This window comes from Nocardiopsis sp. L17-MgMaSL7 (assembly GCF_003182025.1).
In the GTDB taxonomy this organism is placed as follows: Bacteria; Actinomycetota; Actinomycetes; order Streptosporangiales; family Streptosporangiaceae; genus Nocardiopsis; species Nocardiopsis prasina.
This window is the reverse complement of sequence record NZ_QGTF01000010.1, coordinates 115344-173014: the sequence shown is the minus strand read 5'-3', so window position 1 is coordinate 173014 and position 57671 is coordinate 115344. Positions and strand designations below refer to the sequence as shown.

Genomic DNA, 57671 nt, shown 5'->3' with positions numbered 1-57671 from the left:
CGGGCCGCGACCGTTGAGCTTCGACGAGGTCGCCGCCACGTTGACCGAGGCGACCGGGCGTCCGGTCCGGCACCGCCGTGTCAGCGTGGCCGAGCTGTCCCGGCTCCATCAGGGGCACGGGCTGCCCGCGCGGTTCGCGGACCTGCTGGCCGCCATGGACGAGCGGATCGCCGCCGGGGCGGAGGACCGCACGACCACGGTGGTGGAGGACGTCACCGGCAGGGCTCCCCGCTCCTTCCCCGAGTTCGTCTCGGACTCACTCGGTGCGGGGACGGGTTCTCTGGCCTAGATCCGTCGTACGGCGCACTGGACGCGCTCGTCTCGCGGGTTCCGGACCCGACCAGGCGTCCCCTCCGGAGCGACCCGGCCGTCCCCGCGTTCCCGGGGCCCTCCCGCTCCGCGGAGGAAGCGTCCGCACCCCGCCCTCCCCCACGGGAGAACGGGGTGCGGCACACAGTGAACGGAGCGGGGCGAGCGCCCCTCGGGTGCCAGGGGCCGCGACAGCTGCCGGGACTGCGGGACTAGTCGTGGAAGGGCAGGTCCTGCGGGGAGAGCCGCTCGAAGTCGACCTCCTCGACGGGGCCGTCCTCGCGGTCGGTCACCCGGGCCTCCTGGACCATCTCGATGGCGCCGCCCGCCTCGAACCGCACGACGTACACGCCCTGGTGGCCGCCGTGGTCACCCTCGCTGGAGGAGAAGGGCGTGAAACCCGGCCCCTGCCACTCCTGGGTCTCCAGGGCGTCGACCAGGGACTGGCGGGTGAGGTCCTCCCCCGCTGACATCAGGACCTGGGCGAACATGACGGCCTGGGTCATGCCGAACATGTGCGTGTTGGTGGGCGGCCCGCCGTGCCCGTACTCCTCGTACACGTCCACGAAGAAGCGGCCCCACTCGTCGTCCTCGTCCTCGACGCGCGGCATGTAGCTCGTCACGACCGCCCCTTCGAGGAAGGCGTCGGCCGGGACGCCCTCCGCGTCGGTGTCCTCGGTGAACTCGGTGAGCAGCGCCTGGAGCGTGGCGGTGTCCCCGCCGATGCTGGAGATCACCCACTGGGGCTCGTAGCCGATCCGGGCGGCCTCGAGCATGCCGAGCGCGACGAAGGCCGGAATGCAGGAGCAGACGACCACCTCCGCCCCGGCGTTCTCCAACTCCGCCATCTGCGAGCCGAGGTCGGGGATGTCCGACTCGTAGTGCTCGCGGGCCACGACCTCGTCGGACAGGTACTGGTCGAGTCCGGCCTGGGAGTCCTCGCCGACGTCGTCGTTCTGGAACAGGTAGCCGACGTCCTGCCCGGGGAAGTTCTCGGTGATGTACTCGCCCTGGATCTTGGCTTCCTTGGTGTAGTCGGTCTGCCAGCCGTAGGTGAGCGGGTGCTCCTCCGTGTTGTTCCAGGCCAGGGCACCCGAGGCCGGGAAGACGTCGGGCACGCCCTCGTCGTTGAGGTAGTCGATGACTCCTCCGTGGGTGGGCGTGCCGAGGCCGCCCACCATCGCGAAGATCTCGTCCTCGATGACCAGTTGGCGGGTGACGTCGATGGTCCGGGAGGGGTCGTAGCCGTCGTCCTCGACCCGGTAGTCGATCCGCCTCCCGTTGACCCCGCCCTGGTCGTTCACGTAGTCGAACACGGCCCCCGCTCCCTGGGAGACCGCCAGGTACCCGGGTGCGGCCGGACCGGTGAGCGGTTGGTGGGTGCCGATGACGACGGCGTCGTCCGTGACGCCCGGCGCCACGTCCAGGTCGACGTCGGCCCCCTGGCCGACCTCGCCCGCGCCCGAGCAGGCCGCGGCCAGCATGACCAGGGCCAGGGCCGGGGCCAACAGGACCCGGGTTCCGTGTTCGCGCATGGTTGTCTCCTTCACTGGGGGGTTCTCGAGGAGGTGTCGGAGCGGACCGCCCGAAGGCGGGCTCCGAGGCTTCGGAGGGCGCCGTGGACGCCGAGGGGCCAAAAGCGCAGGACGAGGATGAGGACGACGCCGAAGAACACCACCGGCAGGTTGTTCTCGGCGTTGCGTCCCAGGTCCGCCGCCCGTGCGAGGTCGGTGGCCCACACGTCCAGGTAGACGATGGCGATCGAGGCCCACAGAGCGCCCCACAGGCTGCCGATGCCGCCGAGCACCAGCGCGGCGAGCAGGGTCAGCGAGAGCACGAGGGTGAAGCTGCTGGGGGTGACGGTGCCGAGCACGTAGGCCTGGAGGCCGCCTGCGAGGCCGCCCGCCGCCGAGGCGATCACGAAGGCGACGACCTTGGTGGCGCCGACGGGGACGCCCGCCATGGCGGCGGCGGTCTCGTCGTCCCGGATGGCGCGCATGCGGCGGCCGAGGCGCCCGGCGGAGATCGTGGCGAGCACGGCCAGGCCGAGCACGACCGTGGTCCACACGACCAGGGCCCGCCACTCGCTGGTGGTCACGAGTCCGTCGAGGAACGGCGGGGCCCCGGCGGTACGGATGTTGAGGCCGTTGCTGCCGCCGAGGAACGCGTGGAACCGGTGGGCCAGCCCAGGCAGGCCGACGGCCAGGATGAGTGTGGCCCCGGCCAGGTAGGGGCCGTGCAGGCGCGCGGTGGCGGCGCCGACCGCGACGCCCGCCGCCACGGACACCACGACGATGACGCCGAGGTTGGCGGCCAGCGGCAGGGTCGGCTGGTGCAGGACCAGCAGCGCCATGGAGTAGGCGCCGATCATCATGAACGCGCCGTGGCCGAGGGAGACCTGTCCGGAGCCGCCGACCAGCAGTTGGAGTCCGGCGACGGCGAGCATGGTGTACCCGACCGCGGCGATGCGCAGGGCGGTGAGGTCGCCGGTCACGGACAGCAGCCCGGCGACGGCGGCCAGGCCGAGGGCGGCCAGGAGCAGGTGGCGGACGGGCAGGGGCATGGCTGGCTAGACCTTTCGCGCGGTCGGTCGGGAGAGGATGCCGTCGGGGCGCACGCTCAGGACGGCCACGACGATGACGAGGGCGGCGAGGGTCGCCAGTTCGGGCCCCAGGAACCCGGAGACGTACGACATACCGAGCCCGATGAGCAGACCGCCGATCACGGCGCCGAAGGGGTTGTCCAGGCCGCCCACCACCGCCGCCGTGATCCCGAAGACGAACACGACGTCGAAGACGTTCGGCGAGATGAACGGCGGTCCGGCGAGCATGCCCGCCAGCGCGCCGATGAGGGAGGCGATGCCCCAGCCCGCCGTGAGCATGAGGCCGACCCGCACCCCGCTGAGCCGGGCCGCCTCCGGGTGGAAGGCGGCGGCGCGCATCCGCAGTCCGAGGGGCGTGAACCGGTACAGGGCGAACAGCAGGAGGGCGACCACCCCCACCGAGACCAGGGCGAACACGTCCGAGGGGGCGAAGCGGCCCACGTAGCTGAAGGCGTAGCGGAAGCCGTGCTGCTCGTTGCCCCAGACCATGCCGACCCCGCCCTGGACCACCAGGAGGAGGCCGAGGGTGACGATGATGGCGTTGAGCTGGGAGGTGCGGGCGATGGGACGGATGATGACGCGCTCCACGAAGGCGCCGACCAGCAGCCCGGCGGTGAGGGCGGCGGCGAACCCGAGCCAGTAGGAACCGGTGAGCTGGGTGACCGTGTAGGCGGTGTAGACGGACAGCAGCGCGAGCGCGGGCTGGGCGAAGTTCACCAGCCGGGTGGCCTGGTAGATGATCACCAGGGACAGTGCCAGTGCCGCGTAGGCCGCCCCGGAGGCCAGCCCGTTGAGGGTCAGGGTGACGAAGTAGTTCATGGGTCTCCCTCAGAAGCCGAGGTAGGCGTGGCGCGTGCGGTCGTCGGCCAGGAGCTCGGCGGAGGGCCCCTCCGCCACGACGCTCCCCTGGTTGAGGACGTAGCCGTGGTCGGTCACGGACAGGGCCCCGGCGGCGTTCTGTTCGACGAGGACGACGGTGAGGCCGGTGCGGTCGCGCAGGTCGCGGAGCAGGTCGAGGATGCGCCGGGTGATCAGGGGCGCGAGGCCGAGCGAGGGTTCGTCGAGGAGCAGGACGCGGGGCCGGGCCATGAGCGCGCGGCCGATGGCGAGCATCTGCCGCTCCCCTCCGGAGAGGGTGGCGGCGGCCTTCGCGCGGCGCTGCGCCAGGGGCGGGAACAGGTCCATGACCTCGTCGAGGGTGGTCCGGTCGCGTCGGTCCGCGCGCCAGAGGGCGCCCAGGCGCAGGTTCTCCTCCACGGTGAGTTCGACGACCACGCCGCCGCCCTCGGGGACGTGGGCCAGGCCCCGGGTGATGACCTTCTCCGTGGGGAGCCGGGTGATGTCCTCGTCCGCGAGCAGGACCCGTCCCGAAGCGGCGCGGTGCAGGCCGGTGAGGGTGCGCAGGAGGGTGGTCTTGCCCGCGCCGTTGGCCCCGAGGACGGCGCACAGTCCGCGTTCGGGGACGGTGAGGCTGACGCCGTCGAGGGCTCGGACGGCGCCGTAGGAGGCGCTGAGGTCCTCGACGGTGAGCAGGGGCCGGGTCATCGGGGGTCCCCGTTCCGGTCGTCGGGTCCGGTGGCCGGGCCGGTGGAGGTGCCCAGGTAGGCCCGGGTGACGGCGGGGTCGGCCTGGACCTCGTCGGGGGTGCCGGAGGAGATGACCCTGCCGAAGTCGAGGACCACGACACGGTCGCAGACGTCCATGACCAGGTCCATGTGGTGTTCGACGAGGACCACCGCCATGTCCTGGCTGAGTCCCCGGATCCGATCGGCCAGTTCGGCGGTCTCGTGGCCGGAGAGTCCGCTGGCGGGTTCGTCCAGGAGGAGCAGTTCGGGTTCGCCGGCGCAGGCCCGGGCGAGGGCGACCTGCTTCTGCACCCCGTAGGGCAGGGTGCCGGGCAGCCGGTGGGCGTGCTCGGCGACGCCGAAGCGTTCCAGGGCGGCCATGGCCCGCTCCCTGAGCTCGCGTTCGTCGCGGTGGTGCCGTCCGAGGCCGCTGACGAGGGAGAACGCTCCGCCCCTGGCGAGGCGGTCGGCGCCCACCATCACGTTCCCGAGCACGGGCATCATCGGGAAGAGGTTGAGGCCCTGGAAGGTCCGGGCGATCCCGGCCCTGGCCAGGTGGTGGGTGCGCCTTCCGGGCGGCGGCGCCCCCTTCCACGAGACGGCTCCCCTGGTGGGGCGCAGCACCCCGGACAGGACGTTGAAGAGGGTGGTCTTGCCCGCTCCGTTGGGTCCGATGAGACCGACGACGGAGCCCGGGTCGACCCGGAGTCCGACGTCGTCGAGCGCGGTGAGCCCTCCGAAGCGCACGGTCACCCCGTCCGCTGTCAGGAGGTGTTCCGGTGCGGTCGTTGTCATGACTGCCTCTCTCCGGCCCCTTGCCGGATCTCATACCGACCAGTTGGTATCCTCTGGTCGGCGCGACGGGGCGCCCGCACGCGCCGTCGCGTCCGGTCCCGGGACGTGTTCAGTTCAGGAGTCGGGCCAGGTCCACTCGGGACCTGATGTTGAGCCTGCGGAAGATGCCGCGCAGATGGTGCTCCACGGTGCGCGGGCTGATGAACATGTGCGCGGCCACCTCACGGTTGGTCGCGCCCCCCGCCACCAGCTGGGCGATCTGCTGCTGTTGGGCGGTCAGGTCCCCCGTGGCAGGGGTCTGCGGGCCGCGTTCGGCGGTCCCGATGGCGCGCAGCTCGGCGCGGGTCTGCCGGACCCACAGCCGCGCCCCGAAGCGCTCGAAGGTCTCCAGCGCGTTGTACAGGTGCTCGCGGGCGCGCCCGGGCAGGCGGGACCGCCGCAGCGAGGCACCGAAGAGCAGCTGGGTGCGCGCGTGTTCGACGTCGTCGTCCCCGCAGGCCCGGTGCAGGTCGAGCGCGGTCTCGAAGTGGTCGGCCGCCTCCTCCCCGGTGGCGAGCAGACCGTCCCCGCGGGCGGCCAGGGCCAGGAGGCTCGGGCTCTCCACGGCCTCGGCCCAGCCCCGGTACCCGGCCTGGGAGGCGCGTGCCCACCCGGTCTTGCCCGTGCGGACCGCGGCCTCCACGAAGTGCGGGGCGGTGAGCAGGCGCATGGTGGGGTGCCCGTGTCCGGGGCCCGCGTGCACCAGGGATCGCAACCGGAAGAAGGCGTCGGCGGCGTTGCCGCGTGAGAGTTCGAGGACGGCCAGGGCCCAGGAGGCCAGGGCGGAGGGCAGCCCGAGGCTCTTCTCTCCGGCCTGGGCGGTCACCGCGCGCGCCCGGATGTGGCAGGTGTCGACGTCGCCCTGGATGGCGGCGATCATCGCCAGCGAGGCGAGGTTCTGGGCGACCCAGATGGACTGGCCGGACTCGCGGGAGGCGCGCAGCCCGGTCAGTGCGGTCCCGGCGGCGGACGGGAAGCGCCCGCTCCAGAACTCGGAGAAGACCAGGAAGGCCAGTGCCGGGGGCACGAACGCGTGTTCACCTCGGGATCGGGCCGACTCCGCCGCACGGGTGGTGACGGTGCGGACGAAGGAGGCGTCCCCCAGGCGGAGGCCGCAGATACCCGCCCACACCAGCTCCGAGGGCGCGCTCATTCCGTGTGAGAGCCGGATCGCCTCGCGCAGCAGCGGGGTGGAGTTCACGTAGTCGCCCCGGAACGAGACCGTGCACCCCTCCAGGAAGGCGGCGATCAGCCGCATCGAGGGCGGGTCGTCCGGGCGGACCAGTGGGACGGCGAGTTCGGTGGCCCTGGCATGGCGGACCGGGTCCCCCGCGTAGGAGGCGCTGTCGGCGGAGCGGACCAGGGCGCGCAGGGCGAGGGTGCGGTCGTGCGGGATGAGGTCGCGGCCGACGGCGTACAACCGTTCGGCGGCGTCGACGGCGTTGGCGTCGCACGTCTCGAACGCGGCCTCGATGAGGGCGACCACGGCCCGGCGGCGGTCGGAGACCGCGAGCGGTCGGGCCCGCCCGAGCAGCCGCGCGGCGCGCTCGGGCTCTCCGGCGAGGTGGGACTCGTAGGAGGCGGTGGCCAGGCGGCAGGCGCGTTCGTCGGGGTCGGGGGTGAGGGCGGCGGCGCGCTCGTTGGTGTGGGAGGCGGCGAGCGGCCCCGCCAGGCGTTTGGCCCGCCTGGCGGCGGCCGCGATCCGGTCGGCGAGGTCGGCGTCGGGAGCCTCGGCGCCGCAGGCGGCGTGCCTGGCGAACTCGACCGGGGCGTGTTCGCGGTCGGTCACCCCGGCCAGGGCTCGGTGGGCCGCGCGCAGGCGGCCGGCGGTGGTGCCCTGGACGAGGGCCTCCCGCAGGAGCGGGTCGGGGAAGACCAGGGTGTCGCCGTCCACCCGCACGAGGCCGCGTTCCTCGGCCGGTTCGAGGGTGGACACCGAGGGTGCGGGTTCGGGGTCGTCGGGTTCGCGCATGGCGTCCAGGAGCAGGTGGACCCGGGGTTCGGCGGCCAGCGCACCGAGCAGCAGGAGCCGCCTGGCGTCGTCGGGCAGCTCCTCGTAGGGGGCGAGCTGCGCGGAGCGCAACCGCGCCGTGAGCGGGAGGGGTTCGGGCGGGGGGCGTTCGCCCCGGACCTGCTCCGGGGTGAGGGACGCCAGGAAGCCGAGGGCGGCCGCGGGGTTGCCGTGCGCGGCGCGGACCAGTCCGGTGCGGACCGGGGAGGACAGGTGGGCGGGTGCGCGGTCGGTGAGCAGGTCGTGCACCGCGCGGTCCTCCAGCGGGGCGAGGACCAGTTCGGTCACCCCCGGGACCGGGCCGGGGGCGGTGGGTCGGGGGTGCCCGTCCCGGGCCGCGAACACGGCGGCGATCCGGGTCCCGGTGAGACGCCGCGCGGCGAACGCCAGGGCGTCGAGCGAGGTGGCGTCCAGGAGTTCGGCGTCGTCCACGCACAGCAGGAGGGGCCGTTCGGTGCTCGCCTCTGAGAGGAGTTCGAGGACGGCGGTGTAGAGCGGGTACCGGTCCGTGCCGGTGCCGCCGCCCCGGGTGAGGGCCTCGCGCAGGAGGTCGCGCTGGGGCGCCGGGAGTCGGTCGAGCACGGGTCTTACGGGGCGCAGGAGGCGTTGGAGGCCGGAGCAGGGGAGGTCGGTCTCGGTGCGGACCCCGCCCACGTGGAGGACGGTGAAGTCACCTGCGGTGTCGCGGATGTGATCGAGCAGGAGGCTCCGTCCCTGGCCCGGACCACCCGTGAGGAGCACGGAAGCGCCTCGGCCGGACCTCGCGTCGCCCAGGGCGTCGGCGAGGGTCCTCCGCTCAGCGTCCCGGCCCCGGAGACGTACGCTCGGGGGCTCCGTGTACCGTTCCGTCACGTTGTTCACATTCGCACAGCGCCGCCCCGCTCCGGCAGATGTGAACGGACACACTGGTCGTTTCACCGATACCCGCCCGGTGCCGCGAGTGGCGCCCGCGCACGGGGGTTCTGGTGGTTCGCGGGTGCCGTCTCGGGGATGGTGTTCCGCAAGCGAAACCGGTGGTCAGAACGGCTTTTCGGTGTCAGAAAAGTGATACCGGTCACCCTCGTGGCGCGATTCCGGAACGCCGCGCACGTCCGTCCAGGTAGTCAGGACACCGTGCGCGGGAGCGCGCCGTCGGCGAAACAGACAAACGATACAAACGACTCGTGGATAGCTTTTTGTCCACTGCGGGACACTGTCGCCGCCGTCCTCGTGCGGGATATCCAGTGCGGGACACACTGGATCGGACAGCCGGAGGACCCGCATGGAGAACCGCTCCCTGACAGCGGACGACCGACGCATCGCCGTCGGCGCCGCGAACCGACCACTGACGTTCGGTGTGGAGGAGGAGTTCTTCGTCGTCGACCCTCGCACGCGCCGCATCCTCTCCCGCGCACCCGACGTCCTGGCCCGCACCCGCACCTTCGGCCCCCACCTGTGCGGCGAGTTCACCCGGGCCCAGGTGGAGGCCAACAGTCCCGTGTGCACGACCTCGGAGGAGGCCCGGGCGTTCCTGGAGGCCGCACGGGCCGAACTCCACCGGGCCGCCGACGGCGCGGGCCTGGCCGTCGCCGCGACCGGCACCCCGATCCTGGGCGACCCCGCGTCGGTCGCCGTCAGCGACGGCCGTCGCTACGCCGCCATCGCCACCCACTTCGGCGCCCTGCGCGACTCCCACGTGGTGTGCGGCTGCCACGTCCACGTCGGCATCCCCGACCCCGCCGCCGCCGTCGCCGTCAGCGACCACCTGCGCCGTTGGTTGCCCTTCCTGGTCGCGCTGGCCGCGAACTCGCCCTTCCAGTCCGGCCGGGACACCGGTCACGCCAGCTGGCGCACGGTCACCTGGAACCGGCTTCCGTCCGCCGGACCGCCGCCGCTGATGGGCACCGTCAAGGAGCACGAGAACGCCGTCCGGGGGCTGACCTCCACCGGGGCGATCCTGGACCGCCACATGGTCTACTGGGACATCCGCCTCTCCGACCACCTCCCCACCCTGGAGATCCGGGTGGGCGACGTGGCCGCCACCGCGGAGGAGGCCCTGCTCTTCGCCACCCTCACCCGTGGCCTGGCCACGCGGGCCCTCACCGACGTGCGGCACGGGGTCCCCGCTCCCGCCGTCACCACGCACGCCCTGCGCGCCGCAGTGTGGCGGGCCGCCCGGGAGGGGCTGGAGGGGGTGGTTCCCGACCCGTTGACCGGCGAGTCCCTGACCGCGAGCGCCGCCATGGAGCGGGTACGCCGCGCCGCCCTGCCGGGCCTGGCCGTCTCCGGCGACACGGACCTGGTGTCCTCCCTGCTCGACCGCGTCCTCACCGTGGGCTCGGGTGCCCACCGCCAGCGCCTGGCCTACGCGCGGCGGGAACGGATGACCGACGTGGTGGACCACGTCGTGGCCCAGACCCGCGAGGGTCTGGGGACGGTTCCCCGTCCCCGGAGCCCCCGGGTCTGAGCCCCGACGGGAGGGAGTGCGCCCGCCGGGGGGACGTCTAACCCGCGAGGCGTTCCTGGATGTCGGCGGTGGTGGGCGGGTCGGCCCCCTCCCGGGTGACCGTGTGCGCGGCGGCGGTGACGGCGAAGGTCAGCAGGTCCGTGAGGTCCGCCTCGGTCAGCCCGGACAGGCGGCTCCGCGGCCGCTCGCCGAGCCTGTCGTCCAGGTCGAGGCGGCGGAGCAGGGCTCCCATGAAGGAGTCGCCCGCCCCGACCGTGTCCACGACCTCCACACTCGGCGCGGGGACCGTGGCCACCACACCGTGGGAGAGGGCGAAGGCCCCGTCCCCGCCGAGGGTGACCACCACCAGCGCCGGACCGAGAGCGGCCAGGGCGTGCGCGGCCCGTTCCGGCGTGTACTCCGGGTAGAGGAAGGCGAGGTCCTCGTCGCTGGCCTTGACCACGTGCGCCTGGGCCGCATGCCGCAGGGCCAGCGCGCGGGCCTCGGCCGGGTCCCCGACCACATCGGCCCGGATGTTGGGGTCGAGGGAGACCGTCACCTGCCCCCGACCGTGCTCGCGCCGCAGCAGCGCCTCGATCCGCGAGGCCCCCGGTTCCCGGAACAGGGCGATCGAGGCGGCGTGCAGGGCCACCACGCCGGGTTCCAGGGTGCCGGGGAGTTCGCCGGGCTGCCAGCGCCAGTCGGCGGCGTCGTCCATGCGGAAGTCGTAGCGGGCCGAACCGTCCTCGCCGAGAGTGGCCAGGGCCAGCGCGGACGGCTCCTCGGCCGCGACCAGCCCCGAGGGGTCCAGACCCCCGGTGAGGAGGCGCTCCCGGATCAGATTCCCGAAGCCGTCGGCACCGATCCGGGCGAGCAACCGGGTGGGCGTTCCCAGTCGGGCGGCGGCCAGCGCCGTGTTGGCCGGGCCGCCGCCCGGTGCGGCCCGCAGCACGCCCAGGCCGTGCCGGGTGGGCAGCAGGTCCATGACGTTCTCCCCGACCACCACCAGCCGAGGCGTTCCGGGTTCGGTGGTCGTTGCCTCCTCGCTCACCGTGTCCCTCCCTTGCCGGGCAGGGCGGCCGCGATCGAGGTCGAGAACCCGACCTGCGGCAGCAGGGCGGCCTGGTAGGCGTGGTAGACGTCCGGTTTGCCGGCCCACACCGCGTCCGAGGGGTGGTTGCCGGGGTCGAGCTCGTGCCGCCAGCTGCCGTGCTCGCGGTCCACGTGGAAGCGGTCGGCGTAGTCCCACCAGCGTTCGTACTGCTCGGTGTAGGCGGTGTCGCCGGTGCGCCGGGCCAGCACCCACGCGGCCATGGTGGCCTCGGCGACCACCCAGTGCATGCGCTGGCGCACGACCGGACGGTCCTCCCAGTCCAGGGTGTAGGCGAACCCCTCCGCACCGTCCACCCCCCAACCGCGCCGGACGGCGTTGGCGAAGAGGTGTTCCGCGTCGGCGCGCAGCCACGCGGGGGCGGCCTCGCCCGCGCGTTCCAGGGCGAGTTCGAGGTGGATGAGCAGGCGGGCCCACTCCAGGAGGTGGCCGGTGGTGCTGCCGTAGGGGCGGAACGGGTGGTCCGGCTGGTCGCGGTTGTAGTCCGGCACCGGCCGCCACTCCGGGGTGAAGTGCTCGGGCAGGCGCCAGTCGTGCGCGGCGGCCACCCCGTGCACGAGGCGTTCGGCGATGGCCAGGGCCCGGCGGGTCCAGCCGGTGTCACCGGTGGCGTCGCCGGCGGCCAGGAGCGCCTCCACCCAGTGCATGGCGCTGTTGGCCCCTCGGTAGGGCTCGGTGACGGTCCAGTCCGCGTCCCAGCTCTCCCGGACGCAGGCCGCCTCCTTCTCCCAGAAGTACGTGTCGAACACCCTCAGGGCCTCGTCGAGCAGATCGCGCGCGCCCGGCCGGACGGCGAGGGTCGCGGACGAGGCGGCCAGGACGACGAAGGAGTGGGGGTAGGCGGACTTGTCCGGGAGCTTCTGGGAGCGCTCCCGGGCACTGGTGGAATCCTCCGCCGGCACCTCGTCGAACCATCCGCCCAGCTCGGCGTCGCGCAGCGGACCGGCGAGGGCTGCCAGCCCGTGGTCGGCCAACCCGGCGGCGCGGGCGTCACCGCGCAGGTGCGCCAGGGAGAACACGTGCGTCATGCGAGCGGTGATCCAGGTCTCGGTGGGGCGGTCGGGCTCCACACCGCCCCGGGCGTCCAGCCAGCCGAACCCGTCGGGGACGGCCGCACCGGCGGCGAAGTCGACCAGCCGCCGTTCCTCCGCTCCCAACCACGCGGGGGACCCCGGCGCGGGGCGTGTCGAAGTGGTCAAACCAGTGCCTCCTCAGGCAGTCGTTCCGCCCGCCACGCTATCCCGCGCCGCGTCTCCCGGGGAAGGCTCCGCTCGCCCCTCTCCGGGCCCGGTCGGCGGCGCTGCACGTCCAGCGGATGTGCTCGGCCACGCTGAGGGGGTCGTCCGCCATCGGGATGTGTCCGACCCCCAGCAGCGACACCATGCGCGCGTTGGGGACCCGCTGGTGGGCGTGCTCGGCGCTGGAGGGCAGCAGGGTCCGGTCCCGGTCGCCCCAGGCGATGGTGACCGGACAGGTGATCGGGCGCGAGGTGAAGTCGTAGTCGGCGATCCTCGGCACCATGCGCACGTACGGCGCCCCCGGAGTGAGCCCCTGGATACCGAACCGGGTCGCCTTGGCCTCGGGCGAGGAGGGGTCGCCGCGCAGGGCGATGCGCGCGGCCGCACGCGCGGGCGGGGTGTCGGCGAGCCGCTCCTTGACCGGCATGGGCAGGTGGGTGGCGAGGTTGGCCACCGCGCCCACCGTGCGCATACCCCAACGGGCGAGCCGGTCGGAGAACCCGGCCGGTGAGAACACCGTCACCGAACCGGCCACCCCCTGGACCCCCAGTTCCAGGGCGATGGAGCCGCCCAGGGAGTTGCCCGCCAGGTGCGGCCGCTCGAACCCGTGCAGCTCGCAGAACTCCCGGATCACCCGCACCAGGCTGTGCACGTCGTAGGGTTCGTCCAGCTCCGGCGCCGGGGACTCCCCGAACCCCGGCAGGTCCACGCTGACCACCTCGTAGTCGGCGGCCAACCGGGGCGACACCGCCTCCCAGCTCTGTCTTCGATCCCCGAGCCCGTGCAGCAGGACCACGGGGCGACCGCTTCCGCGCCGTTCGAAGGCGATGCGTCTGGGGTTCATCCCACCGGTCTACCCGGGGTAACCGTCCCGGCCACCGGGTCGAACCAGGAAACTGGGCAAAAGCTGTGCTCGCGTTGACCCGACGGCGGAGCGCGCACGCGGTGCGGCGGTCAGCAGCAGACCGGAGACCACGGCCACCAGGCCCAGTACCGGCGCCAGACCGAAGCCCAGACCGGCCACGGTGAGGGCCAGCAGCCCTCCGCCGATCAGCGCGGCGGCGGCCAGCACGCGGACCAGCCCGGGGTCGCCCCGCAGGACCTTCGGCGGCTCCTCGAACCGCACCGCCCAGTTGGCCAGCGGCAGGAGCAGCGGCACCAGGACCGCCACGCCGAGCACGCCCCACAGCAGCCACAGCCCGGTCATCGGGTCGGGCGTGTTGATCCCCAGTCCGTACACGACGGCCCCGGCGACCACGGAGATCGGCAGCATGTGCCACAGGTACACGGTCATCAGCTGCGGCGAGACGCGGTCCAGCATCCGCGCCGGACCGGGCCGGTCCGACCACGCGGAGATCCAGTCCCGCAGGAGCATCGCGACGCCGACCTGCACCGCGCCCAACGCCGCCAGCACCAGGGTCGGCGGGGCCACGTTCGAGGTCTCGGCGGCGAACACGCCGGTCATGTTGAGGGAGTAGGGCCCCACGTACACCAGGACCACGGCGGTCACGGCGCCGACCGCGGCCATCCCCACCGCGTGGGGGCGGCGGATCGCACCGGTCGCGTACCGGAATCCCAGCTGGTGCACGGCCAGCCAGACGAAGGCCACGTTCAGGAAGCCGAAGGCCTCCACCCCGAACCCGAACCGGCTCAGGTCCACGACCATCGCGCCGGCCAGCAGCGCCGCCGGAACCCACCAACCGAACCGGTCCTGGGCGGCCACCAGGATCGGAGTGGCCACCACCACCAGCACGTACGCGGCCAGGAACCACAGGACCATGCCCGCCGCCCCCGCGCCGACCAGCACCGGCTGCTGGGGGGCTCCGCCCAGGACCGCCAGGTGCGAGGCGAGGATCCACACCACCGCGAGGGGCACCACCGGCCAGGCCAGCCGCCGCAGCCGCTTGGCCCACCAGACCGAGGCGGACTCGCCCCGGTTCTGGGCCGAACGCCAGCTGATCAGGTTGGCGGCGCCGCCCACAAAGAAGATCAGCGGCATGACCTGGGACACCCAGGTGAGCGCGAACCCGCCCGGTGTGCTCAGGACGCTGGTCGCGGCGAGCTCGCCCTCGGACTGCACGGTCAGCACCGGCAGCCACCAGTGCTGGATGACCACCAGGACCATGACGAACAGGCGCAGGAAGTCGAGGAAACGGTCCCGGCTCCTGGAACGGGGCGCGGCCACCGCCGGTGCTGTGGCGGCGGTCGGGGGCCGGTCCCCGCCCGCGGGTTCGACGGTCACGGTCATGGCTTGTCGCTCCTTGGTCTTTCCCGGGTTCTGGGGGACGTCCCGGCACCGGTGGCGCCTGGACGTGCTGACCGGGCTGTGCTGACCTGTGGGGGGTCCCGACACGTCCCGGTGCGTGCCCTGCTGACGGGCGCTCACCGATACGGATGACGGCAGTGGTGACGCGTCGCTGGTATCGACTCTAGGCGCCAGGTCAAAGGGGCCGCGAGGGCGCTGGGTACCCTCTCTCACCGACGGCCTGCCCACCCCCTGAGGGTGGTGCCAGCACTACCGGGACCCCCGGTGCGCCGGGGACGCGGGGGTGTCCGCGGTGCCGGGGGTGCGGGTGGGGCGCCGGGGCGAGGTGGTGCCGCGGGGACCCGGGGGGATCAGGGAGCGGTGGGGAGGGCGCGCTTGTGCCCGGTCACACGGTAGCGGTCCACGAGGGTGCGGACCACCTCGTCGGAGACCGGGAGGCCCTCGAGGAAGTCGTCGATCTGGTCGTAGGTCAGCCCCAGCGCGTCCTCGTCGGGCTTCTGCGGGGTGAGCGTCTCCAGGTCGGCCGTGGGCACCTTGTTCACCAGGTCCTCGGGGGCGCCGAGTTCGGCGGCGACCGCCCGCACCCGGCGCTTGGTCAGGCCGGTCAGGGGAACCAGGTCGACCCCGCCGTCACCGTACTTGGTGAAGAAGCCGGTGACGGCCTCGGCGGCGTGGTCGGTGCCGACCACCAGGCCGCGCAGGCCGCCCGCGATCGCGTACTGGGCGATCATCCGCTGGCGGGCCTTGACGTTGCCGACCACGAAGTCCTCGGCGAAGGCGTGCTCGTGGGTCACGCCGGCCTCGATGAGGGAGGCGGCCATGGCGTCCGTGGCCGGGCGCACGTCCACGGTCAGGCAGCGGTCGGGGGCGCCGAACTCCACGGCGCGGGCCGCGTCCTCCTCGTCCTTCTGGACCCCGTAGGGCAGGCGCACGGCCACGTACTCGGCCTCGTGTCCGGCCTCGCGGGCGCGGTCGACGGCCAGACGGGACAGCCGTCCGGCGGTGAGCGAGTCCACTCCCCCGCTGATCCCGAGGACCAGCGCGCGGGCACCGGTCGTGGTGAGTCTCTCGGCGAGGAAGGCGACGCGGCGCTCGATCTCGGCGTCGACGTCGAAGTGCTCGGGGACTTCGAGGTCGCGGATGATCTCGCGGCGCTGCTCGCTCAGCTCGGTCTCGGTCACGTGCGCTCCCTGGGTGTGGTGCGTGGTCCACCGATTATCACCCTTGCGGGGGATCGCTTCACCACGTGGTCAGGCGTCCGCGTGCAGGCGGCGGGCGAACCGCTCGTAGTCCACCACCACGCCGTCACCGTCCACGGACAGTCGGTACTCGCCGTGGAGGGGGTCGCGGTAGGTGTACCGCTCCAACCCGTCCTCGGCCGGGTGGCGGGTGTAGCGCTGACGGACCCGGCGGACCCGCAGGCAGGGGATGTCGATCCACGCGACCGCGATGTCCCGGTGCTCTCCGGGGCGCAGGCCGAGGCGGCGGATGGGGAGCGTGTTCGTGAGGGGGGTGGCCGCGACGTCGGCGTCCAGGCAGCCCACCAGTTCGGGGAGCGGGCGGCCGTCCGCGTCGGTCCAGTGGCCGTCCTGGGCCCGGAGCGTGACCGATCTGGGACCGCTGGTGGAGAGCACCTCGGCGCGGACCTCGCGGGTCGTCCAGGCCAGGTCCGTGCGGACGGTGAAGCGCGTGAAGAAGCGCTCCTCCCCCTCCACCACGGTCTCCCCGGCCTCCAGCCGGTGGCCGTCGGGCTCGGGAAGTACCGCTCCGAGCCCCAACCCCTGGGGTACGTCGGTGCGGGTCCAGGCGGCCGGGTGTTCCGTCAGTGACGACATGTCACCGTTCTACCGTTCTGGAGGGTGCGGCGCCAGAGCGCGAGCGTGCCCGTGCCGAACGTGACACGGGCACGGAAGCCTTTCGTTACGGGGCCCGCGGTCCGCCAAGGGCGGTCCACGGGCCTCGTAGGAGAGTGGCGTCAGGCGACCTTCTCGGCCTCCGGCGTCTCGCCCTCCCCGATCTCACGGACGACCTTGTCGAAGTCCTCCTCCATCTGTGCGCTGACCTTGCCCATGCCGTTGCACAGGTAGATCGCGGCGAAGCTCAGGGCGACCGCCGGCACCATGGCGTACAGGCCGGTGCCGAAGTAGTTGCTGTCGACGATGTCCCAGACGATGGCCGTGGCACCGCCGACGACCATGCCCGCGAGCGCGCCAGCCCAGGTCATGCGCTTCCAGAACAGGGCCAGCAGCAGGACCGGACCGAACCCGGCGCCGAACCCGGCCCAGGCGTAGCCGACGAGGTCCATAACGGACTGGTTGCCCCAGAGCGCCACACCGGCGGCGACAAGGGCCACCGCGACCACGGTGCCGCGGCTGATCCACAGCAGCGACTTGGGGGAGGCGTCCTTGTCGACGAAGGCCTTGTAGCCGTCCTCGGTCAGCGCTGAGGCGGCCACCAGAAGCTGGGAGTCGGCGGTGCTCATGACAGCCGCGAGGATGGCGGCGAGGAGCAGACCGGCGACCAGCGGGTGTGAGAGGGCCTCGATCAAGCGGGGGAAGACCTGCTCGGGGTCGCCGAGCGGGGTCTCGAAGTAGGCGATGCCGATGAAGCCGACCAGAACCGCGAGGATCATGGCGCTGACCGCCCAGCTGACGCTGACCACGGCGGCCTTGGGGATGTCCCTCACCGAGCGGATCCCCATGTAGCGAGCAAGGATGTGGGGCTGTCCGAAGTAGCCGAAGCCCCAGGCCAGGCCGGAGATGATGACGACCCAGCCGAGGGTCTCGGTGGAGCCCCACAGACCCGTGTCACCGTCGAGCGCGACCCCGCCGAAGGCGGACATCAGGCCGTCGCCCTTCTCCGACACGCTGTCGGCGAGTCCGCCGAAGCCGCCGAGGACAGTGATGGCCAGGACGGGCACCACCAGGAGTGCGAGCCACATCATGATCGCCTGGACCACGTCGGTGTAGGACACCGCGAGGAAGCCGCCGAGCACCGTGTAGAGGACGACGATGCTCACGCCGATCGCGATGGCCGGTGCGGGGGAGAGCCCGAAGACCTGGTCGAAGAGGGAGGCCATCGCCACGAGGCCCGAGGCCACGTAGAAGAAGTAGAAGACGATGATGAGGACGGCCGACACCGCGCGCAGGGAGCGGGTGCGGTCGTTGAAGCGGTTCTCCAGGAAGGAGGAGAGCGTCAGCGAATCGGACTCTCCGCCGGAGCGGGAGTCGGTGACACGTTCGGTGTACACACGCAGGCGCGGGGCGATGAGGATCCAACTGCCCGCGAAGCCCGAGGCCAGGCCCACCGCGATCCAGGCCTCACCGAGTCCGGAGACGTAGATGGCGCCGGGCAGGCCCAGCAGCAGCCAGCCGCTGAAGTCGCTCGCATTGGCGCTCAGGGCACTCACCCAGGGGTTCAGCTGGCGTCCGCCAAGCACGAAGTCGGACTGCGAGACGGTGCGCTTGTACACCCACAGACCGATGCCGACCATGCCGACCAGGTACACGCCGAACGTGGCCACCGACCATGCCATGGATTCACTCATCCGTCCCCTCCTTTCCATTGACGCGCGAGGGCTGAACCGTGACGCGCAGTTTGTGAAGAACAGGCCCGATCATCACGGTTGGTAGCCCAGACCACAATGCCCTGTGTGCGAAACAACACCCGGTCGAGACCTGGTCGAGTTTTCGACCGGGAAGAATTGTTCGGCTGGCCATCGCCGCGAAGTCCTGTTTGTCGGATCGGACATACGCGATTCCCGGTGGCCCCGAAACGGTCTCGGAGAACGAGACAGGACCACGCTCGGAAACGAGACGGTCCCGGGCGTTCAACCGAGCAGCTCCCGCAACCGGCGCTCCACACCGGCCAGGTGCCCGCCCAGGGCGAGCCGCGCCGCCTCGGGGTCGCGCGCCCTCACCGCCCGGACGATCCGGCGGTGTTCCCCGTCGCTGGCCGCCAGAGCGTCCTCGGTCAGCGGCGCCACGTCCATGAGCTGGTTGATCCTCATCCGGGCCTCCGTGACCGCGGCGGTCGTCCGCTCGGATCCGGTCAGCTGGGCCAGGGTGATGTGGAAGACGGTGTCGCAGCGCCGGTAGTCGGCGGGTCCGGCGCCGGCGGCCACGCCCACACGACGGTCCAGGAGGTCGTGCTGGTCCGCCGTGAGGCCGGTCTCGGCCAGCCGGACCACCGCGCCCGTCTCCAGGGTGCGCCGGAAGGCGAGCAGGTCGTCCAGGGCGGCGCCGGTCCCACCGAGGCCGCGGCGCGCCTCGTCGGGGGTGGGCCTGGGAGGCGGCTCGGCGACGAAGGTGCCGCCGCCCCGACCGCGCCGGGACTCGACGTGGCCCCTTCGCCGGAGGTGCTGGATCGCCTCGCGCAGGGTGACACGGCTGACGCCGAGCCGGGAGGAGAGGTCGCGCTCGGCCGGGAAACGGCCGCCCGCCGGGACGACACCGAGCCTGATGGCGCACATCAGCCGCTCGACGGTGACCTCCAGGGCGTTGTCGGCCCGGACGCGGCGGAAGACCGCTTCGGCCGCGGGATCGCAGGATGGGATCACTCGGTCAGCTTAGGACGTGTTCCGCGCTCTCGCCCGGAAAAGGCGGATCACCAACCTTCTCGGACTGTCCGTATACCCATGGGGTGAACGACCCCTTCGACCCTCGACGAATCTGCTTTCACTTGCGCCACTCCCGGAACGCGCACCCCTGGGGCGACCTGGTCAACGCGACTGCCAGGGAGAACCGGCGGAACCTCGACCGGTCGGCCCCCGGCCCCTCACGAGGCACCGCACCGTTGCGTTCTCGATTCCCGAACATAATTCAACATTTGATTCTTTGATCCACGACACCGAATCGGTCGGTTTCGGAAATGGTCGCGGACAGGGCCGCAAGGGGCAGTGTGACAAATCGGGGAGGCCCGGGCACGCGAACGGCCCGGGGCGCGCGCCCGCCCCGGGCCGTTGAAGGGGAGAGAATCGTGTTCTCCCTGGAAGGACCTAGTCCCAGTCCAGGCCGCCACCCGTCTGGTACTCGATCACTCGGGTCTCGAAGAAGTTCTTCTCCTTCTGGAGGTCCATCATCTCCGACATCCACGGGAACGGGTTCTCGGTCTCGCCGAAGATGGGGGCGAGGCCGATCTGCTCGGCGCGGCGGTCGGTGATGAAGTGCATGTACTTCTCGCACAGCTCGGCGTTGAGGCCCAGCACGCCGCGCGGCATGGTCTCGCGGCCGTAGGCCACCTCCAGCTCGCAGGCGTCGGTGAGCATCTGCCGCACCTCGGCCTGGAACTCCTCGGTCCACAGGTGCGGGTTCTCGATCTTGATCTGGTTGATCACGTCGATGCCGAAGTTCAGGTGGATCGACTCGTCGCGCAGGATGTACTGGTACTGCTCGGCGATGCCGACCATCTTGTTGCGGCGGCCCAGCGAGAGGATCTGCGCGAAGCCGGTGTAGAACCACATGCCCTCGAAGATCACGTAGAACGCGACCAGGTCACGCAGGAAGGACTGGTCGGCCTCGGGCGTGCCGGTCCGGAACTCCGGGTTCTCCAGGTTCTGGGTGTACTTGAGCGCCCAGGCGTCCTTCGCGGTGATCGAGGGGACCTCGCGGTACATGTTGAAGAGCTCGCCCTCGTCCAGGCCGAGGCTCTCGCAGATGTACTGGAAGGTGTGCGTGTGCACCGCCTCCTCGAAGGCCTGGCGCAGCAGGTACTGGCGGCACTCCGGGTTGGTGAGCTGGCGGTACACGGCCAGGACGATGTTGTTCGCCACCAGGGACTCCGCGGTGGCGAAGAACCCGAGGTTGCGCTTGAGCATGAGGCGCTCGTCCTCGGTGAGCCCGTCCTTGGACTTCCACAGCGCGATGTCGGCCTGCATCGCCACCTCGGTGGGCATCCAGTGGTTGTTGCACCCGGCCAGGTACTTCTCCCACGCCCACGTGTACTTGAGGGGCAGCAGCTGGTTCACGTCGGCGCGGGCGTTGATCATCGACTTGTCGTCGACGTTGACGCGCTCGGCGTCGCGCTCGATCTCGCCGAGGCCGCTGGTGGCCGCTGCGCTGTTCTCGGAAACCGCGGTCATGCTCGAACTTGTCCGTTCTCCGGTCGGGCCGGGGTCGTCTGCGGGGAGTGGAGGGGTGCCACGAGGGGGGCGGGGGCGCCCGCGGGTGTCGCGGGCGCCCCGGGGTCCCTCGCTACTGGCAGGCCTCGCACTCGGGGTCCTCGATGCTGCACGCCTGGCCGTCGACGATCTCGAACTCGTCCTCGGGCTCGGGCGCCACCGGCTCGGCCACCGGGGCCGGGCTGGGAGCCGGGCTCGCGACGGGGCTGGGAGCCGGGGCCGCCGCGGGGGCGGCCGGGGTGGAGGCGACCGCGTTGAGGCGGCCGTCCGTGCCCTTGAGCGTGCTCTTCTCCACGTGGGTGGCGCTCTGCGAGCGCAGGTAGTAGGTGGTCTTGAGACCGGAGCGCCAGGCGCGGCGGTACAGGGCGTCCAGCTTCCTGCCGCTGGGGGCGCCCATGTACAGGTTGAGCGACTGGGCCTGGTCGATCCACTTCTGGCGGCGCGAACCGGCGTCCACCAGCCAGTTGGGGTCGACCTCGAACGCCGTGGCGTACAGGGCCTTCAGGTCGTCCGGCACGCGGTCGATGTCGCCGAGGCTGCCGTCGTGCATCTTGAGCGCCGACACCATGTCCTCGTCCCAGAGACCGCGCTCCTTGAGGTCGCGGACCAGGTAGTCGTTGACGACGGTGAAGTCGCCGGACATGTTCGACTTGACGAACAGGTTCCGGTAGACCGGCTCGATCGACTGGCTGACGCCGGTGATGTTGGCGATGGTCGCGGTGGGCGCGATCGCCATGACGTTGGAGTTGCGCATCCCGGTGGTCTTCACGCGCTCACGCAGGGAGTCCCAGTCCAGGGTCTCGCCACGGTCCATGTCGAGGTCGCCGCCACGGGAGTCGGCGAGCAGGCGCAGGGAGTCGATGGGCAGGACGCCCTTGCTCCACAGCGAGCCGTCGAAGCTCTCGTACGCGCCGCGCTCCTTGGCCAGCTCCATGGACGCCTCGATGGCGTAGTAGCTGATCAGCTCCATGCTCTCGTCCGCGAAGGTCACCGCGCCCTCGGAGGCGAACGGCGTGCGGATCTTGAACAGCGCGTCCTGGAAGCCCATGAGGCCCAGGCCGACCGGGCGGTGGCGCATGTTCGCGCGGCGCGCCTCGGGGATCGTGTAGAAGTTCACGTCGATGACGTTGTCGAGCATGCGCACGGCGGTGCGGACGGTGCGGCGCAGGCGCTCGACGTCCATGCCGTTCGGGCCCACGTGCTGGGGCAGGTTCACCGAGCCGAGGTTGCAGACCGCGACCTCGTCCTTGCTGGTGTTCAGCGTGATCTCGGTGCACAGGTTGGAGGAGTGCACCACGCCGTTGTGCTGCTGCGGCGAGCGCAGGTTCGACGGGTCCTTGAAGGTGATCCACGGGTGGCCGGTCTCGAACAGCATGGTGAGCATGCGGCGCCACAGGTCCACGGCGGGCATCTTCTTGGAGACCTTGATGCGGCCGGCCTCGGCGTCGGCCTCGTACTTCTCGTAGGCCTCGACGAAGTCCTTGCCGTACTTGTCGTGCAGGTCGGGGACCTCGTCCGGGGAGAACAGGGTCCAGGTGCCCTGCTCCTCCACGCGCTTCATGAACAGGTCCGGAACCCAGTTCGCGGTGTTCATGTCGTGGGTGCGGCGGCGCTCGTCACCGGTGTTCTTCCGGAGGTCGAGGAACTCCTCGATGTCGATGTGCCAGGTCTCCAGGTAGGCGCAGACCGCGCCCTTGCGCTTGCCGCCCTGGTTGACCGCGACCGCGGTGTCGTTGGCGATCTTCAGGAACGGGACGACGCCCTGGCTCTTGCCGTTGGTGCCCTTGATGTGGGAACCGAGGCCGCGGACCGGGGTCCAGTCGTTGCCCAGACCGCCCGAGTACTTGGACAGCATCGCGTTGTTGCTGATGCCGTGGAAGATGTCGTGCAGGTCGTCGCCGACCGTGGTGAGGAAGCAGGACGACAGCTGCGCGCGGACCGTGCCCGAGTTGAACAGGGTGGGCGTGGAGGCCATGAAGTCGAACGAGCTCAGCAGCTCGTAGAACTCGATGGCGCGGGCCTCGCGGTCGTCCTCGTTCAGCGCCAGGCCCATCGCGACGCGCATGAAGAACGCCTGCGGGAGCTCGTAGCGGACGTCGTCGCTGTGCAGGAAGTAGCGGTCGTACAGGGTCTGGAGGCCGAGGAAGGTGAACTGCTCGTCGCGGTCGGCGTGCAGGGCCTTGCCCAGGCGCTCCAGGTCGAACTGGGCCAGCGCCGGGTCCAGCTGACCGAGGTCGATGCCGCGGCCGACGTAGGCGGCCAGGTAGCTGGCGTAGCGGTCGTCCATGTCGGACTGGGTGGCGGTCTCGGCGGCGCCGCTGACGAAGCTGAGAGCCTCGGTGCGGAGCTTGTCGAGCAGCAGGCGGGCGGCCACGTACGAGTAGTTCGGGTCGACCTCCACGTAGCTGCGGGCGGCCATGACCAGGGCGAGCTCGACCTCGGAGTCCGCGATCCCGGGGTAGAAGCCCCGACGCGCCTCGGTGAGGACCTTGGCCGCCGAAACACCGGTGAGCCGCGCACAGGCCTCGGTTACGACGTGCTCGATCCGGTCGATGGCGGCGGGGGCGCCACCGCCGTTGGTCGGCGCGGGCCGAACGGATGCGGGCACGGCCTCGACGTCAAGGGTCATACAGCGGCTCCAACCTCGGTAAAGAAGAGTCCCGGCGGGGAACGGGGTTCACGAGTAGCAGACGCGCGGCTCGCACCGGCGGCCCACCGCACCGGATGCGGATGGACCCGCGACCGGCGGGGCGCGGCGACTCCCCTCGAAGCCCCCTCGTCTGCGTTGCTGATGGCGGGTCCTGGGACCCGCGGGTGACCTACTCAACCTCCGCTTCCCGGGGCCCCGTGGGGCCTCGTCGCGTGTGGCGGTCGTCGTTCCCGTCTGCTTCACCAGGGAGGGAACCCCGGTGAACCACCAACGGGTCCCGATACTACATCTAGGGGGTGCCACCTTGGAACACCGCAAGATGATGGCGTGTCGCTGATTTCTCGGATTCTTCGACGGATGTCGAACACACGCCTGGAGCGTGGTATGAGTGCCCCACGGGCGCCCTGTGACAGGGCGTCTCCGGCCGGTTCGAGGGCCTTCGCGGAGGGTCGGTGACCCAGCCTAGAACGTCGGCGGGGCGCGCGTGTCCGCCCGACTCCCGGAGATCGGCCACAGGGCCGTGCGGATACGCCGGAGAAGGGTTCGCGCGACCCTGGATTGACGACCGAACCTGGCGTACCTGGTCGGTGTGGCTGCGGGAAACGGACCCTGGGAGTCCGGAGACGGCCGATCGCGCCCCCGGTCGGGGCCGGATCGGGGGCGCGTCAGAAAGCTCACTTCCCGGGGGTGTCGCCGGGCCGCACGGCGCGCCGTACCCCGGGGCACGCGCTGGCACGCGGGCCGCGACCACGCGGCCGGTCAGAAGTCCAGGAGCATGTCCAGGTCGTCCTCGGGCAGGCCGAGGTCCGTGCGGATCCGGAAGCGGATGCGAAGGAGCTCGTCGAACAGGTCCCGGGCGTAGGCGGACAGGTTGCGGTTCTCGAACCAGCGCGCGCCCGAGGTGGCCCAGCGCTCCGCGCCCTCCAGGTCGTCGTGGGCGTAGAGGGCCTCGGCCACGTGGATGTGGGTCTGGAGTCCGGGCTGGGCCCCCTTCTCCAGCCGCTTCAGGTGCTCGTAGGCGAGGTCGCGCTCGTCCAGCTGGAGCAGCGCCCCCGCGCTCAGCGCGTGCGCGTCGACCACGGTCGGGCCGCCGTCGTCCATGGCCCGCTGGTAGGCGGCGCAGGCCCGCTCGAACTCCTGGGCGATCTCCCACTGCTCGCCGGCGCGTACGAACAGCTCCGCCCGGGTCACCTCGCTCCCCGCGTCGACCCGGTTGGCCAGGTCGAGCAGCTGGGCGGCGATCCGGCTGTGTTCACCCGACCGGACGGCGTGGAATTCCAACCGGTCGAGTTCTGCCGTCGTCACTTGGGTCAACCGCATCGCCCCCATCCCCTACTCGCACTCGCGCGCGCCGGTCAGGGCCTGGCACGCTCCAGTGCCTGCCAGAACCCCTGGCGCAGTCCGTCACGGACCTCGTCGCGCAACAGGTGGTCGATCGGGAGTGAGGAACCCTGGAGCAGCCTCGCCTCCAGGTCGGAGGGCATCCTCGGCCTACGAGCCAGGACGGCCTCCACCCACAGGGCGGGCGCCTCACGAGCGATCGACTCCGCGAAGTCGTTCCCTTCCTTGTGCGCGACATGCACCGCGTCATCAACGGTATGCGCGCTGGAGCCCGTCTGTTGGGTATATCCAGGACTAGGGTTGGATTCCTGGTATCCAGCCGAACCGAACCGGCTGTCGTACTCGGGACCAGTAGGTCGCCGTTCCCCGAAACCGGGGGCGGCGCCACCGCGGCGAGCGGCGTCAGTTGCCGTACTGGTCCCATAGGTAGGGTTTGTGTCCGCCCCACCTCCGAAGCCTGGTTCGTCACCTGGGCCGAACCTCAGGTCCGGGCCGGGCGGAGGTGAGTTTCTCTGCGGTGGCCCCTGCTGGAAGTCGGCGAACGAGGCCTGGGGGCCGGTCCCCGCGTCGAAGGACCGCTGCGGTCCCGTCCCGTTGAAGGACGGCTGCGGCCCGGTCCCGTTGGTGAACCCGGGCTGGGCGCCGGGCATCTGCTGCCCCGGCTGCTGCCCCTGTCCCGGTCTGCCCTGGAGGCCGTAACCGCCCTGCTCCACCCCGCGCATGGACGGGTGTCCGCCGGTCCCGGAGGGCGGGTAGCCGCCCTGACCGTTGGGTCCGTGCCCGTTCTGCGCCGCGTGGACGTTGGGGGCGGGGTGCGCGCCGGAGGCACCGGGGTAGGAACCGTTGCCGTTCACCCCGGGCGGGGCCTGCCCCCCAGAGGGGAAGCCGTTCGCGTCGATGCCACCGGAGGAGGCGCTCTCCGCGCCGGGCCCGGCCAGGTGGTCGACGCCGCGCTGCTGCGCTATCGAGCGGCGCATCGCACGCAGCTGCTCCATGGCGCTGCCCTGGGGCACGGGCTGTCCGCCGGTGCCCGCGAACATCGCCTCGAGTCCGCCGGTGGAGGTGTTGACCGTCTCGCCCCGGTTGGAGCTGGTCGGAGGGGCCGCGGGCTGTCGCGGCTGGGGGGTCTCGGGCTGGCGCGGCGCCTCGGGGGCGGACCGGCTGCGGCCGTTGGCGAAGGGGGTGGTCGTCTTGGCGGCGGTCTCCTGTGTGGAGCCGCCACCGGACAGGAGGTTCACGTGGGGGCGCAGGTGTCCGGCGCCGATCTCGATGAGGTCGTCGCTCTCCCGGCGCAGGGCACGGGAGATGGTCCAGTTGCCCTCCACCGAGATGTGCACGACGGTGACGCGCACACCCATGTCCTGGACGTCGGCGACCACGGGCGCCATGTCCTCGTCACCGCTGACCAGGACAGCGTCGGACAGGACACCGGTACGGGCCAGGGTGGTGAGGTCCCGTTGGACGTAGCTCTCCACGCCTTCACGACGTCCCGGCCGTATCCGGGCGGCCCGGAACTTGATCCCGGGGATGTCGGCGATGCTGTCCTGTTCCTGGGCCCGCCGGTCGTCGGCGACCGCCTCGTACCAGTAGCAGCGCAGGAGCGGCAGCCCCGTCCGGTCCCGTGCCACCTCGTTGAGGAACTGGACGAGACCGGAGTAGTCCCAGGCGACGGAGTCCCGGTTACGGGTTCCGTGCACGGCCATCGCACCGTCGGCGAGAAGGTATCCCGCGTCGACGAACAACGCGCAGCGGTCCACGTGACACCGCCCCCTTCCCTGTCGATCTCTGGGGCCATATCCATGACCGGGGCACAGCCTAGCCAAGTCTGTCTCGTTTTGCGTGCCATCGACGAATACTTACAGTTACTAACTTGCTACGCACAGGAGGCCCTTCGGGGTCGTGCCCGGTCCTCCGGATGCCCCACCAGGCCCGGAAGGGCCACGGAAGGGGCATCCCGGCCACCGACCTCAGGTACGCATCGGCGCGGTGAGGGCGACGACCCCCACCAACACGGCGTCCTGACCCGACGGGATTCGGATATCCGTTTCGCGCCCGAGTACCGCGTCGAATCGGACCACGTCGGTCCCGAACGTCATCGGATCGCCCACCGCCCCGCGCGAGGAACTCACGAAGGCGTTGTCGGCGCTCCCGTGTCCGCTGATCGGCGCGGCCGGGGTCCCGCCCACGGTCACCCGGTCACCGGCGAGGTCGGCGTCGCCCTCCCAGGCCACCACGTCGAACCGGGCCGGGACCGACTCCGGCAGCAGACCGGACACCGGGAAGCGCGCCCCCGCCTCGTCCTGGAAGACCGCGCTGGTCTCGTCCAGCACCATCGCCTGGTGGTAGCCCTCCACCGACGGGTCCTCCACGACCACCACCAGACTCCACCCGGCGTGGACGCCCCTGCCCTCGCGTGCGGGGATGTCGCCGACCCACCACTCGCCGCCCCCGGCCGACCGCACCAGTCCGGTGACGTCGGCGAAGGCCTGGTAGGCGCGGTAGCCCGGCAGGTCGGCCGCACGGGTGTCGGTCGCGGTGACGGTGGTGTAGGAGACCATTCCGGGACCCTTGACCCGCGCGGTGGGGGCGCTCGGCTCCCCCGCGGCCGAGAAGTACAGTCCGGCCCAGCGCACCGATCCGCCCTCGGGGAGCTCCCAGGTGGCGGAGCTGGAGGAGGTGGTGGTGGGGTCCTCGTCGCGGTCGAGCGGGGCCATCACCCAGTTGTCGTTGTCGAGCCGGTCGCCGATCCGTTGGCGGGCGTCGGCGCAGACCCCCGGGGCCTCCTCCTCTTCCTCTTCCTCTTCCTCTTCCTCCTCGGCGTACCCGTCCTCAGGGGGTTCGACGGGTTCCGGGGACTCGGGAGCCTCCTCCGTCGCGTCGTCACCGGCCCCGTCCTCAGGCTCGTCCCTTCCGTCGGTTCCGCCGTCCGTGTCGTCGTCGGACTCCTCCGGTGCGCCGCTCGGGTCCCCGCCCTCACCCAGGAGGTCACCGATCCCCCCGCCGAGTTCGGGGGAGACGGGGGTGACGTCGGCGGGCGCGCGGCGCAGGTCCGCTTCAGCGGGAGGGGTGGCCACGCCTTCCTCCGGCGGGACCACAGCGCCCTCGTCCGGAAGCTCCAACGAGCCGCCTCCCGGCCAACCCCACCACGGCCAGGGCCATCCACCCTTCGGGGGGTCGGGCTCGGTGCAGGTCAGGAGGGCGTTCCCGACGGCTTCGGTGCGTACCTGCCCGGCGGTGGCGTAGCGGGCGGCGATCCCGTCCGGGGTCACCCCTCGTTCGCCGACCGCCTCGAATCTGACCTCACCCGAGGAGATCACCACGCTGGCGGGGACGTCCACGTCGGCGTCTGCGGCCACCCGGACGTCGAGGAACTGGGTGCTGTTCTCCCCCTCCCCCATTCCGGTGCGCACGCACTCGCCGCCGCCGCTGCCCGTCGAGCAACCCCAGTCCCCGTTCCCGGCGGCCATGGGGACGGCGTTCCCGGCGCCACCGGAGGAGATCATCTCCACCCCGGGCGGCAGGGTGATGGCGGCGACCACGTCGCCGGCGGTGGCCGCGCCCACGTTGAGCACGTCCAGGACCATGATCCCGTCGCTGCCCGGCACCAGGGCGCCGACCGGGTCGATGCCCGCCGCGAACTCCGGCCCGGGCTCCTCCGGTTCCTCGGGTTCCGGCGCGGCCGGGGCGTCCTCCGGGGCCTCCGGGGGCGGCGGCGGAGTCCCGGGGGGCGGTTCCGGCGCGGCCGGGACATCGGCGGGCACCGAGGGCACGGGAAGCGGTGCCGGTTCGGGTTCCGGCGCGGCCGGGTCCGCGGGGTCCTCGGGGGCGGCCGGGTCCTGGGCGGGAGGATCGTCGGGGGTCCCGGGCGCCCCGACCGCCGGGGGGTCCTCCTGGGGGGCGGCCACCGGAGGGGGATCGGTGGGCGGCGCCCCCTCGCCTCCCACCAGGGCCAGCGCCACCGCGACGGCCACACCCGCCGCAGCGGCGGCCCCCGCCGAGACCTGCTGCTGACGCCGGGACATCCGGTTCCACCAGGCTCCGGTCGCGACACCGCCCGGGGTCGCGGCGAGGTACCCCGTGGCGCCGAAGCCGACGACCATCGGAAGCACGATCCCGCGCAGGCCGACGTTGACGTCCATGAGTTCCGCGTACACCTCGCGGCAGTCCCCGCAGTCGTCCATGTGGCGGTCGACCTTGGTGGTGTCGCGCTTGGACAACCCGCCTCGCACGTAGGCGCCGAGCAGCGCCAGGGTGGGGCGGCACGCCTCGGCCGCTCCCCCGCCCGCCAGGTGCATCTGGAGGTAGGCCTGGCGCAGGCCCTCGCGCGCCCGGTAGGCGAGGGCGGCCACACCGTTGGCGTTCATCCCGAGGATGGTGGCCGCCTCGGCGGGCTTGACCCCCTCGATCTCCGTGTGCCACAGCACGGACTGCCAGCGTTCGGGCAGCGAGAGGAAGGCCCGGGCGATCAGCGAGCGTTCGAGGCCCTCCAGGGCGGGGTCCACGAAGGGTTCACCGGAGTCGTAGCTCTCCATGTCGTCGGTGACGACCTGGCGTCTGTCCCCTCGGCCCCGGTCGTAGGCGGCGTTGCGGACCGCCGTGAGCAGGTAGGGGCGGAAGGCGTCGCTGGGTCCGCCGCCGCGCTGGATGACGCTGAGCACCTTGGTGAACGCCTCGGCGACCGCGTCCTCGACCTCGGCCTCACCACGCAGAAGCTGGCGGGCGAGGCCCCGGGCGGCCCCCGCGTGGCGTTCGTAGAGAGTGCCGTAGGCGGCGTTGTCACCGGCCTTCACCCGATCGATGATCTCCGCGTCACCGATGAGTGTCTCGGTGTGCTCTCCGTCCGCGTCGGTCACCCAGCGCCCTTTCCCTCGTTGTCCCTTGTCCCCCCGCCGCGAGCCGGATCCGCGGTACGGGAAGCAGGAGTTCGGCGTCGGAGAATCACGTGCTCGGAAAAAATATCTCGTATCCGCGTCATAGCCGCTACCGATCTCCGTGATTGGGGTGAGGGCGAACGAGGGGGACCCGCCGCGGGGGCGCGGGCCCACCTTCGTTCACCTGGCCAAACAACGACCGGGAGCGATGCCGTGGGCGAGACCGAAGTGGGAACCGGAACGCGGGGCCGTGTGGTTCACCGTGCCCGGGAGCTGCGGGCGCCGTGGGGGCGCCGGAGCGGTGAGCGGGGATGGAACCCGGCCGAGGACTGGTGGACGCCCTCCGTGGACGCCGTCTGTGAGGCGCACACCACCGGAAGCGACCTCACCGAACCCTGCTCGCGGCTCGGGGAGGCCCGGGCCCGTTCGGGGGTGGGGATCGGTCGGGCGCTGGCCGACCTCGACGCCTTCCGCGAGGTCGTGGGCTGGGACCGCCTCCCGCTCGACCTGGTCCGCGCGTTGGCCGACGGCTGGGTCGAGGGGGGCCGGGGCCGCGACACCTGCCAGGACCCGCTCACCGGCCTGGCCAACGAGGCGTACCTGCGCACGCGCATCCGCGAGCTGTACCGGAGCGTGGAGGAGACGGTCCCGGCCGCGTTCGATCACCGACTCGTGGTGCTGGCGCTGGACCCCACCCTCGACCCGTGGCGGCGCGCGGCCCGGCTGATCGTGCTCGGGCACGAGCTGAACCGCTTCTTCACCCGAGGCGAGTCGGTGTGCCTGGTCAGCCGGGCCAGGATCGCGGTGGTGGCCCGGGAGGTGCCCGTGCTCGGGACCGAGATCGACGAGCTGCGCTCGGGGATCGGCTGGGAGCACGGCGCGGCCGTGTGGTCGGTGCCGTTGCCCGCGACCCACCGCGAGGCGGCCGCCCTGATCGACGGTCTGGGCGGGCCCGTCCGCGACGAATGACCCTCCGACGCCGCTTCGGTCCGCACGCCCTTCCAGAGGGGAGAGGGCCGGGTCCGAAGCGGCCGCCGACCGCCGCGCACGTCTGAGGGGGCGTTCGCGGGGCGGTCGGCACCGTTCGACGCGCCAGGGTCATCTGGCCCCCACGAGAGGGCGGCCCGCGAGGCTGTCGAACGGGAAAAGGCGCCGCCAGTCGGCGCCCGGGGGCGCGCTCACACAGGGGAGGTGGGCGCGCCCTCCGTCATGTCAGCGGTCTCTCCCGCCGCCGATCAGTCCGAAGCTGACCCGGAAGAGCAGCCTGCCCACCAACGAGGTGGGGACCGGCCTCACCTCGGAGATCCGCGCCTCGAACCCGCCCGGTACCGGTCCTGTTCGGTCCACTGCCGTGGTCCATGCCTGGATGCCCGTCCCGGAGAAGGACGAGGGTGCGAACACGGGAAGATCCCCGTCGCCCTGGTTCGGTCCGGACTCGACCGGCGGATCGGGGAGCGGCCTGGCCCGCGGTTGAGGGGCGGGGGCCCACTGCGGAGCCGAGTTCGGGTGGGCGAACGGAGGCGGAGGCATCGTTTCGGGCACGGGGCCCTGCGGCTGCGGCGGTGTCCAGGACGTCGGTGCGGCCTGCGGCCCCGATGCGGGCCCGCGCGGCGTCTGGGGCGCGGGGGGAGCTTGGGGACCAGACGTGGCGTGTGGCCCCGACACGGGCCGATTCACGGATGGTGCGGGCCGTGGCCCGGACGCGAACTCCGACGCGGGTGGAGCGTGCCCCTGCGGGATGTGAGGTCCGGACTCGAACTCGGGCGTGCGTGACGCGTAGGGAGGAGGCGGAAACCGCGGCCCGAACGACCCCTGAGCTCCCGAGGGGTAGGGGGTCACTGGTGGACTCTGGGATCCGGTGTCGACCGGTGACGAGGGCGGGGTCTGCTGCCCTGCCCCGGAAGGTGCCTGGGCCGCGCGCCCAGTGGGTGGCGCGGACTGCGGTCCGGTCCCGGGGCCGGGTGAAAAGTGCGGAGGCACCTGAGGCGTGGGGGCCTCCCGAGGCCCGGAGTCGGCCTGAGACACGGGAGCGAGCGGCCCCTGGGACTGGGGTGAGGCCTGAGACGCGGGAGCGGGCGAAGCATACGGAGCAGGAGGGATCTGAGGTCCGGACCCGGGGCCGGGTGAAAGCGGCTCTGATGCCCCCCGAGGTTCGGAGTCAGCCTGGGGTGCGGAGGGCTCAGGCACGGCCTGAGGCACGGGCGCGGGCGTGGGTGTGGCGTACGGAGCAGGAGGGATCTGAGGTCCGGTCCCGGGACCAGGTGAGAAGTGCGGAGGCACCTGAGGCGCGAGGGCCTCCCGAGGCCCGGAGTCAGCCTGAGGCACCTGGGATGCGGGGGACTCGGGCGAGGCTTGGGGCGCGGGAGCGGCGTAGGGAGCAGGCGGAAACTGCGACCCCGCCCCAGGCCCAGGCGCGTGCGGAGACACCTGCGGCCCCGACGCCCCCCTAGTGTCGCAGCCCGCCTGAGTCGATGGAGGCGCGGGCGGACCCTGGGACTCCGGTGAGACCTGAGGAGCGGGAGCAGGAGCCGGGTACGGGGCAGGCGGGGGCTGAGGCCCCGACCCAGACCCAGGTGCAGCGTACGGAGGCACCTGAGGCCCAGACGCCCCCCGAGGCCCGGAGTCGGCCTGAGGCACCTGGGATGCGGGGGACTCGGGCGAGGCTTGGGGAGCGGGAGCAGGAGCGGCGTAGGGAGCAGGCGGAAACTGAGGTCCGGTCCCGGGACCAGGTGAGAAGTGGTGCGGAGGCACCTGCGGCCCCGACGCCCCCCTAGTGTCGGAGCCCGCCTGAGTCGATGGAGGCGCAGGCGGCCCCAGAGCCTCGGGTGAGGCCCCGGGAGCGGGCGAAGCATACGGAGCAGGCGGAAACTGCGGCCCCGACCCAGGCCCAGGTGCAGCGTACGGAGCGGGCGGAAACTGAGGGCCGCTCATGGGCGGACGAGCGTGGGGCGTGGGCGGTGGGGCCTGATGTCCGGGCGCGCTCCGAGGAGCAGACGGCCCCTGAGGCAGGGGCGGGTGCTGGGGCCCGGACGCGCTTGGCGAGGGCGGACGTGCGGGAGGCGGCTGGGGCCCCGTGGCGGCCGGAGGGTAGGGAGGAGGAGGCAGCGGAACGGGTGAGGCCTCCGGGGCCGGGGAACCGGAGAGGAAGGCCTCGACCACCGAGTCACCCGCGGGATCACTCGACGGCGCGGGTGCCATGCCGAACCACTCCCCCTGCGGACCGGAGGGAGAGTCGTCCTCGGGGTCGTTCGGCCGCCCGTCGTGTCGGTTCATGCGTGTTCACCTCTCACTGCCGTTACCGCGTGTACGGGCCGAGCTTCCACCGCTCTGTTCACCGCCTCGGCCGCGATCCGGAGCGCCGCCTGGTGGGTGGCGTGGGCGATGCGGCGCGTGTCCACGGCCGCCCCCTGGGCGAGATGGCGGTCGTGCCGCAGCAGGACGGTCTCGGCACCGCTCTCGGCGATGATCCGGGTGACGCGAGCGGCGTCGAAGCCCGGGTCCTCTCGGCGGTCCTGGTCGTGGACGACGATGACACTGCGGTCCACCTCGTCTCGGCGACCGTCCCGGAGGAGCTCGTCGATGCTGCGGCCCACCGTGCGGGCGGCCTCCCGGGTCGCCCTGACCACCCGGATGCGGGCGTGCGCGGCCCGACCGACAGCGTCCACGAAGGCACCGCCCGACCCGCCCACCACGAGTGTGACCCCGAAGAACCGGGAGATCGGCAGCAGTCCGGAGGCGAACAGCCCCTCGTCTCCCTGTGCGGCCTGGACGGTCCACAGACCGGCGGCCGCCTCACCGAGGCCCTCCTTGACCAGGTCGAAGCTGCCCGACTCGGCTCCAGCCCCCAGGGAGTGCGCGACGTGGGTGTTCAGGCGGGTGTCCAGGGACGGGAGCCTGCCGGTGGCGTCCACGGCCAGTACACGGTCGTGGCGGTGGTGGGCCAGGACCCGAGCGACCAGGGCGGCCACGACCGCGGTGTCCGCGTCGGTCCCGAGGTCGTCCACGACGATCCGCCGTCCGGTCGCGCTGGAGCGTTGGAGACGCTGGCGCACCTCGATGGCGTCGGCGATCTCCGACACCGACCGGAACGGCGTCAGCGCTGACCGGACCAACCGGCGCGGCCAGGGGTCTCCGTGGACCGTCTTACTGGGACTCATGGTCCGTCTCCCGTCAGAAGGTCGTGAGCAGTCGTTGGAAGGTCCCGAAGGCGCCGACCGCCAACGGCACCATCACGATCACGGCGATCACCTCGAACCTGCTCGTCACTCCGCGCAGGCGGGCACGCACGTGCTCGGGCTGCCTGATGGAGAGCACCACCATGGGAATGGCCGCGACAGCGGCGGCGATGCCCAGCGCGGGCCACACACCCCAGGGCTCGGCCTCCGCCCAGGAGACGAGGAAGGCCAGCAGCGTCACCAGGCTGGCGGCGACGAGCGCCGCCTTCTGCGCGATCAGCGGGAACAGGCGTGAGCGGCTGGCCACCACGATCGCGAGCGCCGCGGACAGCCCGGCGGTCCAGGGCGTGAAGTTCGTGGCCAGCCCCAGGCCCGCGACGGCGGTGACCGCGGCGACGGCCAGGGTGGCGATGACCAGGCTGCGATGCGCCCGGGCCACCGAGGTCAGCACGTCGGCGCGGGTGACGGACTCACCCGAGGTCCGCCGGTCGTCCAGGACCGCGAGCCCGGAGATCATCAGGGCCACCCTCAGGAGGAGGCTCAGGGAGATCACGGACACCACGGCCATCACGACGGCCACGAGGTCCGTGGACAGCCCGAGGACGCGGCAGAAGGTCCACACCGCCGTCATCGCCATGCCGACGCCGCCCCCCGCGAGGCCGCCCAGCCCCAGTCCGGAGGTGAGGCCGAGCAGCAGCACCAGCCCCGAGAGCAGGCCCGCGCCCCCACCCCACAGGACCCACTCCGACCATCCGTAGTGGTCACTGGCGAGCCACAGGGCCAGAGCCCCGGCCGCCGCGCCGCTGATCGCCAGCGCGGTCCCCAGAGGTTCCCTCCAGGCGGGGCCGACCGCGGCGCCGGTGGCCAGGAGCAGGACGGCGATCGCCGTGACCGCGGCAGTCCCGTTGCCGCCCGGCGCGTACCCGTGGACCAGCCAGGCCATACCCAGGGTGAGGGCGACCAGCGCGAACGTCGCGCTCCACCGGGCAGCCTCCGGGGTCCACCGTCCACCGTGGTCGTCCAGTGCCTTCGAGACCGCCTCGGGCACCTCATGCACCACGGGCGCGGGCACCGGTGCCTCGTCCCGCACCAGGCGCAGCACGGCACCGTCCTGGATCTGCCGTTCCTCCAGGGTGTTCTCACCGGACAGGACCGCTCCGGAGGCCGTCACCAGGTGGCGCAGCCGGGCCGGGTTCTCGGGTTCGTCGCCGAGCAGGTCGAGGACCTCCGGCATGAGCGCGCCGACGGGCTCGTCCGCCGGAAGCACCGCGTCGACCCTGCGCTCCTCGCCGACGAGCGTGACGCGGCTCCAAGCGGTCATGAACTTCCAATCTGTGGTGTTTCCGGGCGTTGCGGAGGCATCAGTCGGGGATGGTGTCGACCGAGACGCGCTCGACGTAACCCTGACCGATCAGCCAGCGCAGGGTGGGCGCGGGCGGCACCTCGAAGAACCCCGCGGTGTCGAGTGTGAAGCGGACTCCGCCGCCGGGGTTCGCGCCCTGGGCGGGGGCTGTGGTGGCGGTCACCCGGAACGGGTGCACGACCCGGTAGCGGTGGTAGAGGTCCTCGCCCTCGGCGTCGGTCCGCACGTAGTCCGCCAGCCCGCGTTCGGCGAAGGGCGTCCCGTCGGGGTAGAGGTGGCGTCCGCTCTCGGGGCCGAAGGAGTCGAGCAGATCCCCGGGTTCGAAGGTGTGCAGGTAGGACTCGGCGTTGCGTTCCTCCAGTCCCGCGCGGACCTCCTCGCTCATCTCACCGGAGCCCTCCTCCGCGGCGGCCTCGTCGGCGCTGCTCAGTGTGCGCGGGTCGCCCTCGGTGGTGGCCAGTTCCTGGTAGAGCCAGCGGGAGACCTCGTCCTCGCTGCTGAAGTCCAGGCCGGGGCGGCCCTGGTCGAAGTCCATGACGGACACGGACAGGAAGCCCTCCTCGTCCTGGGTGACGAGGTAGTAGCTGCTGACGGTGCCCGGCTCCGGACGCGGTTCGCCGGGCAGGACGTACAGGTCGTCCCGCACGTCGGCGCGGTCCAGCTCGTCGACCAGCATGGTGAACCCGACCTGCTCGCCGACCCAGTCACCGGGGATCGGCGGGATGGCGTTCTCCACGGGGCCGGCCTCGGACTGTTCGCGTTCCAGGCGCTGTGTGCTGAGGGTGTTGGTGACGAACGACCAGCCGACCGTCCCGGCACACGCGACGGCGGCCAGGCAGGCGCTGATCGTGATCTTGCCGAAGTTCTCGTCCAGGCGGCGCTTGGTCCGTTGACCGCCGAAGAGCACCGCCTCGCGCAGGCGCTGCCGACGGACCGCGACGGATTCGAGCAACTGGTTGTCGTAGTCGCGGCCCACCGGTGCTCCTCGTCAGATGTCTCCGTCTCCCTGGGGGGAGGGGTCAGATGCCCTCGACGACGTTCTTCGCGTTGGACATCGTCTCCTGCGCGATCTCGTCGTACTTGGCGAGCGTCTTCTCAACGGACTTGATGATGCCCTGGACCTCGGTGGCCGCCGTGGCCCACTTCTGCTCCTTCTCGGAGTACAGGGCGGTGGCGTCACCGGCGCTGATCGAGGTCATGGCCTTGGCGACGTCGACGCCGCGCTGTTCGATGAGGCCCTCGACGTCTCTGGTGACCTCCGCGAGGGTGCTCTGCACCTGCGCGGAGATCGCGGGGTCGTAGGCTACGCGTCCACTCATCGCCTTACTCCTTCGGGGGTGCTGGGGGATGTCCGGGGGTGCTGGGGGATCTCACGGTCGGGGCGGGGACGGAGGGTCTTCGCGGCGGTCGGTCCCTAACGGAACTTGGCGGCGTCGAAGTTGGCCGCGCTCATCTGGGACTGCGCCTCGTCGGCCATGGCCTGGTCACCGGCGAGGATGACCTTGCTGAACTCGTTCTGGCCCTCGTTCATCCGGCCGAGCCCGCTGTTGAGGTCGGCCGCGACCTCGTTGGCCCGCACGTTGAGTGCGTCGAAGTCGGCCTTGGCCTGGCCGGAGAACGACTGCCCCATCGGCTCCGCCGCGGTCATGAGTTTGGTGAGCTGCGCACCGAGCACCTGGAGGGCCTGCTCGGTGGACATCACCAAATCGCTGGCTGAGTCGCCGTCGACGTCAATCGCGTCCTGGGACATCACTTCACCCTTTCTCTTGGGCACTGCCGGGGCTCCCTCGAGCCCTGGCACGGGTTGGTCATGGGGCGGTACTCACCGGAAGGGGACATGGTCCGGGTGGCGTCGCCCTCCATAATCCATCACAGGGGACCGATAGCGACATATTTCTCCGCCCCTGTGGACAGAAGGCGCACACGCGGAACAAAGGACACCCGGACCCCGCGCTGACCTGCCCGGACACGGAGTGGATCCGGGATGACACGTATTCGCGTACATCTCGGGACCCAGTTCCATGTGACCCGATTCACACCACGGACTGGTGGGACCGCCGCCCCGCCCGGGCGCCGCCGCCCAGACCCACGCCCGTTCGCGCGCAGGGGAACCGATTCCACACCCCGTCCATCACACAGAACACCGCGCCTGCTCCCGAACGGCACTTCGGTAGGGTTTCTGTCGCTCCCGACCGAATCCCGTGTTTCCCCTTGAGTCGAGAGGAACGCCGATGGCCCTCCGGGTCGTACACCGGCCGACACGTACCACCCACCCGGCCCCCGAACAGGAGCACCGGGAGGTGGAGGCCCCGCCCACCCTCCCTGACGGGAAGTCGCAGGGGAACCCGCTGATGACCGTCCTGCCGATGGTGGGCATGATGGCGTCGCTGACGATCATGATGGTCATGCGCAACCCGGCCTTCATGGCCCTGGGAGCGGTCATGCTCTGCGTGGCCCTGCTCGGCGCCCTGCTCATGCTGTTCTCCCGGCGCGGCCAGGTGGGTCGGCAGCGGCGCAACCAGCGCGAGCTCTACCTCCAGTATCTGGAGGAGCTGCGAGAGACCCTCAACGAATGGGAGGACGGGACCCGGTCGCACGCCCGGCTGATCGACCCCCCTCCGGAAGCCCTCTACGACGTCCTGCGCGACCCCCGGCGGCTCTGGGAGCGGCGCCGCAGGCACACCGACTTCCTCCGGGTCCGGGTCGGCACCGGCATGGCCCCCGGCCACCCCCTCAACCTGGCCGAGCAGGGCACCGCCCTCACGCCCACCGACCCGTTCATGCAGTCCGAGGCGCAGGCGGTGATCCGGCGCTTCGAGACCATCCCGGACATGCCGTTCACCCTGCCGCTCGACATGACCGGCAACATCAGCGTGGTCGGCGAGCGCGAGGACGTCATGCGCCTGGTCCGGGCGCTGGTCTCCCAGTTCGGTGTGTTCCACGCGCCCGAGGACGCCGGGCTCGCGGTGGCCTACCCGGAGGAGCACGCGGACGAGTGGTCCTGGCTGCTCTGGTTCCCGCAGGTGCTGGACCCGCAGCGCCGCGAGGCGGGAGTCGCCGCCCGTCTCATCGCCCCCACCCCCCGCGACCTCGGGATGCTCCTCACTGACGAACTGCGCTCCCGCAGCGACTTCGCCTCCGAGGTCCGCCGGGGCATGGGGCGGCGCGAGGCCTACCAGATGCTGCGCCGCCTGCTCGTCATCCACGACACCCATGGGGAGGTCGCCACGGAGCTGGTCCGCCCCGACCACACGGTCGACCCCTCCGACCTGGGCGTCACCGTCCTGCACCTGGTGTCCCGACAGATCGACGAACCCAGCGACGTGAACGTGCGCGTCACCGTCAAGGGGGACGAGGTCGTGGTCGAGGACCTCCGGCCCACCACCCCCGAGGTCACCTCCGGGACCCTGGACCGCGTCTCCCCGGCCACCCTCACGGGTCTGGCGCGCATGCTCGCCCCGCTCCGGCTGTCCCCCGAGTCCGTCGAGGAGACCGCGCAGGAGGGCGGGCGCGTCGACTTCCCCGCGATGATGGGCGTCCGGGACCCGGGCAACATGGACGTCCAGCGCCTGTGGGCGCCGCGCAGCGAACGCGCCTTCCTTCGGGTACCGATCGGCGTGGACGAGATGGGACAGCCCCTCGTACTGGACCTCAAGGAGTCCGCGCAGCTCGGTATGGGCCCGCACGGCCTGTGCGTCGGCGCCACGGGGTCCGGCAAGAGCGAGATGCTGCGCACCCTGGTGCTGGCCCTGGCCGCCTCCCACCCGCCCGAACGGGTGAGCATGGTCCTGGTCGACTACAAGGGCGGCGCCACCTTCGCTCCGTTCGAGGACATGCCGCACGTGGCCGGGATGATCACCAACCTGGAGGACGACTCGGCGCTGATCGAGCGGGTTCACGCGAGCCTGTCCGGTGAGGTGCAGCGCCGACAGCAGATGCTGCGCGACGCGGGCAACGTCCCCAACATCGGCGACTACGCCCACAAGCGCCAGAAGGAGCCCGGCCTGCCGCCGATGCCGCACCTGCTGGTGATCATCGACGAGTTCGGCGAACTCCTCACCGCCCGCCCGGACTTCATCGAACTGTTCCTGTCCATCGGCCGGATCGGACGCAGCATCGGAGTGCACCTGCTGCTGTCCAGCCAGCGCATCGAGGGCGGCAAGCTCCGCGGTCTGGACACCTACCTGTCCTACCGGCTGGGCCTGCGGACCTTCTCCGAGGAGGAGAGCCGGACCGTCCTCAACACGCCGGACGCCTTCCACCTGCCCTCGCTGCCCGGGTTCGGGTACCTGAAGGTGGACACCACCGTCTACCAGCGGTTCAAGGCCGGATACGTGTCCGGCGCCTACCGGGGCCCGGTGGTCGAGGACGACGAGGACGAGGACAGGGCCCCCTCCCCCCGCCTGTACACCGCCTACAATCCGCCGCCCGAGGACGAGGACGTGGCCGCGCCCGAAGAGGGCTCCTCCATGCCGTCCCGGACCAACGGACCCACCCTGCTGGACGTCCTGGTCAACCAGCTCGGCCGCCACGGCGACCCCACACGGGCGATCTGGCTGCCGCCGTTGCCCGCGGCCACCACCCTGGACGCGATCGCGGGCGCCCCTGAGGAGACCGAGCACGGGCTGCGCCTGCCCGGCGAACGCCCCGCGCTGCACGTCCCGATCGGCCTGCTGGACGACGCCACCCGGCAGTGGCAGGGCGAGTGGCTGCTGGACCTCACCGCCTCCGGCGGGCACGTGGCCGTCATCGGCGGCCCGCAGAGCGGCAAGACCACCCTCCTGCGCACCCTGGTGCTCTCCCTCGCCCTCACCCACACCCCCGAGCAGGTGTCCGTGTACTGCCTGGACCTGCTCGGCGGCGGGCTCCAGTCACTCTCGGGACTCCCGCACGTGGGCGGGGTGGCGGTGCGCACCGACCTCGAACGCGTGCGGCGCACCATCGAGGAGGTGCGAGGGATGCTGGGACACCGCGAGGAGGTGTTCCGTGAGCGCGGCATCGACTCGATGGAGCAGCTCAGGCGCATGCACGCGCGCGGCGAGGTCCCCGAGCTGGCCAGCGCCGACATCGTGCTGTGCGTGGACGGCTACGGGTCCCTGCGCAAGGACTTCGAGGAGATCGAGCCGATCGTCGGGGACCTGCTGCAACGCGGCGGCGGGTACGGCATCCACGTCGTGGGGGCGATGCTCCGCTGGAACGACGTACGGATGGCGGCGCAGTCGAACTTCGGCCAACGGGTGGAGCTGCGCCTCAACACCCCCTCGGACTCCTCCATCGCCCGCAAGCTCGCCGAGACCATCGGCGAGGACTCCTTCGGCCGCGCCCTGACTAGCGCGAAGCTGTTCGCGCAGACCTCCCTGCCCCGGTTCGACGGGGCACCCTCCACCGAGGACATCAGTGAGGTCGTCGAGCACGCCGTGCGCGCCGTCGACAGGGCGTGGAAGGGAGCCCGGGCGCCCCAGGTCCGGGTGCTGCCGCACCTTCTCTCGGTGCGCGCCCTGCCGAGCGGGGAGGAGGCGCCCAAGACCGTGCCGATCGGCCTGGACGAGCGGGCCCTGCGCCCGGTCGAGCTGGACCTGTTCGGGAAGGACCACAACCTCCTGGTCATCGGCGACAGCGAGTGCGGCAAGTCCAACCTGCTGCGGGTGATCGCGGAGGGGTTGGTGGAGCGCTACTCGTCCAAGGAGCTCGTGTTCGCGATCATGGACCCGAGGCGCAGCCTGCGCGACCTCGTGCCGAAGGACTACGTGGGCGGCTACGCCACCAACCCACGCGTGTGCGGCGGGCTGTCCAAGGGCGTGGCCCAGGAGTTGGAGAACCGCATCCCGCAGGACGGCGACGCCGAGTCCCTCGAACCCGGTTCGTTCTCGGGTCCGCGCGTCGTCGTCATCGCCGACGACTACGACGTCCTGACCACGGCCGGTCAGAAACCGCTGGCCCCCTTCGTGCCCTACGTGTCGAACGGGAGCGACATCGGTCTGCACTTCGTGATCGCCCGACGCGCCGCCGGTGCCAGCAGGGGCATGTACGACCCCCTGCTCCAGTCCATGCGCGAGGTGGGCAGCAGCACCCTGTTGATGTCCGGCGACCGTGGAGAGGGCCAGATCCTCCCGCGCGTGTACGCCTCGCCGCTGCCGCCCGGCCGGGGTCGGTGGATGCCCCGCGGCGGCGCCGTCCACCTCGTCCAGACCGCCCTGCGAGACCAAACCTGACCCAGGGAACTCGAACCAACCGTTCTCCGCGACCATCAACACGAGTGGACGAAGCGTCACCCATCCCCCGTCACGTCAGGAGTCGCCGTGTCCTCTTCCTGGAACATCCAGACCGAAACGGTCGGATCCGTCCTCAACACCGTCCTGGACCATCTCGGTGACCAGGAGGGAAGTGAGGGACTGTCAGGAAACATCTCCGACATGGACACCGCGGTGCAGGGCGCGGCCACCGAATGTGCCGACAGCATGCCGGTGAGCACCGCCATCGGTCTGTTCATGGAGAACTTCTCCCCCATCTGCGGCCACATGGTGAAGCGGACCTCCAACGCCCTCTCCGGCTGCGCTGAGGCCACGGAACTCTACCTCGCCGGTGACTACGCGATGGCGGAGGAAGCCCAGGCCACGAGGCTGAACATGGTCGTCACCGAGGACGACATCGCCCCCAACCTCTGATCCCCCATTGTCAGGAAGCCCCCCTTGACATCCAACGACGTGTTCTTCGAAGACCTTGACGCGAGTGCCTGCTACGGCGACGGCGCGGTCAACCCCTCGCAGATCCTGATCCCCCAGATCGACGCCGACGCCCTGACCGAGTTCGCCGGCAACATCCGATCCGCGGGCCGGAGCATCGGCACCAGTGGGAACGACATCGTCTCCACCTGGGGCGGGCTCGACGGTGCCTATGTGGCCCCCGAGTCCGAACAGCTGCTCTCCGCTGTGGACCGGGTCGCCACCGACGGCGACACGGTGGAGACCGGAACCGACGGTCTGGCCACCGCCCTGATCGACTTCGCCGGAGAGGTCCGAGCCTTCAAGAGCCTGTTCCACAGCCTGCGCGGCGGCGCCACGGAGATGCGGACCAAGATCAACGCCGACGAGGACTGGCAGAAGGACGAGGACCTCGTCGAGGAACACAACGCACTCCTCGAAGAGATCAACACGGCCAACGCCGACTGGCTCACCGCCCAGTTGGCGTGCGCCAACACCATCACCGCCCTCTTCGACGGCCCCACTTTCACCACGTACGACGGGATGGAGGGGGACGGATACAGCGGGAACGAGATCCCCTTCGGCTTCAGTGAGATCCCCGAGGGCATGGACATGCCCTGGGGAAACCCCCAGAACGTCTCCAAGCACTGGACCGTCGACGTCTGGGACGGTGTCGCGGACATCGCCGTCGGTGCCGCGCAGGACGTCGCCGGTGTCACCGGTCTCTGGCACGACAAGAAGTGGGGCGTGCCCATCTTCGGAGAGCAGGGCCGCACCAACTTCACCAACTACATGGACGAGAACCTCGAAGGGCTCTCCATCCTCACCGGGTTCTACGACCCCTCCAAGCCCGACGGAGAGCGGTGGGGGGTGGAGGACTTCGGTGAGTGGGTGGACAACTTCGTCCCCGCCATCCGGGAGGTGGGGCAGGGCATCGTCCCCACCGACGAGTGGGACGACCGCAAGGCCTACGTACTGACCCAGGGCGCGATCAACGTCGGCCTGATCGTCGGAGGGGTCGCGCTCTCCGTCACCGTGGTCGGTGCACCCGCAGGTGTGCCCATGCTCCTCGCAGGACTGCGCACCGGTCTGCGTGGGGCGAACAACGTGGGCACGATGGACATCCCGAGCTTCCACAACGACGTGGGCTTCCACCTGCCGGGCGTGTCCAATCTGAACCTGAGTCGAATCAACAGCGGCGGCGGGGGCGGTGATGGCGGGTTCTGGAACTCCCTGCCCGGCGGAGCGTGGTTGGCCAATATCGCCGACCTGAGGGGCACGGCCCGCAACCTGGACAACGGCCCCCTGTCAACGAACACCCCTGACGGCGCACCGGTTCCCTCTCGTGTCCCCGACGACGCCGGTCAGCCGCGAAGCGACCGGGCCCCGGACGATCAGAACCGGACGAACGACGACGAGATCGACACCCAGGTCTCGGCCTCCGAAATCGACACCCTCCTGCGTGATGTCGAGGACTACACCCGACGTCACGCCGAGGACCCCGACATGTTGTTGGAGGAGATCAACCGCCGCCAGGGCAGCGAGGTCGTCGATCCGATCCGGGCCCCGGAGCTCGTCGGAGCGCGAACGGGTGACGGGCCGTCTGCCTCCAGCAACTCCACCTTCACCAACAGCTCGGGCAGCGGTGGGTCAGGCGTGGACACCCCGACCGGCCGAAGCAGCACGAGCGCCCCGGACGGCGGTCCCTCCGGGCGCGGCGGCAGCAGTGGAGGTTCCCCAGGGGGTGGCAACGGCTCTGGCCACCTTGGAGGCGGGACCGGGAACACCAGTTCCAGTGGCGACCTCACTCCGAACAGAAGCACGCCCGGAAGGCCGACGGAAACGGTCCCCCTCTTGTCGGACGACAACAGGCTTCCGGGTAAGAAACAGCGGTTCGACGACACCTTCGATGTGGAGCCCAACAAGAAATACGAAATACGTGACAGCGATGGGACCCTGAGGGAATCTTATACTACTGACTCGAATGGCGACATCGTCGAGATCAGGACTGAGTCACGACCAAACTCGAGACATCCCGAACTCATGGACCCCAGGCCTAACGCCACCTACCATGTCAAGGTCGGAAACAACGAATACGTTTTCAAGACCGACTCACATGGCAGGACCGTCTACGCGGAGGGGGACCTGGAGCCGGGCAGGCAGAAGCGAAACAACGACGAGCAGTCCGACGTGAACACCATGGGCGACAGATACTTCGAGCTACTCAATGAGCAACTCGAAGCGAAGTTCGAGTTGGACCACGGCCGGAAGCCGAACCCAGGGGAAGTCCCACTGTGGGATCGTCCCCAGTGGAACGGCGGTCACATCTTCGGATCCAGCGAGTTCCGAGGTCCCGGCGAACGGCTGAACCAGGTCCCGATGCTGGACATCGTCAACCAGGAAAGAAAGACTCTACCCGGAATTCAGGGGAGCTTCCGCAGGGCTGAATGGACGTGGCACGGCCTTCTCAGCAAGGACACCAAGGCACTCCAGAGGGGCCTCGGGGACAACTATGAAGCACAGATGGCCATGTGGAAGTCAATTCTCGACGCTGGCCCCAACCCCCCCAACATCAATGTCAAGGTATCCTTCACCCATGACCCGAACCTCAAGCCCATCATCGACCCGAAGACAGGAAAGGAACTCCCGCCCCCTCCGTCCGAGATCGTAGTAGACTGGTCCCTCAACGGGATCAAACAGGATCAACTATCCTACGACAACCTCCCCGACCTTCCAGCCCCCTAAGGTAGGAAAAATGACACGACACCCCATCGGAAACATGGACGCAATCCAACAGCAGGAAATTCTCAAGGAAATCGGAGGGCTAATTCTCGGAGATCATCCAGAAAAGGGCGAGCACCTTGTCTATGAAATGATGAAGGTGGCCGGGTATGGCAGCGCCCGCTTGACGGCTGAGTACGAGAACGGAGAATCCGAGCGCATCAGCCCACCTGCGGCGGTTATTGGCATGGCAAATAGGCTCCGTGCTGGCATGTACCAGGAGGGCAAGGGAACCTGGTTCTCCATGAAATACGTCATCACACGCCCCAGCAGCTACACCGTCGAGTTCAACTACGACGACCGACCCACCTACCAGTTCGCCCCGGAGCCCGACCTCTACGTGGAAGACCTCAAGCGGTTCCCTCGGGATCCCGAGAACATTCCCGAGTGGCTCCAGGAGGAGCTTCGAAAGGCCGAAGCCGAACAGGGCTGACTTCCCCCGAGTCCCGAAGGGCACTCCGTGACCTACAACGTGGTCGCTCTGACTGAGGAGCTTCCCCAGGCTCGCAGCATGATCCGCGCACTCAAGAGCGCCCACCCCGACCTCACCGTCCGCGGCGCCAGCCGAGCTTCCGTCGTGCGGCTTCGGGACGAGGACGGTCGTCCCTTCGTTTCCGTGGAGGCCCCCCAACTCGTGGAGGCGACCGTCGACGTGGCCAGGATTCTCGGCCCCGAGGCAGTCGAGAGGACGACCCACAACACCTGGTGGGTGGATGTTCGGTCACCGGCGGACAACCCCCGTGCGGCCGAGGCTGCGCACCGGCTCGCGGAGACTCTGGTCGAGCACCACGGAGGAAGCGTCTGGCCCCCAGGTCCTCGACGCAACTGGGAGCTGGACCTTCCGAGCGGTGGAGCCGAACATCCGTCCGCGTTGGTCGAGACACCGAAGGCCCGGGTCATCGCCGTCGACGCCCCCGTGGTCACGTTGTCGGCGGCGGTTACGGACGCACTCGCGGCCAGCGGACGTGACTCGCGGGCACTCCAGGTCCTCACGCCCGCCACGTCCCGGATCACGCACGCTCTACGCGGTGTCCTGTCCCCCGCTGAGTCCCGTTGGGTGACGGAGGGCCCGGACGGGGATCACTACGACGGTCTCACCGGCATGCCGCTCGTGTGGGACACGTCAGCCGGATTCCGTCCACGTCAGGACGGGGCCCCTCCGGCTCTGGCCCGAAAGCGGGGCTCCGACGGTTGGTCCGTCGACATCCACGCCCTGCATGACCCCGCACACGACCTACGCGTCGGAGACATCCCGGAGAAGACCGCGAAGCTCCTGTGCGACAGAGTTCCCACTGCTTGGGGAACCAACGAACCCGCCCTCTCGGCCTGGAGCCCCGACCGGTTGACCGCCCTCTGCCGGGGACGCGTTCCCCGACCGACCCGCACGGTGTTCAGCGGGGAGGCCTTCTCGGGGACTCTCCAGGTCTCGCGTGTTCTCGACGGGGTGAAGGAGCGCACCAGCCTGGTCGCGGGTGGCAGCGTGACCCTCGACGCGATGCCGGAGCTGCTCGCGGACCTCTCCGACACGCTCCAGACACTGACCGCGCGCCGTGTGCCCGGTGCGGGTGACACCCATTACCGGCCCGTGCTCGGCGGCGCCGCCACCCCCGTCGGTCTGGCCCTCGGTCCGGGCCCCGTTTCGGAGATCGGTCTCGCGCGCGCCCGGAGTGGCCCGGTCGCCCCAGAGGTGATCGGGCCCCGTTGGTCACCGACGCTCTGGTACCCGCTGGGCGAGGACACACCCCCACAGCTCTGGCAGCGGTTCCGCGCCCTCATGTCTCATCTCGGCCGCCCGCGGAACTGAGTCGGCGAAACGGTCACTCCCGAGAAAGGGAAGGGCATTTCGCGTTGACTCCGGCGGTCGGAGCGCTCACGAAACGTGGCGCGGGAAAGACATGAAGCGACGCAGTGGTCACCAGGTGTCATATGCGGCCGGTGGTATCCATAGAACGCAAAAGCCCTGGTATTTTCCGTGAATGCTCTCACGGTTTTCCGGGTTTTTCGTCGGCGCCTTCTTCGGTCTGGTGTTCGTGCTGGTCAACAGCGGTCCGCCGCTCCCCGCGCCGATCGCCCTCACCGTGCGCGTCCTGGCCGTGGGAGTGGCCGTCGCGATCGTCGTCATGGCCGTGCTCGCCCTGCGAAAGGCCTCCCCGAGTGAGGGCGACCCCTCCTCTCGGCCGCGGTTCGGGGCCTTCTTCGGTGTGGTGACCATGATCGAGGTGGCGCTGATCATCGGCGGCGCGATGACCATCAGCCGGCTCGACGGGGTACCGGACCAGGCCGGTGTGGCCTGGGTGGCCCTGATCGTCGGCCTGCACTTCCTCCCGCTGGCCTGGCACTGGAGACAGCGGGAGATCCTCGTCGTGGCCGGGTACACCACAGCTTTGGGAGCGGTCGGCCTGGGCATGGCCCTGACCGGTCACCCGGACTGGGTACCGCTGGTCAGCGGCGTCGTCACCGGTGCGGGCATGCTGCTCGGCAGCCTCGGCGGCGTGGTGTGGGTGGCGCGCGGCCGGTGACTCAGTCGGGCAGTTCGCCCAGACCGAAGTACGGCAGACACGGTTCCAGTCCCGCGACGTCGACCGGGATCGTGCGGTGCCGCTCCCAGTCCTCCCGGGTGAGCCGGAACCTGGTCTCCCGAACCTGCTCGCCCCGGACGGCGAGCAGGCTGGTCCCGTCGGGTCGGTAACCGAGCCTGCGGGCCACTCCGCGTGAGGCGGTCGAGGTCTCGAAGGCCTCGGAGACCGCGGCCTCCGCGCCCAGCTCCGCGAAGGCCAGGTGGAGCACGGCGGCGCGCATCTCCGTGCCGAGCCCCCTGCCCTGGTACCGCTGGGTGAGCCACGAACCCGTGCTCACCTGGCGAGCCACGCCGAAGTCCTTCGCTGTCAGGTCCTGGACCCCGATCACGGTGTCCTCGTGCACCACGACCGCGTTGAACGTCCACCGCTCCGGGGTCCACGCCGCCATGGCGGCCCAGTTGTGCTGGATGACCCCGAGCGCCAGGCGGGCGGGAGTCCGGTCCGTCCACGGGGTGAGGAACGGCATCCGCTCCGGGTCGTGGACACCCGCGACGGCGGCCTCCGCAAGCTGGGAGAGGTCCTGGTCGGAGGGCATCCTCAGCTGGAGGCGCGGTGTGTTCAGCCGGAGCCCCGCCGGGGGGAAGTGGTCTGCGATCATGTCCCGATTCTGCGGACGCCGCTCCGGGTTGTCACCCTGGTTTCAGCGAACCAGGTCCCCGACGAGCGCGGCCAGCTCACCGGCGGCGGACCGGCCCCCGGTGGCCTCGCGGACCGTCCAGCCGCGCATCCCGGCCAGGTGCGCCGGGTGCGCGTAGGCGGGGTCGGTGAGCAGGTACCCGCACGGCGCGTCCGGCCAGTCCGGGACGGTGGGCAGGCGCTCGGTGCGGTAGGCGGCGGGTTCGCCCTCCCGAGCCGGCACCTCGGTGAGGAGCTGGTTCCGGGCGAGGTCGGCGCGGGTCGGGCTGCCCGGCTGCGGCAGGGGGGCGTTCACCAGCACGTAGCCGAGGACCGGGCGGTGCGCGGAGCGCTGGGCCGCCCCGACGGCACCGAGGAGGGGGCCGCCGTCCCCCTCCGCGACCAGCACGACGGGGGTGCGGTCGCCGACCAGTCGGCCGATCTCCAGGCTCGCCCGGGCCACGTAGCGGGCGGCGTGGGGGGCGGTGTCGTCGTCCGGGATCTCCGGGAAGACCGGGGAGGGGACGAGGTCGGCGGCGTCGGGGAGGGAGAAGGCAGCACCGAGGGTGGGGGGAAGCAGGACGGTGATCACTCGGGGTCGCCCGCCCGGGTCTCGTCCCTGACCCAGGCCAGGTAGGACGGGTTTCCGCCGGTCACGGGAGTGGCGATGACCTCGGGGACGTCGTAGGGGTGCGTCTGCACCAGGTGCGCGACGAGGTCGTCCAGGCGGTCCGCCTGGGTCTTGATCACCACCGTCCACTCCTGGTCAGCCTGGACCCCGCCCTCCCAGCGGTAGAAGCTGGAGATCGGCCCGCCCACCTGGGCACAGGCCGCCAGCCGGTGCCGGACGACGGACCGGGCCACCTCCTCGGCTCCCTCGCGACTGTCCGCGGTGGTCTCCACCCGGACCGCTCCGGTGTGCTCCTGCATGGTCGTCCCAACTAGGGCGGAGCCGCCCTGGTCCGCGCGGCCCCACCCGGTGTTCTAGGCTCACTGGTCATGAGCGAACGTGATGAACTCCTGCGTCAGATCAACGATAAGGCGGTCGTGCGCGGGAAGGTGACCCTGTCCTCCGGCAAGGAGGCCGACTACTACGTCGACCTGCGCCGGATCACCCTGGACGGGGAGGCCGCGCCGCTGGTCGGTTCGGTCCTGCTGGACACCGTGGAGGACCTGGAGTTCGACGCGGTGGGCGGTCTGACCCTGGGCGCCGACCCGGTGGCCGCCGCGATGCTGCACGCCGCGCACGCGCGCGGCCGCAAGCTGGACGCCTTCGTGGTGCGCAAGGCGGGCAAGGCGCACGGGCTCCAGCGGCGGATCGAGGGCCCGGACGTGAAGGGCCGCCGTGTCCTCGCGCTGGAGGACACCTCCACCACCGGCGGTTCGGTGATGACCGCGGTGGAGGCGCTGCGTGAGGCGGGTGCCGAGGTCGTGGCGGTCGCGCTGATCGTCGACCGCGGCGCGCGCGGGCGGCTGGAGGAGGAGGGCCTGGAGTACCGGCCCGTCTTCGAGGTCTCCGACCTGGACGTGTGACCGCCGGGTCCGTGCGGTGGGGCGTGTTCGCGTCCCACCACGGGCCGGGTCTACGGCTTGAGGGTGAAGCTGTGTCCCGGGGCGCGGTCGGAGACGTCGCGCTGGACACCGTTGACGTGCACCTCGACGGCGGTCGGGTCACCGATGGAGACTTCGAGGCCCTGGTCGTTGTCCGGGTAGGTCACGGAGCTGCCCTGGGCGAGTTCCTGGTCCAGGAGCACGTCCCCGCCGGGGACGCGGACGAACACGTCGCTGGACTGGCCCACCACGCGGATGTGGAGGACACCCATGTCGTCGGGGTCCACACTCTCGGCCGCGGCCTCGGACGCGTTGACGCTGACGCTGGAGGCGTTGCTCGGGAGGGACTGGTACAGGAAGTACCCGCCGAGGGCCACCATGGCGACCAAGAGCACGACGGCCCCGACGATGGCCATCACCTGGCCAACGCCGCGCGGATCATTCCTATGCCTTCCCACGGCGACGAATGTAGCGCGTATCACGACAAAAAGCGACAGCGGCCACCTGGAGCACACGGTTTCGGAGCCGGGCGTGAAAAATCGGCCGGGAATCCACCGCCTCTTCGGGGACCCCTCACCGGGCCCTCCCTTATCGTCACCGTAAGGTGCTGGTACGTCGCCGATCCCGAGCATTTTGGTCTAGACCTTTCCAACGGCTCCGGGTATTCGGGATACTTGGACGACACCTGGCGGACGCTTCCGGGCGCGAGGCCCACGGGCCGACCCCCGACGGCCCGGAATCCTCCGCCGGGGAAACGCACGTGGGGTGCCGCCGTTACGCGAGGGTTTCGCGTCGGCGGCCGCTCGCTCCAGGCCGAACCAGGGAGAGTCAAGCCATGCCCATCGCCAGTCCCGAGGTCTACACCGAGATGCTGAGCCGCGCGAAGTCCGAGGGCTTCGCCTACCCGGCGATCAACGTGACCTCCAGCCAGACGCTGCACGCCGCCCTGCGCGGCTTCGCCGAGGCCGAAAGCGACGGCATCGTCCAGATTTCCACCGGTGGCGCGGAGTTCCTCTCCGGTGCTTCGGTCAAGGACATGGTCACCGGCTCGGTCGCCTTCGCCGAGTTCGCTCGCGTGGTCGCCGCCAAGTACCCGGTGAACATCGCCCTGCACACCGACCACTGCCCGAAGAACAAGCTCGACGGCTTCGTGCGTCCGCTGCTGGAGATCTCCAAGGAGCGCGTGGCCAAGGGCCAGGAGCCGCTGTTCCAGTCCCACATGTGGGACGGCTCCGCGGTCGAGCTGGAGGAGAACCTCCAGATCGCGGACGAGCTGCTCGCCGCCTCGAAGGCCGCCCGCACCATCCTGGAGATCGAGGTCGGTGTCGTCGGCGGTGAGGAGGACGGCATCGTCGGCGAGATCAACGAGAAGCTGTACACCACCCCGGAGGACGCCCTGCGTACCGCCGAGGTGCTGGGCCTGGGCGAGAAGGGCTACTACCTGACCGCCCTGACCTTCGGCAACGTGCACGGCTCGTACAAGCCGGGCTTCGTGAAGCTGCGTCCCGAGGTCCTGAAGGCCGCCCAGGAGGCCGTCGCCGCCAAGCACGGCAAGGCCCGGGCGTTCGACTTCGTGTTCCACGGCGGCTCCGGCTCCACCATGGAGGAGATCCACGAGGCGATCGACTACGGCGTCGTGAAGATGAACATCGACACCGACACCCAGTACGCCTACACGCGTCCGGTCGTCGACCACATCCTGAAGAACTACGACGGCGTGCTGAAGGTCGACGGCGAGATCGGCGACAAGAAGGCCTACGACCCCCGCGCCTACGGCAAGGTCGCCGAGGCCGGCATGGCCGCCCGCGTGGTCGAGGGTGCCCAGCACCTGAAGTCCGCCGGGAACAAGATGAAGTAGGCTCCCCGGCCTCCGTGCGGTGCCCGTCGGCCTCGGCCGGCGGGCACCGTCGTCCTTTCCGGGCTCCTCACCGGGGCACCGGTCACCTCCGGCACGCGCCGGGCGGTGTCCGGGTGCGTTGTGCGCCACGGCGCCGGGCTGAACCGGGTGAGCGCGCACGCGGACGTGGAACGGGACGGGTGGTCCGCCCCGGACCTGCTGGGCGACGCGACGGCCCCCGTGTCGGCGGCGGACCGGCGGTCACGGGCGTGGGCACGCACGCGGTGGCGCACGGCTGCGCCGCCCGGGCCCGAAGGCACGGGGTGGCGGCGGGCCGAACCCGCCCCGGAAGACCCGAACCTCCCGGAGACCACCGTGACCGCGGATACACCCGGTCTCCCCGGAACCGTTGTGGCCCGGTGGCAGGATGGGGACATGAACCTGCACCAGAACCTGCTGAACGAGCCGCCCGAGACCCGCCTGGCCGACGACCCCGAGGCGCGCGAGGCCCTGGCCTACTCCGACGACCCCACACCGGTGGCCGGCCGGTTCCCGAGCTACTCCGCCGCGTGGGCCCGCTTGGCCGAGCTGGCCCTGGCCGACGGCCAGCCGGTGACCGCCTACGCCTACGCCCGGACCGGGTACCACCGCGGGCTGGACCAGTTGCGCCGCTCAGGCTGGAAGGGCCACGGCCCGGTTCCGTGGGACCACGAGCCCAACCAGGGCTTCCTGTGCGCCCTGCACGCCCTGAGCCAGGCCTCGGCGCAGATCGGTGACACCGAGGAGGCGGAGCGCTGCGCCACCTTCCTGCGCGAGTCGAGCGCGGAGGCGGACCGGGTCCTGAACGGCTGAGCCCGGCGCACCCTGTGACGGGCCCGGCCAGTGCCCCCTCGCTCCGGCCGGGCCCGTCGGCGTACCCGGGACCGGGGCTGAGGGAGTCCGCGCCGCCCCTGACAGTGTGGGAACTCGCACGCGCCCGACGGGAACGGGGCCCGGTCCCCCACGCCCCACCCCGCCGTCAGCGGTTACGGAAGGCGGCGCCCGGACACGGCTACCCGAGTGCCGCAAAGCCCCACTTAACCCGGATGCGCAGGTCGTGTACGCTCAATACGCAACGGCCCCTGTCGCTGCCTTGCGCCAGGGGTTCTTCCATGTTCGGGGTCGGAAAAGCCCCGGTCAGGTGTCGAGCGAAGAGGTAGAGACCAATGCCGGCGATCACGCTCGTGGGTGCCCAGTGGGGCGACGAGGGCAAGGGCAAGGCGACCGACCTGGTCGGTGACCGCGTGGACTACGTGGTCCGTTACCAGGGCGGCAACAACGCCGGGCACACGGTGGTCATCGGCGACCAGAAATACGCCCTCCACCTGCTGCCGTCCGGCATCCTGTCCCCGAACGTCGTCCCGGTCATCGCCAACGGCGTCGTCATCGACCCGGGCGTGCTGTTCGAGGAGCTGCGCGGCCTCCAGGAGCGGGGCGTGGACACCTCCCGCCTGGTCATCTCGGCCAACGCGCACCTGATCATGCCCTACCACCGGGCCCTCGACAAGGTCAGCGAGCGCTTCCTCGGCAAGGGCAAGATCGGCACCACCGGTCGCGGCATCGGCCCGACCTACGCGGACAAGGTCACCCGCCAGGGCGTGCGCGTGCAGGACATGTTCGACCCCAAGATCCTGCGCAAGAAGATCGAGCTCGCCCTCCACGACAAGAACCAGATCCTCACCAAGGTGTACAACCGGCGGGCCCTGGAGGCCGAGCCGATCATCGAGGAGTACCTGGGCTACGCCGAGAAGCTGCGCCCGCACGTCGCGGACACCTCGCTGATCCTCAACAAGGCGCTGGACGAGGGCAAGACGGTCTACCTGGAGGGCTCGCAGGGCACCCTCCTGGACATCGACCACGGCACCTACCCGTTCGTGACGTCGTCCTCCCCCACCTCCGGCGGCGCCGCGGCGGGCGCGGGCATCGGCCCCAACCGCATCACCAAGGTCGTCGGCATCCTCAAGGCCTACACCACGCGTGTCGGCTCCGGCCCCTTCCCGACCGAGCTCCTCGACGAGCAGGGCGCCTGGCTGCGCACCCAGGGCGGCGAGTACGGCGTGACCACCGGCCGCGACCGCCGCTGCGGCTGGTTCGACGCCCCGATCGCCCGTTACGCCACCCGGATCAACGGCATCACCGACTTCTTCCTGACCAAGCTCGACGTGCTCACCGGTCTGGAGCGCATCCCCGTGTGCGTCGCCTACGACGTCGACGGCGTGCGCCACGACGAGATCCCGATGACGCAGACCGACTTCCACCACGCGACGCCGATCTACGAGTACTTCGAGGGTTGGTCCGAGGACATCACCGGCGCCCGGAAATTCGAGGAACTCCCCAAGAACGCGCAGGCTTACGTGCGTACCCTTGAGGAGATGGCCGGTGCCCCGATCTCCGCCATCGGCGTCGGTCCGGGCCGCGAGGAGACCCTCCAGCTGCGTTCCCTGGTCTGACCCGGCGACACTCCACCTTCCTCCAGTAGAAGAAGAGGCCCCCTGTAGTGAAAGCGCTCGTTCTCGGCGGCGGAGGCCGCGAGCACGCACTCGTCCGAGCTCTGTCCCTTGATCCGGGCGTCACCAGCATCCACAGCGCCCCCGGCAACCCGGGCATCTCCGACCTCTCCGAGAACCACGTCATCAACGTGACGGACGGGCTGGCGGTGACCGAGCTGGCCGCGCGCATCCGCGCCGAGCTGGTCGTGATCGGCCCGGAGGCGCCGCTGGTGGCCGGGGTGGCCGACGCCCTTCGCGACCGGGGCATCCCGGTGTTCGGTCCCGACAAGGAGGCCGCGCGGCTGGAGGGGTCCAAGGCCTTCGCCAAGGAGGTCATGGAGGCCGCCGGAGTACCCACCGCGAAGGCACGGGTGTGCCGGAGCGCCAGCCAGGTCTCGGAGGCCCTCGACGAGTTCGGCGCCCCGTACGTGGTGAAGAACGACGGTCTGGCCGCGGGCAAGGGCGTGGTGGTGACCGAGGACCGCGCCCTCGCCGAGCGGCACGCCCGCGAGTGCGGCCGCGTGGTCATCGAGGAGTACCTCGACGGCCCCGAGGTCTCCCTGTTCGTGCTCACCGACGGCGCCCACGCGCTGCCGCTGCTGCCCGCCCAGGACTTCAAGCGCGCCTACGACGGCGACCAGGGGCCGAACACGGGCGGCATGGGCGCGTACGCCCCGGTGCCGTGGGCCCCGGCCGGGCTGGTGGACGAGGTCATGGAGTCGGTCGTGCGGCCGACCGTGTCCGAGATGAACCGCCGTGGCCACCGCTACCAGGGTCTGCTCTACGTGGGTCTGGCGCTGACCTCGAAGGGTCCGCGCGTGGTGGAGTTCAACGCGCGCTTCGGCGACCCGGAGACGCAGGTCGTGCTGGACCGGCTGGCCACCCCGATCGGGGCGGTCCTCCAGGCCACCGACACCGGCGGCCTGGGTGCGATCGGTTCGCTCCAGTGGAAGTCGGGCGCGGCGGTGACCGTCGTGGTCGCCGCGGAGAACTACCCGGGCGACCCGGTCAAGGGTGACCTGATCGGCGGCCTGGAGGCCGCGAACGCCCTGGAGGGGGCCTACGTGCTGCACGCGGGCACCGCCTGGGACGGGGTGCGCGACGTCAAGGCCAACGGCGGCCGCGTGCTGAACGTGGTCGGCACCGGCGCGGACCTGCGCCAGGCCCGTGAGCGCGCCTACGAGGCGGCGAGCAGGATCGAGCTGCGCGGTTCGTTCTACCGTTCCGACATCGCCGAGCGCGCCGCCGCCGAGGTCTGACTCCGCGCCCGCCCCTCCTGGGCGACACACCACGGAGTTCCCACGGGGCCCGCGGCCATGCGGTCGCGGGCCCCGCGCGCGTCCCGTCCCGGGTGTTGACCGGGGGCCGCCCGACCGGGTGGAGCGGCGGGAACGCGATACTGGAGGTGTCCCGCCCCGCGCGGGCACCGACGGCTCCCGGGGCCCGGCACCGCCCGGCGGGCCCCACGTCGCACAGACGGCGAGGGCGTGGCTTGGATGCTTGCGCCGGTGGCAGCGGAGCCGCCATCGACGCGAGCGGCCGTCTCTCCCCTACTGTGCGCTGCCGGGCAAGCTCCGCGGTCTCGCGCGGCGGGGGCCGGGCAAGCTCCGCGGTCTCGCGCGGCGGGGGCCGGGCGATCTCCCGCAGGCCGTGGAGCGAGACCGCCCCTCCTGTGCGCCGCTGTGCGAGCTCCGCAGTCGCACACCGGGGCCCGCCCGGGGTCGGCTGTCCGGGCTCCATCGGCGCGGCGAGAGGCCGCCTGGTGGTCGCGAGCGCGGAATGATCCAGAGAACACGCCCAAGACCCAGAGAGAAGCGTCATGAGTGGCTTCGTCACCGTTCCCGAGCCCGTCGAGGTTCCGGGGCTCACCCACCTGCACACCGGCAAGGTGCGCGACCTGTACTCGACGGACTCCGGCGCGCTGGTGATGGTGGCCAGCGACCGGGTGTCGGCCTTCGACTGGGTGCTGCCCACGGAGATCCCCGGCAAGGGCCGTCTGCTCACCCAGCTGTCCCTGTGGTGGTTCGAGCGCCTCGGCGACCTCGTGGCCAACCACGTCGTCTCCGACACCCCGCCCGAGGGCGCGCCCGCCGACTGGGCCGGGCGCACGCTCGTCTGTGAGCGGCTGGACATGGTGCCGGTGGAGTGCGTGGCGCGCGGCTACCTGGCCGGGTCCGGACTGGCCGAGTACCGGGTGGACCGCACGGTGTGCGGCGTCCCCCTCCCCGAGGGCCTGGTCGACGGCTCCGAGCTGCCCGAGCCGGTGTTCACCCCGGCCACCAAGGCGGAGGTGGGCGACCACGACGAGAACGTGTCGTTCGAGGTCGTGGCGGCGCGGCACGGGGAGAAGCTCGCCACGGAGCTGCGCGACCTCACCCTGCGCGTGTACGGGCGCGGCCGGGACGTCGCACGGGAGCGCGGCGTGATCCTCGCCGACACCAAGTTCGAGTTCGGCCGTTCCGCGTCCGGGGACCTCGTCCTCGCGGACGAGGTGTTCACCCCGGACTCGTCCCGGTACTGGCCCGCCGACGAATGGAACCCGGGGCACTCCCAGCCGTCCTTCGACAAGCAGATCCTGCGCGACTGGCTGACCTCGCCCGCCTCGGGCTGGGACCGCGCGTCGGACACGCCGCCCCCGGAGCTTCCTGAGAACGTGGTGGAGCGCACTCTGTCCCGCTACGCGGAGATCCATGAGCGTTTGACCGGCACCAAACCCGCTCTCTGACCGACGCGCACCGCGTGATTCCGCGCACGGGGACGACGTTTCGGCTGTGGGAGCGCGTATGGTGGTGAGGTCGTATGCAACACCGAAGTAACGGACAGCCATGCGTACGACCCATGGTCTCTCCCTCCGGCGTAATGCCTCTTTGGCCGTTTGGCGGGACTTCAACCGCGATCAGCGGGTATACCACGTTCTGGGCCGTTTGACGTGATCCGCTTGCTATAGAGTCATCGCGAACCGACCGGCTCACCGGCCGTGCAGGTCACACACAGACGGTCGCAACGTTTCAGGGCGAACCCGCGTCTCAAACGCATACAGGCGAGACCCGACGAGGGTGACCCTTTTTCACATCTGCCTCACGAAGGAGCACATGAGCATGGGCCAGGAGGTTCGTTACCGCGTCCGCGGCGGACGCCCCCTCAGCGGAACGGCGTTCATCCAAGGCGCGAAGAACGCCGTCCTGCCGATGATCGGGGCCGCCCTGCTGGCGTCCAAGGGACGTACCGTGCTGCGGAACGTCCCCGTCATCGAGGACGTCTACCGCGCGATCGAGCTCGCCGAGCACGTGGGTGCCAAGGTGGAGTTCCACGAGTCCGAGCGCACCGTCGTCATTGACGCGTGCGGCCTCAACGACCCCGAGCGTGCCGTCCTGCCCGCCGATATCGCGGCCCGCTTCCGCGGCTCCGTGCTCTTCGTGCCGGCCCTGATGCACCGCACCGGCCGCGCCCGCATCGAGGGCGTCGGCGGTTGCAACCTCGGCAGCCGCAACCTCGACTTCCACTACCGCGGCTTCGCCCGCCTGGGCGCGGAGGTCACCGAGGACCTGGAGCGCAACCACATCAACGTGGAGGCGAGCAAGCTCCGGGGCGGCCGTCTGTACCTGGACACCCCGTCCCACACCGGTACCGAGAACCTCCTCATGGCGGCCGTGCTGGCTCCTGGCACCACCGTGATCGAGCACGCGGCTCTTGAGCCCGAGGTCATCGACGTCATCAACTTCCTGACCGCCATGGGCGCGAAGATCAGCGGTGGCGGCACCGGCCTGATCACCGTCGAGGGCGTCAAGGAGCTCACCGCCGTCGAGCACAGCATCATGGCCGACCGCATCGACGCCGGCGTGTTCGCGATGACCGTCGCCGCCACCGGTGGCGAGGTCAGCCTCGTGGGCGCCCACCTGGACCACCTGGGTGTGGCCCGTTGGAAACTCGAGCAGATGGGGGTCGGCTTCTCCCAGGAGGGCGCCGTCCTGCACGTCCAGCGGGACCCGTCCGTGCCGCTGCGCCCGATCAACGCGGTGACCTCGCCGTTCCCGGGCTTCGCCACGGACCTCCAGTCGCCGCTGATGGCGCTGGCCACCCTGGCCGAGGGCGAGAGCTACATCCACGAGGCCATCTACGACGGCCGCTTCGCCCTGGCCGACGAGCTCAACAAGATGGGCGCCAAGATCGAGGTCGAGGGCACCCGCGCCATCGTGCACG

The 57671-nt window shown here is 71.1% G+C and carries 44 protein-coding genes and 1 pseudogene (2 of these 45 cut by a window edge); 16 read left to right on the top strand and 29 right to left on the bottom strand.

Annotation, left to right across the window (positions count from 1 at the left end):
• Positions 1–289, top strand: the 3' end of a protein-coding gene (locus tag BDW27_RS18890) for an NAD(P)H-binding protein (RefSeq protein ID WP_110050676.1). It extends 548 nt beyond the left edge of the window; 289 of the gene's 837 nt are visible here — the last part of the coding sequence; the start codon falls outside the window, past its left edge; it ends in the stop codon at positions 287–289.
• A 232-nt stretch (positions 290–521) separates the two neighbouring features.
• On the opposite strand, the gene BDW27_RS18885 is transcribed toward BDW27_RS18890, so the two are convergent.
• The 6 genes and pseudogenes from BDW27_RS18885 to BDW27_RS18860 form a co-directional block, all read right to left on the bottom strand.
• Positions 522–1844 carry an ABC transporter substrate-binding protein gene (locus BDW27_RS18885; protein WP_017544434.1) on the bottom strand — a complete coding sequence of 441 codons (1323 nt, stop codon included), beginning with the start codon at positions 1842–1844 and terminating at the stop codon, positions 522–524.
• A gap of 11 nt (positions 1845–1855) precedes the next feature.
• Positions 1856–2875: pseudogene (locus tag BDW27_RS18880) on the bottom strand (branched-chain amino acid ABC transporter permease); the annotation flags it as partial.
• Between the two features lie 3 nt (positions 2876–2878).
• Positions 2879–3730 (bottom strand): branched-chain amino acid ABC transporter permease, encoded by an 852-nt coding sequence (locus tag BDW27_RS18875; RefSeq protein WP_049577668.1) that lies wholly within the window; start codon positions 3728–3730, stop codon positions 2879–2881.
• Between the two features lie 9 nt (positions 3731–3739).
• Positions 3740–4456, bottom strand: a complete 717-nt coding sequence (locus BDW27_RS18870; RefSeq protein WP_110050672.1) for an ABC transporter ATP-binding protein — start codon at positions 4454–4456, stop codon at positions 3740–3742.
• Positions 4453–5271, bottom strand: a complete 819-nt coding sequence (locus BDW27_RS18865) for an ABC transporter ATP-binding protein (RefSeq protein ID WP_110050670.1) — start codon at positions 5269–5271, stop codon at positions 4453–4455. Before BDW27_RS18865 ends, BDW27_RS18870 begins: the two co-directional genes overlap by 4 nt.
• A gap of 109 nt (positions 5272–5380) precedes the next feature.
• Entirely contained in the window at positions 5381–8173 is a 2793-nt protein-coding gene (locus BDW27_RS18860) for an AAA family ATPase (protein WP_233515817.1), read from the bottom strand.
• A 409-nt stretch (positions 8174–8582) separates the two neighbouring features.
• Between BDW27_RS18860 and BDW27_RS18855 the strand changes: the two genes are divergently transcribed.
• Positions 8583–9767: a glutamate--cysteine ligase gene (locus tag BDW27_RS18855; protein ID WP_110050666.1), complete on the top strand. Its 1185-nt coding sequence runs from the start codon at positions 8583–8585 to the stop codon at positions 9765–9767.
• Positions 9768–9804: 37 nt separating this feature from the next.
• Here BDW27_RS18855 and BDW27_RS18850 read toward each other — a convergent pair whose 3' ends face one another.
• From BDW27_RS18850 to BDW27_RS18790, 13 genes are all read right to left on the bottom strand, one after another.
• Complete coding sequence (locus tag BDW27_RS18850; protein WP_110050664.1) at positions 9805–10797, bottom strand: carbohydrate kinase; 993 nt, start codon at positions 10795–10797, stop codon at positions 9805–9807.
• Positions 10794–12056, bottom strand: coding sequence for an AGE family epimerase/isomerase (locus BDW27_RS18845; RefSeq protein ID WP_110050662.1), 1263 nt, complete (start codon positions 12054–12056; stop codon positions 10794–10796). Before BDW27_RS18845 ends, BDW27_RS18850 begins: the two co-directional genes overlap by 4 nt.
• Positions 12057–12093: 37 nt before the next feature.
• A complete protein-coding gene (locus tag BDW27_RS18840; RefSeq protein ID WP_110050660.1) occupies positions 12094–12939 on the bottom strand; it encodes an alpha/beta fold hydrolase in 846 nt (281 codons plus the stop codon).
• A 9-nt stretch (positions 12940–12948) separates the two neighbouring features.
• Positions 12949–14343, bottom strand: a complete 1395-nt coding sequence (locus BDW27_RS18835) for an acyltransferase (protein WP_110050658.1) — start codon at positions 14341–14343, stop codon at positions 12949–12951.
• Between the two features lie 368 nt (positions 14344–14711).
• Positions 14712–15542, bottom strand: a complete 831-nt coding sequence (gene nadE, locus BDW27_RS18830) for an ammonia-dependent NAD(+) synthetase (RefSeq protein WP_017544423.1) — start codon at positions 15540–15542, stop codon at positions 14712–14714.
• A 69-nt stretch (positions 15543–15611) separates the two neighbouring features.
• Entirely contained in the window at positions 15612–16196 is a 585-nt protein-coding gene (locus BDW27_RS18825; RefSeq protein ID WP_110050656.1) for a putative glycolipid-binding domain-containing protein, read from the bottom strand.
• A 140-nt stretch (positions 16197–16336) separates the two neighbouring features.
• Complete coding sequence (putP, locus tag BDW27_RS18820) at positions 16337–17908, bottom strand: sodium/proline symporter PutP (protein WP_233515816.1); 1572 nt, start codon at positions 17906–17908, stop codon at positions 16337–16339.
• Between the two features lie 282 nt (positions 17909–18190).
• Positions 18191–18919 (bottom strand): FadR/GntR family transcriptional regulator, encoded by a 729-nt coding sequence (locus tag BDW27_RS18815; protein ID WP_110050654.1) that lies wholly within the window; start codon positions 18917–18919, stop codon positions 18191–18193.
• A gap of 438 nt (positions 18920–19357) precedes the next feature.
• On the bottom strand, positions 19358–20440 hold the full coding sequence (locus BDW27_RS18810) for a ribonucleotide-diphosphate reductase subunit beta (RefSeq protein WP_017544419.1): 1083 nt from the start codon (positions 20438–20440) through the stop codon (positions 19358–19360).
• 112 nt (positions 20441–20552) lie between these two features.
• A complete protein-coding gene (locus BDW27_RS18805) occupies positions 20553–23108 on the bottom strand; it encodes a ribonucleoside-diphosphate reductase subunit alpha (RefSeq protein ID WP_110050652.1) in 2556 nt (851 codons plus the stop codon).
• Between the two features lie 780 nt (positions 23109–23888).
• Positions 23889–24458 (bottom strand): hypothetical protein, encoded by a 570-nt coding sequence (locus BDW27_RS18800; RefSeq protein WP_026129225.1) that lies wholly within the window; start codon positions 24456–24458, stop codon positions 23889–23891.
• 26 nt (positions 24459–24484) lie between these two features.
• Complete coding sequence (locus tag BDW27_RS18795) at positions 24485–26227, bottom strand: NYN domain-containing protein (protein WP_110050650.1); 1743 nt, start codon at positions 26225–26227, stop codon at positions 24485–24487.
• 210 nt (positions 26228–26437) lie between these two features.
• Positions 26438–29323: a sigma-70 family RNA polymerase sigma factor gene (locus tag BDW27_RS18790; protein ID WP_110050648.1), complete on the bottom strand. Its 2886-nt coding sequence runs from the start codon at positions 29321–29323 to the stop codon at positions 26438–26440.
• Positions 29324–29554: 231 nt separating this feature from the next.
• Here BDW27_RS18790 and BDW27_RS18785 point away from each other — a divergent pair, with 231 nt between their 5' ends.
• Positions 29555–30310 (top strand): hypothetical protein, encoded by a 756-nt coding sequence (locus BDW27_RS18785; protein ID WP_017544412.1) that lies wholly within the window; start codon positions 29555–29557, stop codon positions 30308–30310.
• A gap of 243 nt (positions 30311–30553) precedes the next feature.
• On the opposite strand, the gene BDW27_RS27140 is transcribed toward BDW27_RS18785, so the two are convergent.
• The 6 genes from BDW27_RS27140 to BDW27_RS18760 form a co-directional block, all read right to left on the bottom strand.
• Positions 30554–30742, bottom strand: coding sequence for a hypothetical protein (locus BDW27_RS27140; RefSeq protein WP_146223281.1), 189 nt, complete (start codon positions 30740–30742; stop codon positions 30554–30556).
• Between the two features lie 1868 nt (positions 30743–32610).
• Positions 32611–33498, bottom strand: coding sequence for an ATPase (locus BDW27_RS18780; RefSeq protein ID WP_110050646.1), 888 nt, complete (start codon positions 33496–33498; stop codon positions 32611–32613).
• A 13-nt stretch (positions 33499–33511) separates the two neighbouring features.
• Complete coding sequence (eccD, locus tag BDW27_RS18775; RefSeq protein WP_110050644.1) at positions 33512–34837, bottom strand: type VII secretion integral membrane protein EccD; 1326 nt, start codon at positions 34835–34837, stop codon at positions 33512–33514.
• Between the two features lie 40 nt (positions 34838–34877).
• Entirely contained in the window at positions 34878–35855 is a 978-nt protein-coding gene (locus BDW27_RS18770) for a TNT domain-containing protein (RefSeq protein ID WP_110050643.1), read from the bottom strand.
• Between the two features lie 43 nt (positions 35856–35898).
• Entirely contained in the window at positions 35899–36198 is a 300-nt protein-coding gene (locus tag BDW27_RS18765; RefSeq protein WP_110050641.1) for a hypothetical protein, read from the bottom strand.
• A 95-nt stretch (positions 36199–36293) separates the two neighbouring features.
• Complete coding sequence (locus tag BDW27_RS18760; protein WP_110050639.1) at positions 36294–36629, bottom strand: hypothetical protein; 336 nt, start codon at positions 36627–36629, stop codon at positions 36294–36296.
• Positions 36630–37110: 481 nt separating this feature from the next.
• On the opposite strand from BDW27_RS18760, the gene eccCa reads away from it, so the two are divergent.
• The 6 genes from eccCa to BDW27_RS18730 all read left to right on the top strand — a co-directional run bounded on the left by eccCa (position 37111) and on the right by BDW27_RS18730 (position 46880).
• Positions 37111–41091, top strand: coding sequence for a type VII secretion protein EccCa (gene eccCa, locus BDW27_RS18755; RefSeq protein ID WP_110050637.1), 3981 nt, complete (start codon positions 37111–37113; stop codon positions 41089–41091).
• Positions 41092–41178: 87 nt separating this feature from the next.
• On the top strand, positions 41179–41544 hold the full coding sequence (locus tag BDW27_RS18750; protein WP_110050635.1) for a DUF6507 family protein: 366 nt from the start codon (positions 41179–41181) through the stop codon (positions 41542–41544).
• A 231-nt stretch (positions 41545–41775) separates the two neighbouring features.
• Complete coding sequence (locus BDW27_RS18745) at positions 41776–44325, top strand: hypothetical protein (protein WP_146223280.1); 2550 nt, start codon at positions 41776–41778, stop codon at positions 44323–44325.
• Positions 44326–44335: 10 nt separating this feature from the next.
• On the top strand, positions 44336–44794 hold the full coding sequence (locus BDW27_RS27845; RefSeq protein ID WP_146223279.1) for a hypothetical protein: 459 nt from the start codon (positions 44336–44338) through the stop codon (positions 44792–44794).
• 27 nt (positions 44795–44821) lie between these two features.
• Positions 44822–46165, top strand: a complete 1344-nt coding sequence (locus BDW27_RS18735) for a DUF6177 family protein (protein ID WP_110050630.1) — start codon at positions 44822–44824, stop codon at positions 46163–46165.
• 172 nt (positions 46166–46337) lie between these two features.
• Entirely contained in the window at positions 46338–46880 is a 543-nt protein-coding gene (locus tag BDW27_RS18730; RefSeq protein WP_017544410.1) for a hypothetical protein, read from the top strand.
• Between the two features lies 1 nt (position 46881).
• On the opposite strand, the gene BDW27_RS18725 is transcribed toward BDW27_RS18730, so the two are convergent.
• Genes BDW27_RS18725 through cutA form a run of 3 tightly spaced genes read right to left on the bottom strand, consistent with a single transcriptional unit; the run spans position 46882 to position 48485 of the window.
• Complete coding sequence (locus BDW27_RS18725; protein WP_110050628.1) at positions 46882–47538, bottom strand: GNAT family N-acetyltransferase; 657 nt, start codon at positions 47536–47538, stop codon at positions 46882–46884.
• Positions 47539–47580: 42 nt separating this feature from the next.
• Entirely contained in the window at positions 47581–48147 is a 567-nt protein-coding gene (locus BDW27_RS18720; RefSeq protein ID WP_110050626.1) for a hypothetical protein, read from the bottom strand.
• Entirely contained in the window at positions 48144–48485 is a 342-nt protein-coding gene (gene cutA / locus BDW27_RS18715; RefSeq protein ID WP_017544407.1) for a divalent-cation tolerance protein CutA, read from the bottom strand. The genes BDW27_RS18720 and cutA overlap by 4 nt, the downstream gene beginning before the upstream one ends.
• 69 nt (positions 48486–48554) lie before the next feature.
• On the opposite strand from cutA, the gene pyrE reads away from it, so the two are divergent.
• Positions 48555–49088: an orotate phosphoribosyltransferase gene (gene pyrE, locus BDW27_RS18710; RefSeq protein WP_017544406.1), complete on the top strand. Its 534-nt coding sequence runs from the start codon at positions 48555–48557 to the stop codon at positions 49086–49088.
• A 50-nt stretch (positions 49089–49138) separates the two neighbouring features.
• On the opposite strand, the gene BDW27_RS18705 is transcribed toward pyrE, so the two are convergent.
• A complete protein-coding gene (locus tag BDW27_RS18705) occupies positions 49139–49522 on the bottom strand; it encodes a RodZ domain-containing protein (protein WP_017544405.1) in 384 nt (127 codons plus the stop codon).
• Between the two features lie 419 nt (positions 49523–49941).
• Here BDW27_RS18705 and fbaA point away from each other — a divergent pair, with 419 nt between their 5' ends.
• The 6 genes from fbaA to murA form a co-directional block, all read left to right on the top strand.
• Complete coding sequence (gene fbaA, locus BDW27_RS18700; protein WP_017544404.1) at positions 49942–50964, top strand: class II fructose-bisphosphate aldolase; 1023 nt, start codon at positions 49942–49944, stop codon at positions 50962–50964.
• Positions 50965–51378: 414 nt separating this feature from the next.
• On the top strand, positions 51379–51795 hold the full coding sequence (locus BDW27_RS18695; RefSeq protein ID WP_110050782.1) for a DUF3151 domain-containing protein: 417 nt from the start codon (positions 51379–51381) through the stop codon (positions 51793–51795).
• Between the two features lie 353 nt (positions 51796–52148).
• Positions 52149–53432 (top strand): adenylosuccinate synthase, encoded by a 1284-nt coding sequence (locus BDW27_RS18690; protein ID WP_017544402.1) that lies wholly within the window; start codon positions 52149–52151, stop codon positions 53430–53432.
• Positions 53433–53479: 47 nt separating this feature from the next.
• Positions 53480–54730, top strand: a complete 1251-nt coding sequence (gene purD, locus BDW27_RS18685; RefSeq protein ID WP_017544401.1) for a phosphoribosylamine--glycine ligase — start codon at positions 53480–53482, stop codon at positions 54728–54730.
• A 560-nt stretch (positions 54731–55290) separates the two neighbouring features.
• Entirely contained in the window at positions 55291–56196 is a 906-nt protein-coding gene (locus BDW27_RS18680) for a phosphoribosylaminoimidazolesuccinocarboxamide synthase (RefSeq protein ID WP_017544400.1), read from the top strand.
• A gap of 373 nt (positions 56197–56569) precedes the next feature.
• Positions 56570–57671, top strand: partial view of a UDP-N-acetylglucosamine 1-carboxyvinyltransferase gene (gene murA, locus BDW27_RS18675; protein WP_017544399.1) — the 5' portion only. 194 nt of this gene lie beyond the right edge of the window; the window shows 1102 of its 1296 coding nt (coding positions 1–1102); its start codon is at positions 56570–56572; its stop codon lies off the right edge, out of view.

Coding starts and splice junctions, on each gene's coding strand:
- BDW27_RS18885 (WP_017544434.1), bottom strand. CDS start 1,844: ATGCGCGAACACGGAACCCGGGTCCTGTTGGCCCCGGCCCTGGCCCTG.
- BDW27_RS18875 (WP_049577668.1), bottom strand. CDS start 3,730: ATGAACTACTTCGTCACCCTGACCCTCAACGGGCTGGCCTCCGGGGCG.
- BDW27_RS18870 (WP_110050672.1), bottom strand. CDS start 4,456: ATGACCCGGCCCCTGCTCACCGTCGAGGACCTCAGCGCCTCCTACGGC.
- BDW27_RS18865 (WP_110050670.1), bottom strand. CDS start 5,271: ATGACAACGACCGCACCGGAACACCTCCTGACAGCGGACGGGGTGACC.
- BDW27_RS18855 (WP_110050666.1), top strand. CDS start 8,583: ATGGAGAACCGCTCCCTGACAGCGGACGACCGACGCATCGCCGTCGGC.
- BDW27_RS18840 (WP_110050660.1), bottom strand. CDS start 12,939: ATGAACCCCAGACGCATCGCCTTCGAACGGCGCGGAAGCGGTCGCCCC.
- BDW27_RS18835 (WP_110050658.1), bottom strand. CDS start 14,343: ATGACCGTGACCGTCGAACCCGCGGGCGGGGACCGGCCCCCGACCGCC.
- BDW27_RS18825 (WP_110050656.1), bottom strand. CDS start 16,196: ATGTCGTCACTGACGGAACACCCGGCCGCCTGGACCCGCACCGACGTA.
- putP (WP_233515816.1), bottom strand. CDS start 17,908: ATGAGTGAATCCATGGCATGGTCGGTGGCCACGTTCGGCGTGTACCTG.
- BDW27_RS18810 (WP_017544419.1), bottom strand. CDS start 20,440: ATGACCGCGGTTTCCGAGAACAGCGCAGCGGCCACCAGCGGCCTCGGC.
- BDW27_RS18805 (WP_110050652.1), bottom strand. CDS start 23,108: ATGACCCTTGACGTCGAGGCCGTGCCCGCATCCGTTCGGCCCGCGCCG.
- BDW27_RS18800 (WP_026129225.1), bottom strand. CDS start 24,458: ATGGGGGCGATGCGGTTGACCCAAGTGACGACGGCAGAACTCGACCGG.
- BDW27_RS18780 (WP_110050646.1), bottom strand. CDS start 33,498: ATGAGTCCCAGTAAGACGGTCCACGGAGACCCCTGGCCGCGCCGGTTG.
- eccD (WP_110050644.1), bottom strand. CDS start 34,837: ATGACCGCTTGGAGCCGCGTCACGCTCGTCGGCGAGGAGCGCAGGGTC.
- BDW27_RS18765 (WP_110050641.1), bottom strand. CDS start 36,198: ATGAGTGGACGCGTAGCCTACGACCCCGCGATCTCCGCGCAGGTGCAG.
- BDW27_RS18760 (WP_110050639.1), bottom strand. CDS start 36,629: ATGTCCCAGGACGCGATTGACGTCGACGGCGACTCAGCCAGCGATTTG.
- eccCa (WP_110050637.1), top strand. CDS start 37,111: ATGGCCCTCCGGGTCGTACACCGGCCGACACGTACCACCCACCCGGCC.
- BDW27_RS27845 (WP_146223279.1), top strand. CDS start 44,336: ATGACACGACACCCCATCGGAAACATGGACGCAATCCAACAGCAGGAA.
- BDW27_RS18730 (WP_017544410.1), top strand. CDS start 46,338: ATGCTCTCACGGTTTTCCGGGTTTTTCGTCGGCGCCTTCTTCGGTCTG.
- BDW27_RS18725 (WP_110050628.1), bottom strand. CDS start 47,538: ATGATCGCAGACCACTTCCCCCCGGCGGGGCTCCGGCTGAACACACCG.
- cutA (WP_017544407.1), bottom strand. CDS start 48,485: ATGCAGGAGCACACCGGAGCGGTCCGGGTGGAGACCACCGCGGACAGT.
- pyrE (WP_017544406.1), top strand. CDS start 48,555: ATGAGCGAACGTGATGAACTCCTGCGTCAGATCAACGATAAGGCGGTC.
- BDW27_RS18705 (WP_017544405.1), bottom strand. CDS start 49,522: ATGGCCATCGTCGGGGCCGTCGTGCTCTTGGTCGCCATGGTGGCCCTC.
- fbaA (WP_017544404.1), top strand. CDS start 49,942: ATGCCCATCGCCAGTCCCGAGGTCTACACCGAGATGCTGAGCCGCGCG.
- BDW27_RS18695 (WP_110050782.1), top strand. CDS start 51,379: ATGAACCTGCACCAGAACCTGCTGAACGAGCCGCCCGAGACCCGCCTG.
- BDW27_RS18690 (WP_017544402.1), top strand. CDS start 52,149: ATGCCGGCGATCACGCTCGTGGGTGCCCAGTGGGGCGACGAGGGCAAG.
- BDW27_RS18680 (WP_017544400.1), top strand. CDS start 55,291: ATGAGTGGCTTCGTCACCGTTCCCGAGCCCGTCGAGGTTCCGGGGCTC.